At 41.4% G+C, this 57671-nt stretch carries 56 protein-coding genes (1 of these 56 cut by a window edge); 49 read left to right on the top strand and 7 right to left on the bottom strand.

All coding sequences use genetic code 11. The annotated features are described in order from the left end of the window. From ligA to coaE, 25 genes are all read left to right on the top strand, one after another. Positions 1-422, top strand: partial view of an NAD-dependent DNA ligase LigA gene (gene ligA, locus CXM95_RS09585; protein ID WP_034872674.1) — the 3' portion only. It extends 1609 nt beyond the left edge of the window; 422 of the gene's 2031 nt are visible here — the last part of the coding sequence; the start codon falls outside the window, past its left edge; its stop codon occupies positions 420-422. Positions 423-637: 215 nt separating this feature from the next. Beyond that, positions 638-943 carry an Asp-tRNA(Asn)/Glu-tRNA(Gln) amidotransferase subunit GatC gene (gene gatC / locus CXM95_RS09580; protein ID WP_005225977.1) on the top strand — a complete coding sequence of 102 codons (306 nt, stop codon included), beginning with the start codon at positions 638-640 and terminating at the stop codon, positions 941-943. Next, positions 943-2415, top strand: coding sequence for an Asp-tRNA(Asn)/Glu-tRNA(Gln) amidotransferase subunit GatA (gene gatA, locus CXM95_RS09575; RefSeq protein ID WP_101699061.1), 1473 nt, complete (start codon positions 943-945; stop codon positions 2413-2415). Before gatC ends, gatA begins: the two co-directional genes overlap by 1 nt. After that, positions 2412-3842, top strand: a complete 1431-nt coding sequence (gatB, locus tag CXM95_RS09570; protein ID WP_005225979.1) for an Asp-tRNA(Asn)/Glu-tRNA(Gln) amidotransferase subunit GatB — start codon at positions 2412-2414, stop codon at positions 3840-3842. Before gatA ends, gatB begins: the two co-directional genes overlap by 4 nt. Positions 3843-3852: 10 nt before the next feature. Beyond that, entirely contained in the window at positions 3853-4887 is a 1035-nt protein-coding gene (locus CXM95_RS09565; protein WP_005235735.1) for a diacylglycerol kinase, read from the top strand. A gap of 371 nt (positions 4888-5258) precedes the next feature. Continuing rightward, positions 5259-5558: a YlaN family protein gene (locus CXM95_RS09560; protein ID WP_008380108.1), complete on the top strand. Its 300-nt coding sequence runs from the start codon at positions 5259-5261 to the stop codon at positions 5556-5558. A gap of 2 nt (positions 5559-5560) precedes the next feature. Further along, a complete protein-coding gene (locus CXM95_RS09555) occupies positions 5561-6724 on the top strand; it encodes an FtsW/RodA/SpoVE family cell cycle protein (RefSeq protein ID WP_005235746.1) in 1164 nt (387 codons plus the stop codon). A 22-nt stretch (positions 6725-6746) separates the two neighbouring features. Further along, positions 6747-10175, top strand: a complete 3429-nt coding sequence (locus tag CXM95_RS09550; protein WP_005235747.1) for a pyruvate carboxylase — start codon at positions 6747-6749, stop codon at positions 10173-10175. Between the two features lie 15 nt (positions 10176-10190). Then, a complete protein-coding gene (locus tag CXM95_RS09545) occupies positions 10191-11321 on the top strand; it encodes a CAP-associated domain-containing protein (protein WP_005235750.1) in 1131 nt (376 codons plus the stop codon). 36 nt (positions 11322-11357) lie between these two features. After that, positions 11358-11735: a YlbF family regulator gene (locus CXM95_RS09540; RefSeq protein ID WP_233499033.1), complete on the top strand. Its 378-nt coding sequence runs from the start codon at positions 11358-11360 to the stop codon at positions 11733-11735. Then, a complete protein-coding gene (locus CXM95_RS09535; protein ID WP_005235753.1) occupies positions 11722-12066 on the top strand; it encodes a YlbG family protein in 345 nt (114 codons plus the stop codon). The genes CXM95_RS09540 and CXM95_RS09535 overlap by 14 nt, the downstream gene beginning before the upstream one ends. Before the next feature lie 100 nt (positions 12067-12166). Further along, positions 12167-12721: a 16S rRNA (guanine(966)-N(2))-methyltransferase RsmD gene (gene rsmD, locus CXM95_RS09530; RefSeq protein ID WP_086299401.1), complete on the top strand. Its 555-nt coding sequence runs from the start codon at positions 12167-12169 to the stop codon at positions 12719-12721. 1 nt (position 12722) lies between these two features. Then, positions 12723-13217, top strand: a complete 495-nt coding sequence (gene coaD, locus CXM95_RS09525; RefSeq protein ID WP_005231326.1) for a pantetheine-phosphate adenylyltransferase — start codon at positions 12723-12725, stop codon at positions 13215-13217. Then, positions 13207-14259 carry a SepM family pheromone-processing serine protease gene (locus CXM95_RS09520; RefSeq protein ID WP_008380096.1) on the top strand — a complete coding sequence of 351 codons (1053 nt, stop codon included), beginning with the start codon at positions 13207-13209 and terminating at the stop codon, positions 14257-14259. Before coaD ends, CXM95_RS09520 begins: the two co-directional genes overlap by 11 nt. A gap of 93 nt (positions 14260-14352) precedes the next feature. Next, positions 14353-14766, top strand: a complete 414-nt coding sequence (locus tag CXM95_RS09515) for a DUF1149 family protein (protein WP_008380094.1) — start codon at positions 14353-14355, stop codon at positions 14764-14766. A 22-nt stretch (positions 14767-14788) separates the two neighbouring features. Then, positions 14789-15160 carry a VOC family protein gene (locus CXM95_RS09510; protein WP_005235761.1) on the top strand — a complete coding sequence of 124 codons (372 nt, stop codon included), beginning with the start codon at positions 14789-14791 and terminating at the stop codon, positions 15158-15160. A 164-nt stretch (positions 15161-15324) separates the two neighbouring features. Then, a complete protein-coding gene (locus CXM95_RS09505) occupies positions 15325-16059 on the top strand; it encodes a metallophosphoesterase family protein (protein WP_101699059.1) in 735 nt (244 codons plus the stop codon). Between the two features lie 135 nt (positions 16060-16194). Then, positions 16195-18381: a Tex family protein gene (locus CXM95_RS09495; RefSeq protein ID WP_101699058.1), complete on the top strand. Its 2187-nt coding sequence runs from the start codon at positions 16195-16197 to the stop codon at positions 18379-18381. Next, positions 18378-18842, top strand: coding sequence for a SprT family protein (locus tag CXM95_RS09490; protein WP_008380085.1), 465 nt, complete (start codon positions 18378-18380; stop codon positions 18840-18842). The genes CXM95_RS09495 and CXM95_RS09490 overlap by 4 nt, the downstream gene beginning before the upstream one ends. A 114-nt stretch (positions 18843-18956) precedes the next feature. Continuing rightward, on the top strand, positions 18957-20291 hold the full coding sequence (gene murC / locus CXM95_RS09485) for a UDP-N-acetylmuramate--L-alanine ligase (protein ID WP_005235767.1): 1335 nt from the start codon (positions 18957-18959) through the stop codon (positions 20289-20291). 141 nt (positions 20292-20432) lie between these two features. Continuing rightward, the gene (locus CXM95_RS09480) at positions 20433-20906 is read left to right on the top strand and encodes a MaoC family dehydratase (RefSeq protein WP_005235769.1); all 474 of its coding nucleotides are present in this window, start codon (positions 20433-20435) and stop codon (positions 20904-20906) included. Further along, positions 20899-21591 carry a Bax inhibitor-1/YccA family protein gene (locus CXM95_RS09475; protein WP_086299406.1) on the top strand — a complete coding sequence of 231 codons (693 nt, stop codon included), beginning with the start codon at positions 20899-20901 and terminating at the stop codon, positions 21589-21591. Before CXM95_RS09480 ends, CXM95_RS09475 begins: the two co-directional genes overlap by 8 nt. 125 nt (positions 21592-21716) lie before the next feature. After that, positions 21717-24362 carry a DNA polymerase I gene (polA, locus tag CXM95_RS09470; protein WP_086299407.1) on the top strand — a complete coding sequence of 882 codons (2646 nt, stop codon included), beginning with the start codon at positions 21717-21719 and terminating at the stop codon, positions 24360-24362. Between the two features lie 15 nt (positions 24363-24377). Then, entirely contained in the window at positions 24378-25220 is an 843-nt protein-coding gene (gene mutM / locus CXM95_RS09465; protein WP_008380077.1) for a DNA-formamidopyrimidine glycosylase, read from the top strand. Continuing rightward, positions 25217-25810, top strand: a complete 594-nt coding sequence (gene coaE, locus CXM95_RS09460) for a dephospho-CoA kinase (protein WP_086299408.1) — start codon at positions 25217-25219, stop codon at positions 25808-25810. Before mutM ends, coaE begins: the two co-directional genes overlap by 4 nt. 174 nt (positions 25811-25984) lie before the next feature. Here coaE and CXM95_RS09455 read toward each other — a convergent pair whose 3' ends face one another. After that, entirely contained in the window at positions 25985-26764 is a 780-nt protein-coding gene (locus CXM95_RS09455; RefSeq protein ID WP_086299409.1) for an ABC transporter ATP-binding protein, read from the bottom strand. A gap of 176 nt (positions 26765-26940) precedes the next feature. Between CXM95_RS09455 and CXM95_RS09450 the strand changes: the two genes are divergently transcribed. The 12 genes from CXM95_RS09450 to CXM95_RS09395 all read left to right on the top strand — a co-directional run bounded on the left by CXM95_RS09450 (position 26941) and on the right by CXM95_RS09395 (position 37161). After that, positions 26941-27270 carry a hypothetical protein gene (locus CXM95_RS09450; RefSeq protein ID WP_008380072.1) on the top strand — a complete coding sequence of 110 codons (330 nt, stop codon included), beginning with the start codon at positions 26941-26943 and terminating at the stop codon, positions 27268-27270. A gap of 246 nt (positions 27271-27516) precedes the next feature. Continuing rightward, positions 27517-28158: a FusB/FusC family EF-G-binding protein gene (locus tag CXM95_RS09445; RefSeq protein ID WP_086299410.1), complete on the top strand. Its 642-nt coding sequence runs from the start codon at positions 27517-27519 to the stop codon at positions 28156-28158. A 203-nt stretch (positions 28159-28361) separates the two neighbouring features. Continuing rightward, positions 28362-28832 carry a transcriptional regulator NrdR gene (nrdR, locus tag CXM95_RS09440; RefSeq protein ID WP_005226004.1) on the top strand — a complete coding sequence of 157 codons (471 nt, stop codon included), beginning with the start codon at positions 28362-28364 and terminating at the stop codon, positions 28830-28832. 13 nt (positions 28833-28845) lie between these two features. Further along, positions 28846-30222 carry a replication initiation and membrane attachment family protein gene (locus CXM95_RS09435; protein WP_101699057.1) on the top strand — a complete coding sequence of 459 codons (1377 nt, stop codon included), beginning with the start codon at positions 28846-28848 and terminating at the stop codon, positions 30220-30222. Further along, positions 30222-31154, top strand: coding sequence for a primosomal protein DnaI (gene dnaI, locus CXM95_RS09430; RefSeq protein WP_086299412.1), 933 nt, complete (start codon positions 30222-30224; stop codon positions 31152-31154). Before CXM95_RS09435 ends, dnaI begins: the two co-directional genes overlap by 1 nt. A 23-nt stretch (positions 31155-31177) precedes the next feature. Next, positions 31178-31636: a hypothetical protein gene (locus tag CXM95_RS09425; protein ID WP_016620078.1), complete on the top strand. Its 459-nt coding sequence runs from the start codon at positions 31178-31180 to the stop codon at positions 31634-31636. A 95-nt stretch (positions 31637-31731) separates the two neighbouring features. After that, positions 31732-32427, top strand: coding sequence for a tRNA (adenine(22)-N(1))-methyltransferase (locus tag CXM95_RS09420; RefSeq protein WP_034872664.1), 696 nt, complete (start codon positions 31732-31734; stop codon positions 32425-32427). Further along, positions 32424-33542: a Nif3-like dinuclear metal center hexameric protein gene (locus tag CXM95_RS09415; protein WP_303393850.1), complete on the top strand. Its 1119-nt coding sequence runs from the start codon at positions 32424-32426 to the stop codon at positions 33540-33542. The genes CXM95_RS09420 and CXM95_RS09415 overlap by 4 nt, the downstream gene beginning before the upstream one ends. A gap of 11 nt (positions 33543-33553) precedes the next feature. Next, positions 33554-34786 (top strand): peptidase T, encoded by a 1233-nt coding sequence (gene pepT, locus CXM95_RS09410; protein ID WP_086299413.1) that lies wholly within the window; start codon positions 33554-33556, stop codon positions 34784-34786. A 101-nt stretch (positions 34787-34887) separates the two neighbouring features. Next, complete coding sequence (locus CXM95_RS09405; RefSeq protein ID WP_101699056.1) at positions 34888-35796, top strand: diacylglycerol/lipid kinase family protein; 909 nt, start codon at positions 34888-34890, stop codon at positions 35794-35796. 33 nt (positions 35797-35829) lie between these two features. Further along, complete coding sequence (locus CXM95_RS09400; RefSeq protein ID WP_005235800.1) at positions 35830-36102, top strand: DUF1294 domain-containing protein; 273 nt, start codon at positions 35830-35832, stop codon at positions 36100-36102. A gap of 27 nt (positions 36103-36129) precedes the next feature. Next, on the top strand, positions 36130-37161 hold the full coding sequence (locus tag CXM95_RS09395) for a lysylphosphatidylglycerol synthase transmembrane domain-containing protein (protein WP_016620081.1): 1032 nt from the start codon (positions 36130-36132) through the stop codon (positions 37159-37161). 40 nt (positions 37162-37201) lie between these two features. On the opposite strand, the gene CXM95_RS09390 is transcribed toward CXM95_RS09395, so the two are convergent. Further along, the gene (locus CXM95_RS09390; protein ID WP_101699055.1) at positions 37202-38728 is read right to left on the bottom strand and encodes an ABC-F family ATP-binding cassette domain-containing protein; all 1527 of its coding nucleotides are present in this window, start codon (positions 38726-38728) and stop codon (positions 37202-37204) included. A gap of 307 nt (positions 38729-39035) precedes the next feature. Between CXM95_RS09390 and clpB the strand changes: the two genes are divergently transcribed. From clpB to lepB, 4 genes are all read left to right on the top strand, one after another. Next, positions 39036-41642, top strand: a complete 2607-nt coding sequence (clpB, locus tag CXM95_RS09385) for an ATP-dependent chaperone ClpB (protein ID WP_086299414.1) — start codon at positions 39036-39038, stop codon at positions 41640-41642. A 164-nt stretch (positions 41643-41806) separates the two neighbouring features. Continuing rightward, complete coding sequence (locus CXM95_RS09380; RefSeq protein WP_101699054.1) at positions 41807-43348, top strand: ABC transporter permease/substrate-binding protein; 1542 nt, start codon at positions 41807-41809, stop codon at positions 43346-43348. Next, complete coding sequence (locus CXM95_RS09375; RefSeq protein ID WP_005235811.1) at positions 43345-44298, top strand: ABC transporter ATP-binding protein; 954 nt, start codon at positions 43345-43347, stop codon at positions 44296-44298. The genes CXM95_RS09380 and CXM95_RS09375 overlap by 4 nt, the downstream gene beginning before the upstream one ends. Before the next feature lie 167 nt (positions 44299-44465). Further along, positions 44466-45035 carry a signal peptidase I gene (lepB, locus tag CXM95_RS09370; RefSeq protein WP_008380056.1) on the top strand — a complete coding sequence of 190 codons (570 nt, stop codon included), beginning with the start codon at positions 44466-44468 and terminating at the stop codon, positions 45033-45035. Between the two features lie 59 nt (positions 45036-45094). Here the strand turns inward: lepB and CXM95_RS09365 are convergent, their stop codons facing one another. The 4 genes from CXM95_RS09365 to CXM95_RS09350 all read right to left on the bottom strand — a co-directional run bounded on the left by CXM95_RS09365 (position 45095) and on the right by CXM95_RS09350 (position 47974). Next, positions 45095-45280, bottom strand: coding sequence for a hypothetical protein (locus tag CXM95_RS09365; RefSeq protein WP_005226019.1), 186 nt, complete (start codon positions 45278-45280; stop codon positions 45095-45097). A 276-nt stretch (positions 45281-45556) separates the two neighbouring features. After that, the gene (locus CXM95_RS09360; RefSeq protein WP_101699053.1) at positions 45557-46222 is read right to left on the bottom strand and encodes a hypothetical protein; all 666 of its coding nucleotides are present in this window, start codon (positions 46220-46222) and stop codon (positions 45557-45559) included. After that, positions 46223-46708: a nucleoside 2-deoxyribosyltransferase gene (locus CXM95_RS09355; protein WP_010748216.1), complete on the bottom strand. Its 486-nt coding sequence runs from the start codon at positions 46706-46708 to the stop codon at positions 46223-46225. A gap of 51 nt (positions 46709-46759) precedes the next feature. Next, a complete protein-coding gene (locus tag CXM95_RS09350; RefSeq protein ID WP_005235821.1) occupies positions 46760-47974 on the bottom strand; it encodes a GNAT family N-acetyltransferase in 1215 nt (404 codons plus the stop codon). Between the two features lie 145 nt (positions 47975-48119). Between CXM95_RS09350 and lepA the strand changes: the two genes are divergently transcribed. Continuing rightward, positions 48120-49955, top strand: a complete 1836-nt coding sequence (gene lepA, locus CXM95_RS09345; RefSeq protein ID WP_005235823.1) for a translation elongation factor 4 — start codon at positions 48120-48122, stop codon at positions 49953-49955. A gap of 1108 nt (positions 49956-51063) precedes the next feature. On the opposite strand, the gene CXM95_RS09340 is transcribed toward lepA, so the two are convergent. Then, positions 51064-51531, bottom strand: a complete 468-nt coding sequence (locus CXM95_RS09340) for an Rrf2 family transcriptional regulator (protein WP_008380035.1) — start codon at positions 51529-51531, stop codon at positions 51064-51066. A gap of 115 nt (positions 51532-51646) precedes the next feature. On the opposite strand from CXM95_RS09340, the gene CXM95_RS09335 reads away from it, so the two are divergent. The 7 genes from CXM95_RS09335 (at position 51647) to CXM95_RS09305 (ending at position 57221) form a co-directional block, all read left to right on the top strand. Further along, the gene (locus tag CXM95_RS09335) at positions 51647-52492 is read left to right on the top strand and encodes an SDR family oxidoreductase (RefSeq protein WP_086299416.1); all 846 of its coding nucleotides are present in this window, start codon (positions 51647-51649) and stop codon (positions 52490-52492) included. 60 nt (positions 52493-52552) lie between these two features. Then, positions 52553-53362 carry a protein-ADP-ribose hydrolase gene (locus CXM95_RS09330; RefSeq protein WP_086372993.1) on the top strand — a complete coding sequence of 270 codons (810 nt, stop codon included), beginning with the start codon at positions 52553-52555 and terminating at the stop codon, positions 53360-53362. Continuing rightward, positions 53316-54161 carry an SIR2 family NAD-dependent protein deacylase gene (locus CXM95_RS09325; protein ID WP_101699052.1) on the top strand — a complete coding sequence of 282 codons (846 nt, stop codon included), beginning with the start codon at positions 53316-53318 and terminating at the stop codon, positions 54159-54161. Before CXM95_RS09330 ends, CXM95_RS09325 begins: the two co-directional genes overlap by 47 nt. A 10-nt stretch (positions 54162-54171) precedes the next feature. After that, complete coding sequence (locus CXM95_RS09320; protein WP_101699051.1) at positions 54172-54621, top strand: pyridoxamine 5'-phosphate oxidase family protein; 450 nt, start codon at positions 54172-54174, stop codon at positions 54619-54621. A 24-nt stretch (positions 54622-54645) separates the two neighbouring features. Beyond that, the gene (locus CXM95_RS09315) at positions 54646-55215 is read left to right on the top strand and encodes an NUDIX domain-containing protein (RefSeq protein WP_101699050.1); all 570 of its coding nucleotides are present in this window, start codon (positions 54646-54648) and stop codon (positions 55213-55215) included. Between the two features lie 529 nt (positions 55216-55744). After that, entirely contained in the window at positions 55745-56695 is a 951-nt protein-coding gene (locus CXM95_RS09310; RefSeq protein ID WP_101699049.1) for a zinc-binding dehydrogenase, read from the top strand. A gap of 274 nt (positions 56696-56969) precedes the next feature. Then, positions 56970-57221, top strand: a complete 252-nt coding sequence (locus CXM95_RS09305; RefSeq protein WP_008380019.1) for a hypothetical protein — start codon at positions 56970-56972, stop codon at positions 57219-57221. Positions 57222-57671 lie beyond the last annotated feature (450 nt).

Raw genomic sequence — 57671 nt, 5'->3', positions numbered from 1 at the left:
AAGCCAAAGAAGAAGAGATCATTTCGTTGGAAACCATTGGTGCTACAATTGCAGAAAGTGTCGTTACGTATTTTGACAATCAAGAAGTTCACGACCTTTTAGATGAACTTGAAAAAGCGGGTGTTAACTTTGCTTATCTAGGGCTGAGAACGGATCAATTGGAAGAAGTGGAGTCGCCATTTAAAGAGAAAACAGTCGTTTTGACAGGGAAATTGAGTCATTTCACCCGCGAAGAAGCCAAAGAAAGAATCGAAAACCTTGGTGGAAAAGTCACCGGAAGTGTGTCGAAAAAGACTGATATCGTTGTTGCCGGGGAAGAGGCTGGCAGTAAACTGACCAAAGCCCAGTCCCTAGGCGTTACCGTTTGGGATGAAGCTCAAATGGTGGCTGCGATCGAAGGCAGTCATTCGGCAGAACAATAACTGTTAAGTATTGTCACAGACGAGAAGCAGTTGTTTCTTCTTGTCTAATTGAAATCATTTCTTCCCTGCAATACGAGGAAAGAAATGATTTCTGCTTTTATTTGCAATTATATTTGATAATTTTCAAATTCTATTTCATGATTTGTTAAAAAAATGATACAATACATTGGAAAAACGTAAACGTAGATTACGGATACGAGAAAGAGGAGGATTTTATGGCGATCAGCGAAGAACAAGTCAAACACGTTGCCAAACTAGCAAAACTTTCATTCTCAGACGATGAATTACATGAGTTTACCTCTCAGCTAGGAAAAATTATTGATATGGTTGAAACACTTGAAGAAGTGGACACCACAGGAGTACCATTCACATCGAATGTCGCAGAAACGATCAATGTGATGCGTGAAGATGTAACGACCGGTGGCTGGGACCGTGATGAATTAATGAAAAATGTTCCAGAATCTGAAGAAGGCTTTATTAAAGTGCCTGCAATCATTGACAATGGGGAGGCGGGTGCCTAATGACTGAACTATATAATAAAAGCTTAGAAGAATTGCATAGCTTATTAGTATCAAAAGAAATCACTGCGACAGATCTAACGAGCAAAACCTTTGCTCGCATTAAAGAAACAGAGCCAAAAGTCGATGCGTTTCTTGCATTGAACGAAGAAAAAGCCCATGCGTTAGCGCAAGCTATCGATCAAAAAGGTATCACTGAAAGCAATGTGTTGGCAGGGATTCCCATTGGGATCAAAGATAACATTGTTACCAAAGATCTACGCACAACAGCTGCTTCTAAAATTTTAGGCAACTTTGACCCAATCTACGATGCAACCGTCATGGACAAAGTTTACCAAGCAGACATGATTCCAGTAGGTAAGTTAAACATGGATGAATTTGCGATGGGGGCGAGTACGGAAACGTCGTTCTTTAAGAAAACAAAAAACGCTTGGGACGAGACAAAAGTACCTGGTGGTTCATCAGGTGGCTCGGCGGCTGCCGTTGCAGCGGGACAAATCCCCTTATCATTAGGTAGCGATACGGGTGGTTCGATTCGCCAACCAGCAGCTTTCAATGGAATCGTCGGGTTGAAGCCAACATACGGACGGGTTTCTCGTTTTGGTTTGATCGCGTTTGCATCTTCGTTAGATCAAATTGGTCCAATGACCCGTGGTGTGAAAGACAATGCCATCGCATTAAATGCCATCAGTGGGTTTGATGCAAAAGATAGTACGTCAGCCGGGGCAGCTGTTCCTGATTTTACAGCAGGTCTGACTGGTGATATCAAAGGCATGAAAGTTGCTTTGCCAAAAGAATACTTAGGCGAAGGAATTCAAGCGGGCGTCCGAGAAGCGATCTTAAAAGCTGCAGACACTTTCCGTGCGTTAGGAGCGACCGTGGAAGAAGTCAGCTTGCCACATTCAAAGTATGGGGTAGCTGTTTACTATATCATCGCTTCTTCAGAAGCAAGTTCTAATTTGCAACGTTTTGACGGCATCCGTTACGGTTTCCGTTCAGAAAATGTCAGCAATTTAGAAGATGTCTATGTTAATTCGCGCAGTGAAGGATTCGGGGAAGAAGTAAAACGTCGGATCATGTTAGGTACGTTTTCACTAAGTGCTGGCTACTACGATGCCTACTTCAAAAAAGCCGGTCAAGTACGAACGTTGATCAAACAAGATTTCGATAAGGTCTTCAGCCAATACGACTTGATCATTGGCCCAGCTTCCCCAACGGTAGCATTTGGTATTGGAGAAAATATCAATGATCCGATCACTATGTACTTGAATGATATTTTAACCATTCCTGTGAACTTAGCAGGACTGCCAGGGATGTCGATTCCAGCAGGTTTTTCTGAAGGACTGCCTGTCGGCTTGCAGATCATTGGGAAACATTTTGATGAAGCAACCATGTATAAAGCGGCTTATGCCTTTGAACAAGCAACTGATTTCCACACGAAAAAACCAGTGATTTTAGGAGGGGATAAGGCATGAACTTCGAAACAGTCATTGGGCTTGAAGTCCACGTAGAATTAAAAACAGAATCAAAGATTTTTTCTCCAGCACCTGCTCACTTTGGCGCTGAACCAAATAGCAACACGAATGTGATCGACTGGGGCTATCCAGGTGTTTTACCAGTAATGAACAAAGCGGCTATCGAATTTGGGATGAAAGCTGCGCTTGCGTTGAATTGTGAAATCTCAAAAGAAACACATTTCGACCGCAAAAACTATTTCTATCCTGATAATCCAAAAGCCTATCAAATTTCACAATTCGATCAACCGATAGGTCATGATGGGTGGATTGAAATCGAAGTGGAAGGTAAAAAGAAAAAAATCCGCATTGAGCGAGTTCATTTGGAAGAAGATGCCGGGAAAAACATGCACGGCAAAGGCGGTTATTCTTATGTTGATCTAAATCGTCAAGGAACCCCTTTGATCGAGATCGTTTCCGAAGCAGATATGCGTTCACCAGAAGAAGCATATGCGTATCTAGAAGCATTGCGCTCAATCATCTTGTTTACAGAAGTATCTGATGTGAAGATGGAAGAAGGTTCCATGCGTTGCGACGCCAATATTTCGTTGCGACCTTACGGCCAAGAACAATTCGGAACAAAAACAGAATTGAAAAACTTAAACTCTATGTCCTTCGTGAAAAAAGGTTTAGCATTTGAAGAAAAACGCCAAGCCAAAGTATTGCTTTCTGGAGGCGAGATCCAACAAGAAACTCGTCGTTTTGATGAAGCAACCAGCAAAACTTTATTGATGCGTGTCAAAGAAGGTTCTTCTGATTATCGTTACTTCCCAGAACCAGATATCCCACGATTTGTGATCGATGATGAATGGATCGAACGGGTACGTCAAAGCTTGCCAGAAATGCCGCAAAAACGTCGTGCCCGTTACATCTCTGAATTGGGCTTACCAGAATACGATGCAATGGTCTTGACTTTATCAAAAGAAATGTCCGATTTCTTTGAAAAAACCATTGATGCCGGTGCTGATCCCAAACAAGCTTCTAACTGGTTGATGGGGGAAGTTTCAGCGTATCTGAACAGTGAAAAATTGGAACTGCCAGAAACAAAATTAACCCCAGACAATTTAGCGGGAATGATTCGTTTGATCGCCGATGGCACCATCAGTTCGAAGATTGCGAAAAAAGTCTTCAAAGAATTGATCACAAACGGCGGCGACGCTGAAGAAGTCGTAAAAGCCAAAGGATTGATCCAATTATCAGATCCTGCGCAATTACTACCAATGATCAATGAAGTATTAGATAACAACCAACAATCCGTCGATGACTTCAAAAACGGAAAAGACCGCGCAGTTGGTTTCTTAGTTGGTCAAATCATGAAAGCAACCAAAGGACAAGCGAATCCAGGCGTTGTGAACAAGCTGTTGCAAGAAGAACTAGCAAAGCGATAAGAGGCAAGCGATGAAAAGAGCAAGAGTAATCTATAACCCGACATCTGGGAAAGAATTGATTCGAAAAAATTTAGCAGATATTTTAGATGTTTTGGAAAGAGGCGGTTATGAGGCGAGTGCGTTTGCCACGACCGCTGCACCATTTTCCGCCCGTGATGAAGCAAGAAGAGCTGGCGAAGCTGGTTTTGATTTGGTGGTAGCTGCCGGTGGTGATGGCACGATCAATGAAGTCGTCAATGGGATCGCTCCTTTAGAAAAGCGACCAAAAATGGCGATCATTCCTGGAGGCACGACCAATGACTACGCACGAGCACTAAAGATTCCCCGTACAGATATCAAAGCAGCTGCGGAAGTGATTTTGAAGCAGCAAACGGTGAAGATGGATGTTGGAAAAACACCTAACACGTATTTTATCAACATCGCTGCTGGCGGACACTTAACAGAACTGACCTATGATGTTCCTTCTGAGTTGAAAAGTGTTTTTGGCTACTTAGCTTATCTAGCAAAAGGAGCGGAATTACTCCCTCGTGTCAAACCGATCAAAATGCATCTAAAGTATGAAGACGGAGAATACATTGGCGGAGCGTCGATGTTCTTTTTAGGGCTGACGAATTCAGTGGGAGGCTTTGAACAGATTGCGCCTGATGCAAAGCTTGACGATGGGAAATTTTCGTTGATCATTGTCAAAACGGCCAATATTTTTGAGATTGTCCACTTAGTTGCTTTAATGATGAATGGTGGCAAGCACATCAACGATCGTCGTCTGATTTATACGAAAACATCTTTTCTTGAAGTAGACGCGCCAGAGCAGGTCAATCGATTAATGATCAACCTTGATGGTGAATACGGCGGAGATGCTCCTATGCGCTTTGAAAATCTACACAATCATATTGAGTTTTTTGCGAATGTCGATCAAATTCCTGATGATGCGGTCGTTGGTGAGCAGAACTATCAAGAGATGAGCGAAGGTTTTATTAAAGAAGTCGAACGTCTTTCCGATGAGGACATCAATGGAGATGGCAAGATCGGCGACGAAACAAGGTAAACGATTTTTCTTTTCATGCAAAGTGAAAGAACAGGGACTTTTGGACCTGTTCTTTTTTTAAAAAATAAATTGTGGAAAAAGTAACAGGAATATTTTTAAGAAAAGTTGATAGAACAGCTTTTCTTAAATTTTAGTAAAGGACGTTTTTTGCGTTATGTTCCACAGTGGACGTTTGTTTCACGGATATTAGCGTGATTCATGAAAATAAAACGAATGAAAAATTGGAAAAACGAACGATCTTCGCTAAAAAACGAACTTTTTGAAAATATACTCGTTAAAGTTCGTCATTTACGTATTTCTATGCAATCTAATGATGCAAAAGCCAGAGAGAATATGCTATAATGGTGAAACGAAGAAATGGGGGGACCGGAATGGAGCACATCGATTCTACAAAAGCGCTAGATCTGCTTAGAGATGACGCAGAACGAATCAAAAAGCTGATCCGAAACCAAGAAAATAGTTTATGTATCGCACAATGCAAAGCATTTGAAGAAGTGGTTGATACCCAAATGTATGGTCTATCACGGCAAGTGGCATTTGCGATCCGCTTGGGGATCGTCGATAATCAAACAGGACAACAATTGATGGCGGATCTCGAAAAAGATCTGAACCAATTGTACAGCGAGGTCTATGAAGACCAGCGGACACCTGAAATCGGCAAGGAGGCATAAACTTGCCAGAAAAAGTAAAGAAAAGACATTTATTAGATTATAGTATTTTACTGCCTTATATAGTGATGTGTGTTACGGGTTTGATGATGGTCTACAGCTCCACATCCTATGTTGCGATGACCGCCACACAACCGACCACAGCTGCTTCTTACGTCATCAATCAAGCAATATTCTGGTTGTTGAGTCTAGTAGCAATCACTGTCATGTATAAAATGAAAACGGATGTTTTTCGGAACAAAAAATTTGTCCAGATCGCCATGATCGTCATTTTGTTTTTATTGATCGCTGCCTTCTTTTTCCCAAGAAGAAACGGGGCACATGGTTGGTTAACGATTGCGGGCTTTTCCATTCAACCAGCTGAGTACTTGAAATTTATTGTCATCTGGTTTTTATCTGTGACTCTTTCCTATCGTCAAAAAGGTATCCAACAAGAGTTTTGGAAAACGGTTTGGCGTCCAATCGGAATCGTCTTCGTCTACACCGGGATCATGGCCTTTTATCCCGACTTCGGGAATGCTGTGATCGTCATGCTACTGGCTTTTGTCGTTTTATTATCTAGTGGTCTGAATTACCTGTATACCCTGATATTAGGTGTGGCAGGAATCGTAGGCAGTACATTGATCGTCTTCTTGGTAAATTTAACTGGTGGAAAGCTTTTACCTGATTATGTCTATAGTCGCTTCTCATCATTTTTAAACCCATTTGCGGATGAATACAATACAGGTCATCAAATGGTTAATGGGTATTACGCAATGTTCAACGGTGGGCTTTTCGGACGCGGACTTGGAAATAGTATCCAAAAACGTGGCTTCTTAAACGAAGCGCACACCGATTATATATTTTCGATCGTTATGGAAGAATTAGGCTTGATCCCATCGATCATTATCTTAGGTGTTTTGTTCTATATGGTGGGACGGATCTTTCTTGTCGGTATCCGTTCAAGAGATCCCTTTAATTCCATGATGTGTATCGGCATAGGGACATTATTTATGTCTCAGATTTTCATCAACTTAGGGGGGATCACTGGTTTGATCCCATTGACGGGAATCACTTTTCCGTTTTTAAGTCAGGGTGGGTCAAGTTTGCTGATGCTGTCGATTTGTATTGGTTTTGTATTAAATATCAGTGCCGAAGAAAAGAGGAAACAATATTATTTGAATTATTGATCAATTGAATGGAGTGGATTAGATGAAGAAAATTCTTGTTGCCAATCGTGGAGAAATCGCGATCCGTGTCTTCCGCGCATGTGCGGAGTTAGGAATCAAAACAGTCGGTATTTATGCTGCAGAGGATGAATACTCTGTCCATCGCTTTAAAGCAGACGAAGCGTATTTAGTGGGGAAAGGCAAACGACCGATCGATGCGTATTTAGACATTGAAGATATTATTCGCACAGCGAAAAAAGCCGGGGCCGAAGGGATTCATCCAGGGTACGGCTTTTTATCAGAAAACCTGGGCTTTGCTCAGCGCTGTGAAGAAGAAGGTTTGATTTTCATCGGACCATCCACTCACCACTTAGATATTTTTGGCGACAAGATCAAAGCAAAAGCAGCGGCAATCGAGGCGGGGATTCAATCCATTCCCGGATCTGACGGTCCAGTGGCATCGATTGACGACGTTTTAGCATTCGCTGACGAACATGACTATCCTATCATGATCAAAGCAGCTCTTGGCGGCGGTGGTCGAGGTATGCGTGTCGCTCATGACGAAAAAGAAGCACGTGATGGCTACGAACGTGCCAAAAGTGAAGCGAAAGCGGCATTTGGTAGTGACGAAGTTTACGTTGAAAAATATATTAGTAATCCAAAACATATTGAAGTGCAAATTCTAGGGGATACGCACGGAAATGTCGTCCATCTATTTGAACGTGACTGCTCCGTTCAGCGCCGTCATCAAAAAGTAGTCGAAGTGGCACCTTGTGTGTCAATGACGACTGAACAACGGGAAAAAATTTGTCAAGCTGCCGTTCAATTAATGAAGCATGTTGGCTATATCAATGCCGGAACAGTGGAATTTTTAGTTGAAGGCGATAAATTTTACTTTATCGAAGTGAACCCTCGGGTCCAAGTGGAACATACAATCACTGAAATGATCACCAATTTAGATATCGTGACGACACAAATACTAATTGCACAAGGCAAGGATCTGCATAAAGAAATCGGGATTCCTGAACAAAAAGATATTCGCTTTGAGGGTGTTGCGATCCAATGTCGCGTGACGACAGAAGACCCAGCGAATAATTTTATGCCGGATACTGGTAAGATCGATACCTACCGCTCTCCGGGTGGGTTTGGGGTTCGTTTAGATGTTGGAAATGCTTACGCCGGTGCGGTGGTAACCCCGTATTTCGACTCACTGCTTGTAAAAGTCTGTACACATGCGGCAACCTTTGATCAAGCGATTCAGAAAATGATGCGCTGTTTGAAAGAATTTCGTGTACGTGGGGTAAAAACAAACATTCTCTTCATGCGAAATGTCGTTTCTCATCCAGCCTTTCGTTCGGGTGAAGCCAAAACCACCTTTATCGACAATACGCCGGAACTATTCAATTTCCCTCGGATTCGTGATCGTGGAAACAAAACCATGAAGTATATCGGGGAAATTACCATCAATGGATTTCCGGGGATCGAAAAACAAAAGAAACCATTTTATAATGAGCCACGGATGCCACAACACATCCAAGCAACGCCTGATTTTGTCAGCGCCAAAAATATTTTAGATACGAAAGGTGCCGAGGGTGTCGTTGAATGGATCGGTCAACAAAACAATGTCTTACTGACGGATACAACCTTCCGAGATGCCCATCAAAGTTTGTTGGCAACTCGTGTAAGAACCCATGACTTTAAGAAAATTGCCGCGATGACGGAAGCTGGTCTGCCACAATTGTTCTCAAGTGAAATGTGGGGTGGAGCAACGTTCGACGTTGCCTACCGTTTCTTAACAGAAGATCCATGGGAAAGATTGCGGATGTTCCGGAAAAAAATGCCGAATACTTTGTTGCAAATGTTGTTTAGAGGCTCCAATGCTGTGGGATATTCCAATTATCCAGACAATGTATTGGAAGAATTCATCAAAGAATCTGCAGCGCAAGGAATTGATGTGTTCCGAATCTTTGATAGTTTAAACTGGGTTCCACAAATGGAGAAAAGTATTCAAGCCGTTCGCGATACAGGAAAAATTGCAGAAGCAACGATTTGTTATACCGGGGATATCAATGATCCGACCCGTCAAAAATATTCAGTACAATACTACAAAGATATGGCGAAAGAATTGCAAAACCTTGGTGCCCATATCATTGCTATCAAGGATATGGCTGGATTATTAAAACCGCAAGCGGCTTATCGTTTGATCAGTGAGCTAAAGGATACGATCGATGTGCCGATTCATCTGCATACCCATGATACGAGTGGAAATGGGATCATTACTTACTCAGCAGCTACTAAAGCCGGTGTTGACATCGTGGATGTCGCTATGTCAGCGGTCAGTGGCGCAACGAGTCAACCAAGTATGAGTAGTTTGTATTATGCACTATTGAACGGCGAACGCTGCCCAGAAATCAATGTAGACAATATCCAACAGTTGAACCACTACTGGGAAGATGTCCGCATGTACTACCATTCCTTTGAAAATGGCTTGAACGCACCTCAAACGGAAGTGTACAAGCATGAAATGCCGGGGGGACAATATACCAATCTCCAGCAGCAAGCCAAAGCCGTTGGTTTAGGCGAAAAATGGGATGAAATCAAAGAAATGTATCATGAAGTCAATATGATGTTTGGAGACATCGTGAAAGTGACGCCTTCTTCGAAAGTCGTTGGGGACATGGCACTCTTTATGGTTCAAAATGGCTTGTCTGAGAAAGATGTTTTTGAAAAAGGCGATACATTAAGCTTCCCTGAGTCAGTAATTACATTCTTCCAAGGTGAGTTAGGTCAGCCAGTTGGTGGCTTCCCGAAAGAATTACAGCGCATTATCTTGAAAGGACGCCCAGCCTTTACCGAACGTCCTGGAACATTCGCGAAGCCAGTTGATTTTGCTGATGTGAAGCAAGAACTAGCGGAGAAAATCGGCTATGAACCAAAACATGAAGAAGTCTTGAGCTACTTGATGTATCCGCAAGTCTTCCTTGATTATCGAAAAGCTTATGAACAGTTTGCAGATGTGAAAGTTCTTGATACTCCAACTTTCTTTAACGGCATGCGCTTAGGTGAAACGATCAATGTTGAATTAGAAAAAGGCAAAATCTTGATCATTCGTCTAGATGAGATCGGTGAGCCAGATATTGAAGGCAACCGAACACTCTTCTTTAACTTGAACGGACAACGCCGAGAAATCGTCGTTAAGGACAACTCAATCATCAGCTCTGTTCAAACGAAACGTAAAGCAGAGCCAACGAACAAAGAACAGATCGGTGCTTCGATGAGTGGCTCAGTTTTAGAAGTATTAGTCAAAAAAGGCGACCGGGTGGCGCGTGGACAAACCTTGATGGTCACGGAAGCGATGAAAATGGAAACTTCGGTTGAAGCCCGCTTCTCAGGCGTAGTTGAACATGTGTATGTAACCGATGGGGAACCAATTCAGTCAGGAGATCTTTTGATTGAAGTCAAAGAGAAGTAAGGAGTCGATCCACAGATGAAGCGAAGAGGATTATTGTTTTGCGGCTTATTTGTCCTAGCCCTAATAATCGTGTATTTGCAGCCAGTTTTCATGCAAAACGCTTCAGATTCAAGAGTGACGATCGAAAACCCAATCAAAGCACCAACAAACATGAATTACGAACCAATCGCAGCTCAAGGATTAGCTGAATTGATCGGGGAACCTGTTTCGGATTTCGAAGAAGTCTATGGTCTTCCAGTTCAAACATATCGATCAGGTTACGAGTTTGAAATTCGGGTCTACAATCAATTAGACGATCAACAGTATGTTGAGATCAATACCGATGGTGAAAGTGTGCAAGCAATCAAAGTAATCGGCGCCGGGGGCTCTTCCCTGGCACCTTTTACGATGGGCATGACCTTGACTGACTTGACGGAGTTGACCATGATCTATCCTAACTTTACCTTGACACAAAATGATCGTGCGATCAGTTTCGAATTGATGGAAGAAGATATGAACTACCGTCCATTAGTGGCTTTTGACAACGGGACATTTGCTGTTTTGTTCTTTGATCAGGAGACTGCCCAACTGCAAGCCGTCACTTACTTGGATCAGACCACATTACTTAAACTGGCACCTTATCCCTTGACGGAAGGGCAGCGACCGCTGTTTCAAGTTTCGCAAACAATTGACCAAGCCCAAGCCAACCTTGAAAAAGAGACCCTGGCGTTTGTTATCATCGATAAAATTCGCCAGCAAATCGGCTTAGACAGCTTCTCACAAGATACCCAAACACATCAAGAAGCAGCTGGACTTTTATTTAATTTGACGAATAACCTATCAGACTATTTGACTTCTCAACGAATCCATTCTTATCAACGAGCACTTTCTTCGGAAAAGACAAGTAATTTTGTCTTATCGAATGACGAATGGCGAGAGTTGTTAGCGGAAAAGGAATTGGAAGCATCTGCTTCAATCTTCGAAGCGCCTGTTTATGATCCAACTTTTACGATTTTATCTTGGTTCAGTAATCCAAGATTTACTGAGCGCCTGACCCATGAACAATCAGAAAAGATAGGAATTGCTTTTTCTGAAGCAAATATGGTAGTCTTAGTGCAAGAAGATGTGGAAGGGACCGAGGATAGTACGTCAGATGATTTACGATGAAGCCTTTTTGAGATTGAAGATCAAATCGAAGCACTTGTGAAGGCAATCAAAGCAAGTGAAACGTGTAAAACCTATCAAAAAGCGAAACAGGTCATGCATCAAGACCCTGATGTTCAGACATTGATGCGATCGTTTTTAGAAAAAAAACTAGATTTTGAAAGAATTGAAGCTTACGGTGAGTATGCGCCTGATTTCAAAGAAAAAAAACGGGCGTTGCGCACAGCCAAGCGGCAGTTGGATCTTAATGAACAAGTAAGTGAGTATCGCTGGAGTGAAACACAACTGCAGCGTTTGCTGGATGAACTGACTGTGGCGATCTCTACTTGTTTTTCTCCCTCTGTCAAAGTGGACGCTGGGAGTCCCTTTTTTCAATCAAAATCAAGTTGTGGAGGAAATTGTCATGCACGAGGATAAAGAGCCTTTTACGATGCAAAAGCGTCGAGGATTGATCGTATGGGTTTACAGCCTACGTCAACTAAAGAATTTGCGTCGTTTTGGTTTTGTTCATTATGTGTCACGCAAGATGAAATACGTGGTCATGTATTTGAACGAAGAAGAATACGAAAGCAAAAAAACAAAAATCGAGCAGTTTCACTTTGTTCGACAAGTTGAAGCTTCCTATCGACCAGATGTCGAAATGGATTTTGCTGAAAAAATTGGTACGTCAGCAGCCTATCCAGTGAAAGACGAAGGGTTTGATATCGAAGAAAAAAATACGATGATTCGATTGGCAGAAAACGTGTAATAAAAAAGTGGGGGTGCCTTGAGTCACCGCCATTTTTTTATTGCTATTTATAGAAACAGTGCTATATTTGTATTTACGAAGATCTTGGAGGGAAAAACGTATGCGTGTAGTAGCCGGAGAATATGGTGGCCGCAGATTAAAAAGTCTCGCTGGAGACAACACTCGCCCCACGACAGACAAAGTAAAAGGGGCGATTTTTAACATGTTAGGGCAATATTTAGATGGAGGAGTTGTACTGGATTTATTCAGTGGAAGCGGGGGCTTGGCTATCGAAGCGGTCTCTCGTGGTGCCAATCATGCGGTTTGTGTCGACCGTAGTTTTCCAGCAACCAAAGTGATCCGCGAAAATATTGCTATAACCAAAGAACCCGAAAAGTTCACGGTGTTAAAAATGGATGCGAATCAAGCTTTACGGCAGTTTGCAGCTGAGGGACAAAGTTTTGACTATTTGTTTTTAGACCCACCATACGCAAAGCAAGAGATTCTGCAACAGTTAGAAGCTATGCTGAAGGATGAATTGATTCGTCCGTCTGCATACGTAGTTTGCGAAACAGACAAGTCCATCGACTTACCAGAACAAATCGGCTCGTTGCATTTGGACCGTGCCCAAACCTATGGCATATCGGCAGTGACGATCTATAGAAATGAGGGATAACGTGAAAAAGATTGCTTTATTTCCAGGGAGTTTTGACCCATTGACGTCCGGTCATGTTGACCTGATCGAGCGAGGAGCCACGCTTTTTGATGAACTGATCGTGGGTGTTTTTACAAATACCAATAAAAAAAGTTTTTTTACGAGTGAAGAAAAAGTTCATTTGATCGAAGAAGCCCTCGCCCATATTCCTAACGTCAAGATTCTGGCACAAGAAACGGAGCTGACGGTTACGATCGCAAAAAAACTAGGTGCTCAGTTTCTGCTAAGAGGCATTCGTAGTGTGAAAGACTATGAATATGAGCGGGACATCATGGAGATGAACCATCACCTAGAACCCTCATTAGAGACCGTTTTTCTTTTAGCAGACGCAAAACACAGTTTCATCAGTTCCAGTTTGTTGAAAGAAATCTTGACCTTTAACGGCGATGTTGCCGAATATTTACCTCAAAATATCTACGATGCTATAGTAAAGAAGCGTGATACCAATGAATCTTAAATCAACGATCAAATATTTCCTCCTGTTTGTTTTAGCGCTAATCATCGCCGCTTGTGCCTTTTTGCCGATTCCCTATTATATCGAGCAACCAGGAGCAACGATCGATTTAAAAGAGCTGATTACCGTCAATCAAAAAGAAGACACATCAGCCGGCTCCTTTTCTTTGACCAGTGTTGGGATTCGACAAGCTACCGTGTTCACAGCGATTGGAACGAAATTCAATGAATTCCAAGACTTGATCAGTGAGGAAGAACTTTTAGGCGGTGCGACAGATGAGGAGTACAACCGCATTCAACGCTACTATATGGAATCCTCGCAAAATAGTGCGATTGAGCAAGCATTAAAGCTAGCAGACTTACCTTATGAAATGACCTATAAAGGGGTCTATGTCATGGGGATCGATCCAAATTCCAGCTTTGCTGGGAAAATATCCGTTGGAGATACCGTCACCGCAGTCAATGGTAAAGAATTTAAAAGCAGTCAAGATTTTATCGACTACGTCCAAAGTCAAACCATTGGTGATGAAATCACCGTGACTTACTTGCAAGATGGCGAAGAAAAAGAAGCAACGGGCAAACTAATTGAACTGGAGAGCAATCAAAAAGCCGGTATCGGCATCTCCCTCGTCGATCATACAGAGATCACTTCTGATGAAGAGATCGTGATCGATTCTGGCAATATCGGAGGACCTTCCGCTGGTTTGATGTTCACCCTTGAAATCTATGAACAGTTGACCGGAGATAACCTACGTAAAGGCCACAACATAGCTGGGACAGGAACGATCTCAGCTGACGGAACCGTTGGTCGAATCGGTGGGATCGATAAAAAAGTAGCGAGTGCCAGTGAAAGTGGTGCAGAAATCTTCTTTGCCCCAGATGATGAAATCACTGACGAAGAGCGTGAAATAGATCCTTCCATCAAAACAAATTATGAAGAGGCAGTAGCAGCAGCGAAAAAGTTAGACACGGATATGAAAATCGTTCCGATCGCCAATGTCCAAGATGCCTTGGATTATCTAGCAACACTAAAAGAAGCAAATTAAAACGGCACTCGCCGTTTTTTTTTATTGTCTAAAGAATACAGTAGGCTCAAAGAAAAGGTTATGCTATACTTTTAGATAAGGAGTGTGAATCTAGTGGAATTAAAAAGACAACAACCGATCGTTGAAGCATATCATTTCGATATGAAACCGAAAGACAAAGAAATGGAAACCAAATTGAATGTCGGCTTTGCGCCGTTAAAAGTCAAAGATGAAGAATATATGGAAAAAAACAGTATTATTGGCGCCCGGCTAGAATTTCAATTAGTGTTCCCTGATTATGTTTTGTCAGGACGTGTCGGACAGGTCAATCATATTTTGAATCGTAAAGTCAATTCTGGAGAAGATCTAACAAAAGCTGAAACTGATCGTTTGGTTGAGCCATTGTTTGATATCGTCAAACGCCTGACGTATGAGGTGACAGAAATCGTGACCGACAAACCAGGACTCCAACTGAACTTCAATACCAACTCGAACCCCACACAAGAATCGACCGAAGAAGAAAAATAAGTTGAAATAGGAGGGATTTCCATTGTTTTCCAACCAAATGCAAGTGATGCTCTACGTTGATGATGTGACGAAAGCTGTCGAATTTTGGCAAGAATTAGGCTTTGTGATCATTGAACAGCAAACGATCGATGGAACATCCGTCGTCGAAATCGCTCCTTCAAAAGAGGCAGAGGTTCATTTTGTCTTATATGACCGTGAGTTCATCGAAACGCACTCACCTGAAGTCGCATTAAATTCCCCATCGATCATGTTTTTTGCTGAGGATATTACAGCTCTCTATAAAAAACTTTTAGAGATGGAAGCAGAAGTCGGCGAATTGATTCAGATGGAAGAACAGCTGGTTTTCAATTTTGCCGATCCGGATGGCAATTATTTTGCTGTTTCAGGAAAATAGGTTTTACCGATCGTAATCAATCATTCGTCTTTATGAACCCGACTCTATGCTGTCGAACCGTTCAAGACGAATGATTGTTTTTTGATTTTAATGCAAGACATTTTGCAACTAAAGGACTAGAATTGATAATAAAAGAATCAAATGCCTTTAAGGAGGGAATGACAATGCAAAAATATCTTTATGCAATCAGTGATATTCATGGAATGGCCGATCTTTTTAAAAGGCTTCTTACGGAATATGATCCTAAAATCCATCAGTTGCTTTTGATTGGTGATCTAAATGACCGAGGATCAAAGTCCAAAGAGTGTTTATTGCTTGGAAAGAAATTAGTCGAAGAACATCAAGCGATTTATTTACGTGGCAATCACGAAGAGTATTTTCTGCAATTTCTAAATGCCCCTGAGGATTGGTTCGCCGCCTACGTACGCAATGGTGGCAAAGAAACGCTTGAAAGTCTTTTGCATACAGGCGCCACTGAGGAGTATTCGCCGACGGAAATCGCCTTAATGATCCGAAGTAGGTATGGAGACTTAATAGAGTTTTTAATGGAGCGACCACTTTATTACGAGTGGGGAAAGTATCTTTTTGTCCATGCGGGCGTGGATTTAAGTAAAAAAGATTGGCGGAAGACCGCCGACCACGATTTTATCTGGATTCGCGAGCCATTTCATAAAGGAAAAAACCGTACAGGAAAAACGATCGTTTTTGGTCATACCATCACGCCAATGCTGCATGGAGATATGCAGACGACGGATCTTTGGCAACAAGATGACAAAATCGGCATCGATGGCGGGGCAGTATTTGGTGGATCGGTGCATGGCGTGATTTTTGATGAGAAAGGGATCGTTCAAGACATCGAATACCAAAATTTAGCAGGACCTTGGCAACCAGACTTTTAAAAGTCTTTTCTAAAAAGAGAAAAGCAGCCATTACAAGAGCCCCGAAGCAATGTTCCTTTCGTGCAATCTTGTTCGCTCAATGGCTGTCTTTTTTATGTTAAAATAGCAAAAGCAACAAAGGAAAGGTGAGAACGAATGGCAGAAATGAATCAAGAGGTACTTGATTTAGTGAAACAAGAACTAACCTCTTTTACCCAAAAACAAATCAGTACGGTGTTACAATTATTGCAAGAAGGAAATACCGTTCCGTTTATTGCCCGCTACCGTAAAGAAATGACGAATGGACTTGACGAAGTTCAGATTCGAGAAATCGAAGAGCGGTATCAGTACTTAGAAAACCTAGAGAAACGCAAGCAAGAAGTTTTGCGCTTGATAGAAGAACAAGAAAAGCTAACGCCTGAACTATCACAGGCGATTTTAGCTGCGACAAAAATGCAGGCCGTCGAAGACCTGTATCGTCCTTATAAACAAAAACGACGCACCAAAGCGACGATCGCCAAAGAAAATGGCTTGGAACCATTTGCTCAGTGGCTGTTAAGCTTCTCAAAAATAGGTGACGTACAAGAAAAAGCGACCGAATTTATGAGTGATGCTGTTCCTACTGTAGAAGATGTCTTGGCTGGCGCCCATGAGATCATTGCAGAAGGCGTTGGTGATACTGCAGAATTTCGAAGTTGGATTCGGAGCTATTATTCTAACAAAGGACTGTATAAGAGCACGGTCAAAAATGCTGAAAAAGATGAAAAAGGCGTTTATGAAATGTATTACGATTTCCAACATCCTATCAATAAGATGGTTTCCCACCGGGTTTTAGCCACCAATCGTGGAGTAAAAGAAGACATTTTGAAGGTAACGCTTGTGGCAGATGAAGAAAAAATCATGGAGTACCTACGTCGGAAATTGATCACGAATAGTGATTCACCCGCAGCCAGTTTTGTCCAAACTGCTGCTGCTGACGCCTTGAAACGTTTTATCTTACCAGCGATCGAACGAGAGATCCGCAATGAGTTGACAGAAAAAGCCGACGAACAAGCAATTGCGATTTTTGGAGAAAATCTTCGCAATCTGTTGCTGCAGCCGCCATTGAAGGGCAAAGTCGTTTTAGGTTTTGATCCAGCGTATCGAACGGGCTGTAAATTGGCCGTCGTTGATGAGACAGGAAAAGTACTAGCGATCGAAGTGATCTATCCCCATAAACCGGCGCCGATGAACAAACGAGAAGCGGCTGGACCAGCGTTTCGTCGCTTATTGCAAACCTATAAAGTTGAAATGGTCGCAATCGGTAATGGAACGGCGAGTCGAGAGTCAGAGCAATTCGTCGCTGAACAATTAAAATTGATCGATCAAGAAGTATATTATGTGATCGTGAATGAGGCAGGCGCTTCTGTTTATTCGGCCAGTCCGATCGCCCGGCAAGAATTCCCTGATCTGCAAGTGGAAGAACGCAGTGCCATCAGTATTGGTCGCCGTCTCCAAGATCCCTTGGCAGAATTAGTCAAAATCGATCCACAATCGGTGGGCGTCGGGCAATACCAGCATGACGTTTCGCAAAAGCGCTTAGCCGAACAATTGGATTTTGTCGTGGAAACGGTCGTCAACCAAGTAGGCGTTGATGTCAACACCGCAAGTGCGGCACTTTTACAGCATGTGGCTGGCTTAAATAAAACGACTGCCCAAAATATCGTGACCTATCGAGAAGAAAACGGGGTATTTACGCAGCGCAATCAACTAAAAAAAGTCCCTCGCTTAGGGCCAAAGGCCTATGAACAGGCGATCGGTTTTATGCGGATTCCTGGCGGAAAAGTCATTTTGGATAATACCGGGATCCATCCAGAAAGTTATGACACTGCTAAAGAAATTTTGGCGATCGCCGGCATTTCTTTAGCGAAACTAGGGAAAGAACAAATGGAAGAAAATAAAGCGAAGCTTGCCCAACTGCGCCCAGCAGAGCTTTCTGCAAAATTGTCAGTCGGGAAAGAAACCATCACGGATATCTTAAAGGCATTAATGCAGCCTGGACGCGATATGCGAGATGAAATGCCAGCCCCATTATTGCGTAAAGATGTGTTGAGTATGGAAGATCTAAAACCTGGAATGGAACTGAAAGGAACGGTTCGAAATGTGATCGACTTTGGTGCTTTCGTCGATATCGGTGTCAAACAAGATGGACTGGTTCATTTGTCGAAGCTGAGCCGTTCGTTTGTAAAACATCCGAAAGACGTTGTTTCCGTTGGTGACGTCGTAACCGTTTGGATCGAGCAAGTAGATGTCAAAAAAGGCCGTATCAGTTTAACAATGGTCGATCCAGGAAATGCTAAATGACCCAACAAGAATTGCAGCGTTTGGTGGAAGAGCTTTCGCTGTCTGTTTTCAATAAACCATTTACGCATCGAGCGGTATTTAATTCTCGCTTAAAAACAACCGGTGGCCGTTACCATCTAAGTGATCACCACTTGGATTTCAATCCAGTGATGCTTACTGAACACGGGATGGAGGTTTTTATCGGCATTATCAAGCATGAATTATGTCACTATCATTTGCATTTAGCAGGTCTTGGTCATCGTCACCAAGATCCTGCTTTTAAAGCATTGCTGGCAAAAACGGGAGGCCTGCGGTATGCACCTCCTGCCAAAAGGACAGCTAAACATCGCTATCGATGTCAAAATTGCGGCTGCGAGATTCGGCGGCAGCGGCGTGTGGATATCAAAAAATATGTTTGTGGAAAATGTCGTGGACGTTTGCTAGAAATAGGAAATGATGAGAAAAGTCAAGTCGAAAAATAAAACTCGTTGCTATTTTTTTCATTTTGTATGATAATGTAGGTCGTGTGACAACCTGATATTTGTCAATACACGCGTTTTTTTACGACGCGGATTTGAGAAAAGAGGATTATAATAATGGAAAATCAAAACAAAATACATCATTTTGTTGGAATCAAAGGTTCCGGTATGAGTTCATTGGCTTTGATTCTGCACGAAAAAGGCTACCAAGTACAAGGCTCTGATGTGGAAGAATATTTCTTCACTCAACGTGATCTAGAAAAAGCAGCAATCAAATTGTTGCCTTTCGATAAAGCAAACATTCAACCAGAAATGGTCATTATCCAAGGGAATGCTTTCCCTGACACCCACGAAGAAATCATACGGGCCAAAGAACTTGGTTTAGAAGTCACTCGTTATCATGACTTTATTGGCCAATTCATTCAGCCCTATACGAGTATTGCTGTGACTGGTTCTCACGGAAAAACCAGTACGACAGGATTGCTTTCTCATGTTTTAAGCGGCATCCGGCCAACAAGTTTCTTGATTGGCGATGGTACCGGTCATGGAGAGCCCGATGCGGAATTCTTCTCGTTTGAAGCTTGTGAATACCGCCGTCATTTCTTAGCTTATTCACCGGACTATGCAATTATGACCAACATCGATTTTGATCATCCGGACTATTTCCACTCGATTGACGATGTCTTCTCAGCCTTTCAATCGATGGCAAGTCAAGTAAAAAAAGGCATTTTTGCTTTTGGTGATGACGAGTACCTGCGTAAACTTGAAGCAGATGTCCCGATCTACTATTACGGCGTCAACGATAACGACGATGTTCAAGCAAAAAACATTGAACGCACCACCCAAGGTTCAGAGTTCGACGTCTTTATCCATGGTGAAAATATTGGCCATTTTGTCTTGCCAGCGTTTGGTCAACACAACATCAACAACGCACTCAGTGTGATCGCTGTGGCTTACAAAGAAGGATTGGACATGAAAGAAGTTGCCGCTGAGATGCTCTCATTCCCTGGAGTGAAACGTCGCTTCAGCGAAAAAATCGTAGCGGATATGACGATCGTAGACGACTACGCCCATCATCCTGCAGAAATCAAAGCAACGATTGATGGCGCTCGTCAAAAATATCCGGATAAAGAGATTATTGCTGTCTTCCAACCTCATACCTTTACCCGTACGATCGCTTTAATGGATGAATTTGCGGAAGCGTTAGATCTTGCAGACCATGTGTATCTATGTGACATTTTTGGATCTGCCCGTGAATCTCGAGGGGATGTTAAGATTGAAGATCTGGGCAATAAAATTCAAAGAGGCGGAACTGTGATCAAAGAAGAGAACGTTTCTCCGCTACTAGATCATCAAAATGCTGTCGTGATTTTCATGGGAGCAGGAGATGTGCAAAAATTTGAAACAGCCTATGAAAAACTACTAAGCAATACAACTCGTAACGTATTGTAATCAAAGACTCTTGTGGCGTGTTTGCTGCAAGAGTTTTTTACATCTGAAGTTTTTGCAAAAGCAGCACCGCGAACTTGCACTTTTGTCGGCATCTGATAGAATATACTCAGATGAAACTATTCTTTTTGGAGGAATTAAATTTTGAATATAGGAAAACCGCGAAAAATAGGGAAAAGTATTGAAGATATCGAGGAAGGCGATTCGTTATCCTTAACAGAATCGATCGAAGACAATCAACTGTTGTTATATTTAGGACTTACTAATGATGCAAACCCTTTGTATATTCAACATGACTACACGCAAAATACTGAGTATCAGCGTCCAATCGTCCCATCCATCATGTTGATGGGGATCATCACCAGTGCCGTATCGAAACATTTGCCTGGTCCTGGCTCTCATGTAGTCAATTTTTCGGTGAACTTTATTGAACCTGTATATCATTATGAAACATTGACCTTTGAATTCGAAGTGATCAAAGTGGATAAAATGAAAGACGTGGTAACTATTTCGGTTGAAGCGATCAACACAGAAGATCATCGTATTTTAGATGCTGTGGTCATGGTCCAGCCGCCAAAAGCAGTAGCAGTAAATGAGGAGGAACAACAAGATGAATAATTTAAACAATGAAACCGTCCAAGCCCAAGGCTTAAATCGCTTTTATTCAAAAGTGTATTTATTCTTCGGCGTTGGGCTTGCGATCAGTGCGATTTCAGCCTATATTTTTGGGGAAGTCTTCAAAGCGCAAACCCTGCAATTTATCGACAATTTTCCGCTAGGATTTACCGGTCTTTGGATCTTACAGATCATTCTAGTTATTGTATTAGGGGTGAAGGCGCAGAAAAATCCGTCCTTTACCGTTGCTGGCTTTTTAGTCTATTCGCTCTTGAATGGATTGACCTTGTCTGTGACATTGATGATCTATGACTTTGGATCGATCGTGGGAGCATTTGTTTCAGCAGCCGTCACTTTTGGTGTCATGTCAGCATTTGGGATCATGACCAAACGTGATCTAAGTGTGGTTGGTCGTATCGGCTATGGTCTGTTGATCGGGATCATCATCTCGACGCTCTTGAATGTATTTATTTTACGCAGTCAACCGGTTGACTTTTTCTTATCGATCGTGACCGTCTTTGTCTTTATGGGGATCACCGCTTATGACAATCAACAAATCCGCAATGTATACTTCGCAACGAATGGTGGCGCAAATACAGGAGTGGCCGTTTTCATGGCACTACAACTGTATTTAGATTTTATCAACTTATTCCTTGCGTTATTGCGTATCTTTGGAAAAAACAACTAAAAAAAGTGCGAGGAAACTCGCCTTTTTTTTTGTATAAAATGAGAGAGAAAACAAAGCAATTCATCGCTTTTGTGCCCGTTCTTTGATAGAATAAAGAGGAACTTTTTGAGAAAAGGAGTAATCAAATGCCAAAAAATAAATTACTACTCGTTGATGGGAATAGTGTGGCTTTTCGCGCGTTTTTTGCGTTGCATAATTCATTAGAACGGTTTAAAAATGCCAACGGGCTGCACACAAATGCCATCTATGCGTTTCATACTATGTTTGAAAATGTGATGGCAAAAGAACAGCCAACACATGTTTTAGTGGCTTTTGATGCTGGAAAAACCACCTTCAGGACAGCGATGTATGAAGATTATAAAGGTGGGCGTTCAAAAACCCCTGGGGAATTTAAAGAACAAATGCCTTACATTCGCGAATTGATCAACGCGTTAGGTGTTCAATACTACGAATTAGATAACTATGAAGCCGATGATATCATTGGCACATTGGCAAATAAAGTCGATAAAGAGCTATTTGATGTCGTCGTTTTATCTGGCGATCGCGATTTGACCCAGCTGGCAACGGAGCACGTGAAAGTTGACATTACGGTCAAAGGCGTTAGCGAAATTGAAAGTTATACGCCCGCTCATGTGGCTGAAAAATATGACGGCCTAACACCCTTACAAATCATCGACATGAAAGGACTAGCTGGCGATGCTTCCGATAATATTCCCGGCGTCACCAAAATTGGTGAGAAGACAGCCATTAAGCTTTTAAAGGAATATGGCTCCGTTGAGGGAATCTATGAACACATCGATGAAATGAAAAAAAGCAAGATGAAAGAAAACTTGATCAATGACCGTGAGATCGCCTTTCTTTCAAAACAGTTAGCAACCATCGATGTGGATGCGCCCATTGAGGTCGATGTCGACAAACTGAAATATGAAGGCAAAGATTTAGAGAAATTGGTGCCATTCTACCAAGAAATGAACTTTAATAGCTTCTTAGATAAGCTGCAAATTACAGCTGAACCAGTTGAGATGGAAGACATTTTGTTTTCGGTCGTTGAAGAAGTAACGGAAGATATGTTCCAGGGAGACACAGCATTGTATGTCGAGATGATGGGGGATAACTATCATTTGGAAGACATTGTCGGTGTTGCTTGGGGCAATCAAGAAAAAATTTATGTCAGCAATCGTGAAGAATTGTTTGAAAGTCCAGCCTTTACCGATTGGTTAAAAGACGAGAAACGTAAAAAATTCGTCTATGATGCCAAACGCACGTACGTGGCGTTAAACCGGTACACGACAGCACCAAAAGGAATCGCTTTTGATGTTTTATTGGCAGCTTATCTTTTAGACACGAATGATACGAATAATGACATCGCAGGTGTTGCCGCTCACTATGGCTATGATGCGATCCAATCGGATGAAGCGATTTATGGAAAAGGAGCGAAAAAAGGGCTGCCGGCGGATGAGGAAGACTTCTTTGCTCATTTAGCCCGTAAAGTAGCGGCGATTACAAACCTAACCCCAAAACTTACGGAAGAATTGGCAGCGAAGAATCAAACAGCGCTCTTTGAAGAAATGGAATTGCCTTTATCAATGATTTTAGCTGAGATGGAGATTACCGGTATCAAAGTTGATGCGTCTCGCTTGCATCAGATGAAGGGCGAATTTGCACAACGGTTGCATGAAATTGAAGAAAAAATCTACGCCGAAGCTGGAGAAACCTTCAACTTAAACTCGCCGAAACAACTGGGTGTGATTTTATTTGAAAAAATGGGCTTACCAGTTATCAAAAAAACCAAAACTGGCTATTCGACAGCAGTCGATGTGTTAGAACAACTAAAAGAGCAAGCACCAATCGTTGAAGACATTTTGACTTATCGTCAAATCGCTAAGATCCAATCAACCTATGTAGAAGGCTTATTAAAAGTGATCCAAGGAGATGGCAAAGTCCATACGCGATATGTACAAACCTTGACCCAAACTGGTCGTTTAAGTTCTGTCGATCCAAACTTACAAAACATTCCGATTCGTTTAGAAGAAGGTCGAAAGATCCGCGAAGCCTTTGTGCCACGAGAAGCTGATTGGGTGATCTATTCTTCTGACTACTCTCAAATCGAATTACGGGTGTTGGCACATATTTCAGATGATACCCATTTGAAAGAAGCCTTTATCGAAGGTCAAGATATCCATTCAAGCACAGCGATGCGAGTCTTTGGTATCGAAAAAGCAGAAGATGTGACACCAAATATGCGTCGTCAAGCCAAAGCGGTCAACTTCGGTATCGTTTATGGGATTTCCGATTATGGCTTATCCCAGAATCTAGGAATCACCAGAAAAGCCGCCCAACAATACATTGATACGTATTTTGAAAAATATCCTGGTGTGAAAACGTATATGGAGGATGTGGTTCGTGAGGCGAAGGACAAAGGGTACGTTGAAACCTTGTATCATCGCCGTCGTTACCTACCTGATATCAATTCGCGCAATTTCAATATTCGGACTTTTGCTGAAAGAACCGCCATCAATACACCGATTCAAGGCAGTGCGGCGGATATCTTAAAGATTGCTATGATCGATTTGGCGAAACGTTTGAAAGAAGAAAAATTAGCAGCAACGATGCTGCTGCAAGTACACGATGAACTAGTCTTTGAAGTACCTGAATCTGAATTGCCTCGTCTTGACGCTTTGGTGAAAGAAGTGATGGAGCAAGCCGTTGCATTGCATGTCCCTTTACTGACAGACAGCAATTGGGGCAAAACATGGTACGATGCAAAATAAATGAGGTGAACAGAGGTGCCGGAATTACCAGAAGTTGAAACGGTCCGCAAAGGACTTGAAAAACTTGTTTTAAATAAAACGATCGAATCGGTTGAGATCCTTTGGCCGCGAATCATCGAAAGTCCTGAAGTACCGATCTTTTCGACACTTTTGAAAGGGCAACGTTTTGAAAAATTTGAACGACGTGGAAAATTTTTGATTTTTAAATTGACAGATTATGATCTGATCTCTCATCTACGAATGGAAGGCAAGTACGAGTATTTTGAGTCAGACCCGATTGTCGATAAACATACACATGTCATTTTCCATTTTACAGATGGCAGTCAGTTAAATTACCATGATGTAAGAAAATTTGGTCGTATGACCTTAGTGGATAAAGACCAAAGCGCAGCCTATAAAGGGATCATGCAATTAGGTCCTGAACCTAAGCCTGAATTGTTTTTATTAGAAGCATTTGAACAAGGATTGAAGCGTTCGAAAAAAGCCATCAAACCGTTATTGCTTGACCAAAAGCTCGTTACTGGTTTGGGCAATATTTATGTAGATGAGGCGCTGTGGCAAGCAAAAATCCATCCAGAGCAACCAGCGGATTCATTAATGCCAACTGAAGTAGATGTGCTGCATGAAGCAATCATCGATGTCTTAGAGCGAGCTGTTGAAGCAGGCGGAACTACCATTCGGACCTATCTCAATGCACTAGGAGAAGCAGGAAAATTCCAAATGTCATTAAATGTCTATGGCCAGACAGGCAATCCTTGTGGCCGATGTGGCACACCAATCGTCAAGATCAAAGTTGCCCAACGGGGGACGCATTTTTGTCCTCAGTGTCAAAAACTGCATGTGAGGTCCAACAAATGAGTTTTGTTTTAGGCGTCACTGGGGGAATCGCTACTGGAAAAAGTACTGCAGTCGCGCATTTTCGATCACTGGGTTTACCGATTATTGATGCCGATATCATCGCAAGAGAAGTCGTTGAACCGAATACGGAGGGCTTGCAGGCGGTGACGCAAGCCTTTGGTCCGCAGATTTTGACAGATGATGGGCACCTAGATCGACAAACCCTCGGTGCTTTGATTTTTAACGATCCAGAAAAACGCCGCATGCTGAATCAGACGTTATCTCCTTTTATTCGACAAGAGATTTTGTCTCAGATCGAAGAAAAAAAACAGGAAGTGCCCTTGTTGATCGTTGACATTCCTTTGCTTTATGAAGCCGACTACGACCAATACATGGATCAAACCGCAGTCGTTTATGTGCCAGAAGCGATTCAAAAAGAGCGGTTGATGGCACGTAATCAATTGAATGAGCAAGACGCGCAACAACGAATCGACAGTCAGCTTTCAATTGAGAAAAAGAAACAACGGGCCGATATTGTCTTTGATAATCAAGGAACGATCGCCCAACTCAATCAGCAGATCGATGATTGGCTCGCATCTATAAATAAATAGGTAAAGCAGCAGGTTCCCTTTCACTAAAGGGAACCTGCTATTTTATCTTTCAATAGCAAACCTAGCCCTATCATTTCCAAAAACAACTGGCGCTGAAACATGTCGGAAACTGTTTGGTTTGGAAAGTAAGACGATCGTTTATGAATGGTTAAATATCAAAGTACCAGCCCTGATTTATTTTGGGGTCACGATCACGCGATTGCTGGAAAAGGGGTGAAGAACGATCGGCTGATCATAAAAAGAGGTGAGAACCTCCTCAGTAAAAATCGTCTCTCGTTGACCAGCGGCGTGGACTTTGCCGTTTTTTAACATCAGCAAATGAGTGAAAATCGGTAGTAGCTCTTCTGTATGATGAGTAACGTAAAGAAGAGTCGGCGTATTCGGCAGTTGTGAAAAAGCCTCCAGACGGGTTAGCAGTTCTTCTCGCGCAAATAGATCAAGGCCCGTACAAGGTTCGTCCAAAATCAGGATCTCTGGTTGTGCCATCATGGCCCGTGCGATCATGACAAATTGTTTTTCTCCTTGAGAAAGGACGTGATAGGAACGATGGATCAGATGAGTCAGCCTCAAGTCAGCCAAAAGTGCTTTTGCTTGGTCCAGTTGGTTTTCATCATAAGATTCATAAAGACCAATACTGGAATAAAGCCCGGATAGAACGATCTCTTCAGCCCGGTCTCGTCCATAAAACTTATTTTTTAAAGCGGAACTAACCCAACCGATGCGCCGTTGAAGATCCGGGACAGACGTTTTGCCGTATCGTTCACCTAGGACTGTTCGGTGACCAGAAGAAGGCCATAAAGTTCCTGTAATCAGCTGCAAAAGTAAACTTTTCCCCGCGCCATTCAGGCCTAAAACCGCCCAATGCTCATTTTTTTCCACTTGCCAATTGATGGTTTCTAATAAAAATTTTTGGTTGCGAATGATTGAAACCTGTTGAAAATCAAGGACTGTCATCGATAATCGAACCTAATCAGGTTCTTCACCTCCATTTATAAGAATATTCAGAAAATAATACCTACTATTATAACACATCAGTCCAAATTTCGCTGGTTGGTTGGTATCGCATTCATATCTTTTGTCAGAATTCAGAATGCTTGTTATGATGAAACTATACAGGAGGGATGATAACTATGGGTACTTTTAAAGACGAAAAAGATGTGATCGTTGGCAAGGCTAAAGAAAAAATCGGTGAGTGGACCAATAATGAAGAACTTGCCCATTCTGGGAAAGAACAAGCACACGAAGGTCAGATCAAGAAAGAGCACGATCAAAAAAGAGTCAATGAATTAGAAGATCAAAATGACGAGCGCGATGCCCGCAATGATCGAACTACCCCAGAAAATGTCAGCAGTGAAGAATTGTTGCGAGCTGAAAATCCTGATGCCAATAAAATTTCTTCTGCCGATCGTCGAGATGCAGACCAGCTGAAGCATTATACTGGAATTGAAGATAAATTATAACTGAACACGGATGCCTTCGTCTTCTAGACGAGGCATTTTTTTGTTAACCAGAGTGGATGAAGAGTCAAGAGACTACTACTCAGTTGACAATTGCTCAACATCTCATTATAATCCATTAAGATCGCATAGAGAGAAGCAAAGAAATTGGGAGGTGGTCATCAAATGCTTATTTATGCATTGTGTACGACTGTCAAGAAAGTAGAACAGCCGCAATAGGAAACGGAAAATTAGAAAGAAGGCTTTTTTATGATCGAACCTTACCAATTTCATTCAATTAAACATCAAGTATACCAATTAGTTCGAACCTATCAATCGGTGAATGATCCTCGAACGATCAAAACGGTTGAAACGATGACCAAAGACGCCATAGAAAAGTTTTTTCCTGAAGAAGAAACAGCACCACGTGAAATTTTAGCTGCTTTCTTTCAACAGGGGATGACGATCAGTCGCAGCAATGAGCTGTTAACAGAACTCAAAGAGTACGTCCGACCCTTTCAGGTGCCGACAACAAAACAAATTGAAAAAATGTTTCGGAAGGTAAAAAAACTGAAAATACCTGATTTTGCTTCCGTTGATTTAAAAGAGACCACTTATCTTGCTTGGGATGATATCGGTAGTCAAAGCAAGTTTATGATCATAGCCACTGAGCAGGGATTTACAGGACTTCACGGTCATGTGTCAACCGAGGTCAAAAAAGGGATCTGTCCCTTGTGCCAGCATGAAGGAAATGTGTCGATGTTTCTTTCTTTGACCAAGAGCAACGGCGATGGAACATATACGAAACGCGGGAATTATATTTGCCGTGATAGCCAAAGGTGCAATCAGCAGTTGGAACAGCCAGCAAATTTGCATGATTTTGTTTCTTTGCTGCAAATGAAAGATAAATAACGAAATGAAACGGCAGAAATCTTTCTGCCGTTTTTTCTCATTGAAAAAAACAACAGTTATAGCATTATTTAAATTTTGTATTAAATGAACAGAATAAACCACTTTGGCTATTGTACCAATGGATTTCATGTTATAATTAATCATAGAAACCGATGACTTTACGTGAAAACGTAAGCGCATAAGAGAGAAAATGAGGTGGAACTATGCAATGTCCAAAATGTCATCATAACAATTCGAGGGTAGTTGATAGTCGACAAGCCGATGATGGACGTGTGATTCGCCGTCGTCGTGAGTGCGAAAATTGCGGCTATCGCTTTACAACATTTGAACGTATCGAAGAGGCACCCCTACTTGTCATTAAAAAAAATGGTGCCCGTGAAGAATTCAACCGAGAAAAAATTTTACGGGGCTTGATTCGTTCTGCTGAAAAACGACCAGTGACAATGGATCAGATGGAAACAATCGTCGATCATGTGGAAAGTCGTGTCCGTGCTCTTGGTGAAAATGAAATATCTACGACACAAATTGGTGAGTATGTGATGGAAGATCTAGTTGATTTAGACGAGATCGCTTATATCCGTTTTGCCAGTGTATACCGCCAGTTTAAAGACATGTCAGTTTTCTTAAAAGAACTACAAGACATCGTCGAAAAAGCGAAAGAACCACAAGAATAGAGGGGGACAACAAGTGGGCAATAGTTTACCGAATCAATCGTACAAAGTGTTCAAAAGCCGTCCACTTACAACGGAAGGGAAAGACGCCCTCATTTATTTGTATCAACCAATTATTGAAAGTGATGCTTTAGCGTTGTATTTGACACTAGCAAGCGATGTCCAAGCCCAAAGCATTTCTGGCGAGGAGTCGATGACGACCGTGCATCTAGATATCTTGAATGCCATGAATGTCGGAATGCCTCGCTTCATAAAAGCCAAGCAAAACCTAGAAGGTATCGGCTTGCTGAAATCATATGAAAAAGCAGATTTGCAAAACGGATCCTCCTATCTGTATTGGTTGCAAGAACCGGTCCATCCAGCAGCGTTTTTTCAAGATGAATTGTATGCCTATCTGTTGTTGGAAAGAGTCGGAGAGCGTAAATTTAATCAGCTGGTCAAGCTGTATCAGCCAAAGCAGTGTTCCTTGACCGATTATCAGGAAGTGACTCAATCCTTCTCAGCCGCCTATGGGTTAAATACCGCTCGTTTCGCCTCTCATGAAGAAACGTTACAGGCAGTCAGTAATTCTTTTCAAGAATCCAATGCAAACTTGGTGCTTGACGAAAAGCAATTGGATTGGGACTTTCTTTTATATGAAGCGCAACGTCGGTATATCCGTGCCGCTAATTTCACGCCGAGTTTTCGACAAAAGTTAGTTCTATATCATTCCTTATACGGCTATGATGTGTTGGAATTGTTGGATTTGATGGCGGACAATGTTTCTTTGACAACAGGAGAGGTCGATCAGAAGAAGTTGGAACAAGCGATCATGAAAAAATCGCGGCAGACCTTCACGAAAACATCGACAAGAGAAGATCCTCAAGCGGAAAGTCAGTTGCGCCGCTTCAATACCTTAAAACAGAATGGTTTTTCAGAAAATGATGTATTATTGATTCAAGAAAGTGAGAACAATGCACCGATCGCTTTTCTAAAGGCGATCAAAGCGGAGAAAAACAGTTTTATGACCGATTCAGAACAATGGTTGATCAAAAGCCTTGTCGAACGATCACCATTGCCGAATAGTGTGATCAATGTTCTGGTTCATTACGTTTTAGTAGTCCAAAACAATGCCGCTTTATCCGGAAATTATGTAAATAATATTGCCGCCCAGTGGTCAGAATTAAAAATCGGTACGGCAGAAGATGCGATCAAGCATGTTCGGAGCCTTGTTCGAAGTGCCAAGGAAAAACGCAGCCGACCACAAACAAGCGGCAAAAAAATCATTCGCGAAGAAAAGCTGCCTTCTTGGGCTGAAAAACCAGTGGAAGAGACAGCATTAACGCCAGAACGACAAGCAGAATTAGATAAAAAACTGCAAAACTACTTGCATAAGAAAGCTGGTGACAAGTAATGGAAGATGTTGGAAAAAACTTAGGGAAATTATTGGATAAACGCAATTACCGTGATCAGTTTTCATCAATGATGGCAGAAGTTTTGCAAGATCCTGATGTCAAAGCGTTTATTGCCGAAAATGAAGAAGCATTGACCGAAGCGGATATTCAAAAAAGCTATGCGAAACTGTATGAGTTCGTTCAAGAAAAGCGGAAATTCCGCATCAATGATCCTTCCATGATCGCACCGGGCTATGAACCACGCTTAGCGTTAAATTTTCATTTTATTGATGTCACCTATGTGCCAACCCAAGAGTTACTGGCTTACCAGAAACAAGAAGAGATCCGCAGTCGCATCAAAGCGATGGATATGCCTAAAGATATTCAAGAAGCGAGCTTTGCAGATTATCAGCAAACGCCTGGACGAATGGAGGCTATCGCAGCCGCCGTTGATTTTATTAGTGAGTTGACAGCGAATCCGCAAGAATTTCATAAAGGCCTTTACTTTGTAGGAAGTTTTGGGATTGGCAAGACTTACCTGCTTGGAGCAATCGCCAGAGATTTAGCAGAGGCGGGGTATACAACGACACTTGTCCACTTTCCAACATTTGCGGTAGAGATGAAACAAGCAATCGGCAAAGATCAAGTGGGGGACAAGCTGAATGCAGTGAAAAAAGCCCCAATTTTGATGATGGATGATATCGGTGCTGATGCGATGAGCAGCTGGATTCGCGACGAAGTCTTCGGTGTCATATTGCAATACCGCATGCAAGAACAACTGCCGACCTTTTTCACTTCGAATTTTACTATGCATGAGTTAGAACAGCATCTTTCGGTGACGCAACGAGGTGAATCCGAACCATTAAAAGCCAAGCGCATTATGGAACGTATCCGTTATTTGACACAAGAAATTCAAATGACTGGTAAAAACCGACGAAATGATGGCCAATAACTGACTATTACTGGAGGAAGAAGATGATGACAAAACAGGTAATAATAGGATTATCCTTTGCAGCAATGCTGCTTTTAACAGCTTGCGGCAATCAGGGAAACAGCGCTGCAAATGGGGAGACTGGAACTTCTGAAACTAGCGAGCAGACCAGTTCCGTATCAAATAGTACATCAGAAACGGAAACAGCCGCAATTTTTACTGGTGTTATCCAAGAAGATGCGATAGCAGGATCGGATGATACCTTTTCACTCTTTTTGAAAGAGGTGGCGGCAGTGGAAGATGACGATCAAGTCGTCCAAAGTTTTCAAAATGATGGGGTCATCCTACATGTCCCAGTCGAGGCTTATTCAGGAGATCTGGAGGAATTGACGGAAGGTGCTACCGTCCAGGTGACGTTGCAAGGCATACCGATCATGACGATGTCGATCCCGCCGCAAATTCCGGGCAACTCGATCCAAAAGGTTGAATTAGTGGAAGATTAATGCAATGTGCGCCTTGGCAATGGCACCACAGTCAAGACGCACATTTTTTTCTATTTTTGGAAAGCGTGATATACTACGAGAGAAGGAGTGACAATATGAACGAACATGCATTATCGGATCGTTTGGCTTGTGTGGGCGCACAAATTCCCGACCAAGCACGTTTCGCCGACATCGGTTCCGACCATGCTTACTTGCCTGTTGCATTGATGCTGCAGAACAAAATCTCTTATGCTGTAGCTGGAGAAGTTGTTCAAGGACCTTATGATTCTGCCAGCAAACAAGTGCGTAAGAACGGGTTAGCTGATAAAATCGTGGTTCGCTTGGCAGATGGACTGGACGCGATTCAACCTGAAGACAACATCGACACCGTTGTCATTGCTGGAATGGGCGGCACACTGATACGTTCGATTTTAGAAGAAGGTAGCCGGAAAAATCGCTTAGCGGGAGTCAAACGCTTGGTCTTACAACCGAATGTTGGGGAACGGACTTTGCGAGAATGGCTCGTTAGCAACAACTTTATAATCATTCATGAAGTACTTTTAGAAGAAAACGACAAAAACTATGAAATTATCGTTGCGGAAACTGGAAAAACGACGTATACGTCCCAGCAATTATTTTTTGGTCCTTTTTTATTAAAAGAAAAAAATCCAGTTTTCCTTAAAAAATGGCAACATGAATTAAAGCAACGACAACGCGTCATTAAAGAGTTAGAGAAAGCCAAAGAACCACCTGCTGAAAAAATCAATGAATTAAAGGATCAGATCGAATGGATCAAGGAGGTGTTGGCATGATTTCTGGTCAAGAATTTATCAAACGCTTTGAAGCATACTGCCCTTTATGGTTGGCAGAAGAAGGCGATCCTGTTGGTCTACATGTTGGCACATTAAACAAACCGCTCGAGCGAGTCATGATGACTCTTGATGTACGTCCAGAAGTGGTTGCAGAAGCCATCGAGAAAAAGATCGACTTGATCATTGCCAAACACCCACCGATCTTTCGGCCTTTGAACCGCTTACTGACAGATGATCCACAACAAAAGATGCTAATGGATCTCGTCAAGCATGATATTGCCGTTTACGCCGCCCACACCAATATGGATATTATTGAAGATGGTTTGAACGATTGGTTTTGTGAACTATTAGAAGTTGAACCCGACACGTATTTGAAGCAAACCCATCAAGTAAAAATGAAGAAGCTAGCTGTTTTTACCCCTGTTGAATCGGCACCAGCGTTACGAAAGGCATTAGGTAAAGCAGGTGCTGGTCAGCAAGGCAATTACCAAAATACCAGCTATTCCTTGATTGGCACCGGTCGCTTTACGCCACAGCAAGCGGCACATCCTGCCATTGGTGAGATCGGAAAAGAAGAACAGGTGCAAGAAGCGAAGACCGAAGTCATTTTTCCAGAAACGATCGAGAAAAAGGTGCTTTCGGCAATGATCGCTGCTCATCCTTACGAAGAGCCAGCTTATGATCTGTATGCCTTAGACAATTTGCCGAAAACCTATGGAATCGGACGGGTTGGCAACCTCGCTGAGCCTCTTTCCCTTGATCAGTTTGTCGAACGTGTCAAAGAGCGCTTTGGTTTGACTGCTTTACGCCTCGTCAGCTTTCCTGGTGCACCTGAAAAAATTCAGCGAATCGCCATTTGCGGCGGCAGTGGCCAATCGTTTTATTCGGATGCCTTACGCCATCAAGCGGATGTGTACATCACTGGCGATATCAGTTACCATTTCGCCCATGACATGCAAGCCAATGGGTTGATTGGGATCGATCCAGGGCACAATATCGAAAAGGAATGTATTCCTCGGTTTATTGAGAAATTCAACCAGTGGAAAGCAGAAGAGAACTGGGCTGTGACCTTTGTTCCTTCCACCACTTCAACAAATCCATTTGACTATAGATAGGAGAATCTTTTATGTACGAAAATTTATTGCCTCGCTTTTTGAATTATGTAAAAACAGAAACTCGCTCTGATGCGACAAGCACGACAACACCTTCTACCCAAACACAGGTCGCGTTTGCCAAAGAACTGCAAAAAGAACTTGAAGAATTAGGATTAAGCGATGTTCATTACAATGAATCAAATGGTTTTGTGATCGCAACATTACCAAGTAACGTGGATCATGACGTACGCTCCATCGGTTTTATCGCCCATATGGATACTGCCGATTTTAATGCAGAGAATGTTGATCCGCAGATCATCGAAAATTACGATGGCGAATCAACCATTAAATTAGATAAAGAAGGAAAATACACATTAAATACAAAAGATTTTCCGAATTTAAAAAATTATGCTGGGGAAACCTTGATCACTACTGATGGTACTACTTTATTAGGTTCTGATGATAAGTCAGGTATTGCAGAAATCATGACAGCCATGGAAATTTTACTTAAAAACCCAACGATCAAACATGGGGAAATCAAAGTCGCATTTGGCCCTGATGAAGAAATTGGGGTTGGTGCAGATAAATTCGATGTTGAAGATTTCAATGTTGATTTTGCGTATACAATGGATGGCGGTCCAGTAGGAGAATTGCAATACGAGACCTTTAATGCGGCGCAAGCTGAAATTACGATCCAAGGAAAAAATGTCCACCCTGGAACTGCTAAAGACACCATGATCAACGCTTTGCAACTAGCAGTCGATTTTCAAAATGCGCTACCGCCTGATGAAGTTCCTGAGAAAACCGAAGGGACAGAAGGATTCTTCCATTTGATGAGTCTCAGCGGCTCAGTAGAAGAAGCGAAAATGGCATACATTATTCGAGACCATGACCGGACCCGTTTTGAAGAAAGAAAAGCACAATTATTAGCGGTTCAAGAAAGCTTGAATGCCCGCTTTGATGAACCGAGAGTACACGTTCATCTATATGATCAATACTACAACATGAAAGAAATCATCGAAAAAGATATGAGTATCATTGATCTAGCAAAAGATGCGATGGAAGCAGTGGGAATCACTCCTATCACAGAACCTGTTCGTGGTGGAACCGATGGCTCGAAAATCTCCTATTTAGGGATTCCAACACCGAATGTCTTTGCTGGTGGAGAAAATATGCACGGACGTTATGAGTTCGTCTCACTACAATCAATGATGAAAGCGACCGATGTGATTGTGAAAATCGCCGAACTGAATGCTCAAGCATAAACGTTGATTTTTGATTTGTTGGAATAAATGAAAAACTCTTGGGCTGGGAACTCTTCACGCAGGTCTTGCGTAAGACCCGGCCTTTTTAGGATGTGAATAGGATGAAAATTCTCGTTTTATACAATGATACAGCGGGGAAAAGTGAAGCAAAAGAAACAGCAGAAAAATTCCAAGCCTATGTGAAAGAACAAGGCGAAGAGCATCAAGCGTTCTTGCAGGCCTCAAATCCAGACGTGGATCCCAAAGACGTTCGAGAGGCTGCCGAAAAACACGCAGTCGATACGATTGTGATCATTGGTGGAGATGGGACGATCCATCATGGATTGCAAACCTTTAAAGAAAAGTTAGATGAGTTGAAGGTCGGCATCATTCCTGGTGGAACCGTAAATAATTTTGCCAGAATGTTGGGGATACCGGTGAAGCCCGAAGAGGACTTCGAGACGATCTTAACGGGGGTTGAGCGATCGATCGACTACGGGACGGTCAATGATCAAGTCATGATCTCGACCATGACCATTGGTCTTCTGGCAGATACCGCCGCAGCCACTTCCCAAGAAGAAAAACAGCAATATGGGCCGTTAGCGTTTATGAAACGGTTCATTCATCTGTTGATCAAAAAGAAACAATACAAATTAGAAGTCATTGCTGACGAACGGAAATGGCAGGGGAAAACTCAATTACTGACGATCGTCATGTCGAATTCAGCAGGTGGGTTTAAGAACTTCGATGAAGAAGCAAAGCCTGATGACGGATTGTTTCATATCATTCTTTTGCCAAAACTGAATATTTTACGATTTATTTTGTATTTACCAAGAATTATTCGTGGTAGAATTGCCAAAGTACCAAGTGTTGAATATTTCACTGCCGCAAAGGTCTCAATAAAGGCCAAAGAAAAAACGGTTCATACTCGAACCGATGGCGACCCAACGGATGATCTACCGATTGAGATGAAAGTTATCAAACATGGTTTGACGATGCTGGTACCTGAAGAAGCACAAGAATCAAAATAATGATCCCTACGATCAATCATATGGAGGAAATGGATGAATGCACTGATTTACAATCCATTGTGGTTTTATTTAATTGCAGTCAATCTTTATCTTTTCTGTCTGATGGGGTATGATAAATATCAGGCAGTGAAACAAGGTTGGCGGGTTCCCGAAGCAAATCTCCTTTTTATGGGGGCGATTGGTGGAGGATTAGGCGGTTTAATTGCGCAACGCGTATTTCGCCACAAAACAAGAAAGAAGAAGTTTCACCTCTTTTTTGCTTTTGGCACCGTTTTTGCTATCCTGCTGATGGTCTTTTTTGCATAAATTCGGTATAACAAGCAAGGAGTTAATATGAAAACTAAAGTGAAGTTCGCCCTTAATTTACTTTTACTAGTAGGGATTCTGGGTGTGATGTATTTTTTTGTCCGTAACTCGATGATGGATATTTTGGCGGGGCTAAGAGAGACCAGCTTTCTCGTCGTCTTACTGGTTATGGGGCTTGGCACATTGTACCTAGTGATTGAAGGACGAACAGTCAAAGAGATTGCCGTGACTTTCCAACCGGAATTCACAACCAAGGCGGGGTTTCTGACCGTCTGTTACAGTGGTTTTTATCGGATTGTGACGTTTGGGGCAGGCACCTTAATCTCAGAGGTGAATTTTTACCGTAAAAATGGCTTGCAGTTGTCACAGGGCGTTGGGGTCACCACCTTACACATGGTGATGTATAAGTTCGCCATATTGACTTATGCAATCGCTGGGTTGATCATTCAATTTTCGCTATTCTATGACAATGCACCCAATATGATTTGGGTAATTTTAGCGGGGATCGTACTCGTTTTTTTGATCATTGCCGCTTTGTTAGCACTTTCGGTCAGCATCAACATTCAAGTCTTTTTCGTGATCGTCAGCAATAAGCTGTTCAAAAGTGCGACATTAAGAGGAATCGTTGACAAATGCAACACCCAAATTTATTCTTTACGAGAAACAGTCAATGCGATTATTACCGACCGCACCGCTTTCTTGCGCATCTATTTGTGGAATCTTTTGAAGATGCTGCCTTGGTATGTGATTCCTTATGTGATTCTTGTTGTGCAGCATCCAGAGATCGATTTCTTGTTGACGTTATCCTTCATCAGTTTTGCCGTCGTCTTGTCCGGGGTGATTCCAACACCGGCAGGGATCGGATCATTTGAATTTATTTATATGCTGCTTTTTGGTCCATTAGTTGGCACGGTCGATGCTGCGTCTTCCATGCTACTGTACCGTTTAGCAACATTCATTTGGCCCTTCATAATTGGTTTTGCTTATGTAATGAAAGAAAAACGCAAAGATATTAGCCAAGAGTTGACTGAATTAAGAAAAGAAAAAGTGGAAAGTTAAAAACACGCTTATCTTCGAATAGAGGATAAGCGTGTTTTTTTTAGTCTTTCAAATCAATGATTCGATCAACAAAGGATTCATAAAACTCGCCTTCATGGGAAACAATCAAAACTGTTCCAGGAAAGGCCGCCAGGGTTTGTTCCAAATTGTTTTTCGTATCTTGATCGATATGGTTGGTCGGTTCATCAAGAATCAAGAAGTTACTTTTGATCAACATCATTTCGGCTAGTTTGACTTTTGTCTGTTCACCACCACTTAATAGCTTCAATTCTTCCTGGGCTAATTGGCTAGGTAAACCTGCCCGAGAAAGTTGCCGTCGCAATTCTTTGTTGGTGGCCTTCGGAAAAAGATCCTCAAGGTATTGAAGAGGGGTCTGCAAGGGATATTCCCAGTCAAGGTCTTGAGAAAAGTAATTGAATTTTGTATGCTGTGGGTAAGAAACGGCCCCTTCAATTGCTGGGATCACACCAAGAATTGTTTTGATCAATGTTGATTTACCGATCCCATTAAATCCCCGTATAGCAATTTTTTCGCCATAGCGGATCGTTAGGTTGATCGGGGAGAGTAAGGGCTTTTGGTCGTATCCAATGACTAGATTGGTGGTTTCCAAGGCCAAGGTGGTAACGATTGGTGCCAAATCAAATCCTAAATGGGGTTTAGGGACATCTTGTGGTGGGGTCAAACGATCAATTTTTGCCAACTGCTTTTCACGACTCTTTGCCATTGTTGAACGAGAACCAGCTTTGTATTTACGAATATAGCTTTCGGTTTTCTTGATATGCTCTTGTTGTGCTTCGTATTGCTTCATATAGCTTTCATTTTGCAGCGTTTTTAGTTTTAATGCTTTGTCTAAATTCCCCGTATACTTAGAAAGCTTGCCAAATTCGATATCAATGATATGGGTCGTGATTTCGTTAAGGAATTGACGATCATGAGAAACGACTAAATAGGTACCAGTAAAGTCCTGTAAAAACTCAACTAGCCATTTGATGTGCTCATCATCTAAGTGGTTGGTCGGTTCATCTAAAATCAGCATGTCGGGTTTTTCTAGCAGCATTTTTGCCAAGATCAGTTTTGAGCGTTGACCACCACTTAAAGAAGCGAGGGGGGTATCCATTCCGAGAACCGAAATACCTAACCCTTCTGCTAAATCATCGATCAATGTATCCATTTGGTAGAAATTTCCTTGATCCAATTGATTTTGCAATTCGCCCGCTTTTTCTAAAAGCTTATCGTCGAGGCTTTCGCCATAAGAAGTATAAAGATCGGCAATCTGTTGCTCTTTTTCGAAGTCTTCTGCAAAGGCAGAGCGCAAAAAATCACGGATCGATTGCGTTTCATCAACATTGACGTATTGATCCAAATAGCCCATTTTCAAATTTTTCGGAAATTGGACGAAGCCATCATCGGGGAGAATTTCTCCTGTAATGATTTTGATTAAAGTACTTTTGCCAGCGCCATTCCGTCCAATCAAACCGACTTTTTCACCACGGTTGATTTGAACGGAAACGTCTTCGTAAAGCAATTTGTCGCCAAATTGTTGGCTAATATTCGTTAATGTTAACATCATTTCCTCCATATAAAAAAGCTGTAAACAGTAGACGTTACAGCTAAGTAGATAATCTTACTGAATAAAAATCGCCAAAGAGCGATCAAAACGATCAGGAAAATCGATTGTTCCTGACCAATCAGGACCTAGCATACCATTGCTGCTTCCCATCTGTCAATTTTCATGAAAGAATACTGAAAAAAATCTTGATGTTCGAGGGAAAACTTTTGACCATTACTGACCAACGTTGTATAATAGAAGAGTAGAAAAAAGGATACTGCTTGCAGCGTACTTTTTTCTGACTACCATTTTGGGAGGGAAAAGTATGAACCCAGAAAAAATGACGACTACATTACAAAGTGCTATCGCTGAAGCCCAGCAGATTGCCATGACCCGTCACCATCAAGAAATTGATATTCCGCATTTATGGAAGATTTTATTGCAAGCCAATCAATTCGGCCGCAATTTTTACACGGACACAGGTCTCGATGTCGATGCTTTTGAAAAAGAAGTCGACCGACTATTAGATGAACTGCCTTCGGTTGAAGGAGGAAATGTTCGTTATGGTCAATCTATGAGTCAAAATCTGTTTCATCTTTTGTCTGAGGCAGATCAATTAAAAAATGAATTTCAAGACGAGTATCTTTCCACAGAAATCGTCCTTTATGCGTTGATGAAATTGAAAAATCATCCATTGACGGTGTATTTAAAGAAACAAGGAATCACTGCGAAAGAAATCAAGCAAACGATCGAAACATTAAGAGGAGGGGATCGTGTGACCTCACAAAATCAAGAAGAACAATACAAAGCATTAGAAAAATACGGCGTTGACCTGGTGCAACAAGTCCGCAGCGGAAAAATGGACCCAATTATCGGACGAGACGAAGAAATTCGCGATGTGATTCGCATCCTTTCTCGGAAGACAAAAAACAATCCCGTTTTGATTGGTGAACCAGGGGTTGGTAAAACAGCCATCGTTGAAGGATTGGCACAACGGATCGTGCGAAAAGACGTCCCAGAAAACCTAAAAGACAAAACGATCTTTTCTCTGGATATGGGTGCCTTGATCGCAGGTGCTAAATTCAGAGGTGAATTTGAAGAGCGTTTGAAAGCTGTCTTACAAGAAGTGAAAAAAGCCGATGGACGGATCATTCTCTTTATTGATGAGATCCACAATATTGTAGGTGCTGGTAAGACGGAAGGCAGCATGGATGCTGGAAACTTACTAAAACCAATGCTGGCACGGGGAGAATTGCATACGATTGGCGCAACCACCCTTGATGAATACCGTCAATACATGGAAAAGGATAAAGCTTTGGAACGTCGTTTCCAAAAAGTGCTGGTACAGGAACCAACCGTTCAAGACACGATTTCGATTTTACGTGGCTTGAAAGAACGGTTCGAGATCCATCATGGCGTCAACATCCATGACAACGCGCTTGTTGCTGCGGCGACCTTATCTGATCGGTATATCACGGACCGCTTTTTACCAGATAAAGCCATTGACTTGATCGATGAGGCGAGTGCCACAATTCGGGTGGAAATGAATTCGATGCCTACTGAGCTCGACCAAGTTACCCGTCGTTTGATGCAACTTGAGATCGAAGAAGCCGCATTGAAAAAGGAATCCGATGATGCATCGAAAAAACGCTTAGGCATTTTACAAGAAGAATTGGCGGAATTGCGTGAAGAAGTCAATACCATGAAAATGCAGTGGGAAACGGAAAAAGAAGAAGTCAATGCAGTTTCCAACAAACGGGCAGAGATCGATAAAGCCAAGCATGAGTTGGAAGATGCTGAAAATAACTATGATTTGGAACGGGCAGCTGTTCTTCGTCATGGGACGATTCCACAACTGGAAAAAGAACTAGCTGAACTGGAAGAAAAAAATCAAGATGAAGGCATTCGGATGGTCCAAGAATCAGTGACCGAAAATGAGATTGCCCTAGTCGTTGGACGTTTGACAGGGATTCCTGTTGCGAAATTAGTGGAAGGCGAACGGGAAAAACTGTTGAAATTAAATGAGACCTTGCATCAACGAGTGATCGGACAAGACGAAGCCGTCGATGCCGTCAGTGATGCCGTCATTCGTTCACGAGCTGGCCTGCAAGATCCAAATCGACCATTAGGTTCCTTCTTGTTCTTAGGTCCGACCGGCGTCGGTAAGACCGAATTAGCGAAAGCGTTGGCGGTCAACCTCTTTGATTCAGAAGAGCATATGGTTCGGATCGATATGAGCGAATACATGGAAAAACATTCGGTGTCTCGCTTAGTCGGTGCCCCTCCAGGCTATGTAGGATTTGAAGAAGGTGGACAATTGACTGAAGCTGTTCGACGCAATCCATACACGATCGTCTTATTGGATGAGATCGAAAAAGCCCATCCTGATGTTTTCAATATCTTATTACAAGTGCTTGATGATGGCCGTTTGACAGATTCAAAAGGGCGAGTCGTTGATTTCAAAAATACAGTCTTGATCATGACTAGCAATATCGGCTCTCAAGTCTTGCTAGCTGGCGTGACCGCAGAAGGGACGATCCCAGAAAACGTTGCTGAAAATGTCCGTAATCTCTTGAGAGGGCATTTTAAACCAGAATTCTTAAATCGGATCGATGACACGATTTTGTTCACACCGCTTAGTCTAAACGATGTGACAGGCATCGTCGACAAGATCATCGCACAGCTGTCACAACGACTGGAAGTCCAAGATATACTGTTGACGATCACTGAAGAAGCCAAACGCTGGATCGCTGAAAATGCTTATGAGCCAGCGTATGGTGCGCGACCTCTCCGTCGGTTTATCACGAGAGAAGTCGAAACCCCGTTGGCAAAAGAAATCGTTGCTGGCAGAGTCTTACCAAAGACCCAAGTCACGATCGAATTATTGAACGAACAGCTGGTTTTTGAAAATACGCCAATTACCGAGGAATAAAAAGATAAAAAATGGATAAATGCAAAACGATGGTTGCCGTTTCATTGGCAGCCGTCGTTTTTTTGCCGCTCAACATAAGACAAAAAAGTTCCCCTTGCTTGTTGTTTGGAGGAAATTCGCACTTCGATTATACTGTTCTTATGGAGTAGGAGAGGAATGAAAAGATGAATACTTTTTTTGAAACGTTGAATGAGCGAAAAGGGGAATTGCTGACAGCTGTCTTTGAGCATTTGTCATTGTCGATCATTGCGCTGCTGGTGGCGATCGTTATTGCTGTCCCGTTAGCCATTTGGCTGGTTAATCATAAACGGGCAGCGGAAGTCGGCCTACAAATAACGAGTGTGCTACAAACGATTCCATCACTGGCACTGTTAGGTTTATTGATTCCATTTGTGGGGATCGGAACGCCGCCTGCGTTGATCGCACTAGTTATTTATGCGTTATTGCCGATCTTTCAAAATACCTATATTGGCCTTTCGGAGATCGATCCATCAATCGAAGAAGCTGCGGCGGCATTTGGTATGTCTCGGATGCGCCGATTGATCAAAGTCGAATTGCCGATTGCCTTGCCTGTCATTATTTCGGGGATTCGCACGGCGTTGGTCTTGATCATCGGAACAGCGACTTTAGCCGCTCTGATTGGCGCTGGTGGGCTAGGTTCCTTTATTTTGTTGGGGATCGATCGGAATGCCCCTGAATTAACGTTGATCGGCGCGATCGGGTCTGCTTTACTGGCTATTATTTTCAGTACGTTGATCCGTTATCTACAACACCTGAAACCGCGCTATACCTTGATTACGCTGGCAGCGATCATCTTGCTGATTGGCGGCGTTTCTTTTTCACAGAGCGGATTTTTCGCGCCGAAAACCATTACCATAGCTGGGAAGTTAGGGTCTGAACCTGATATCTTGATCAACATGTACAAAGAATTGATAGAGCAAGAAGATCCTGATGCACAGGTTGAATTGGAACCTAACTTTGGGAAAACTTCTTTCTTATTCAGTGCTTTAGACAATGACCAAGTCGACATTTATCCAGAGTTTACTGGAACTGTGTTGGAGAGTTTAGTGGATGTACCGGAAAAAACCGCTAGTCAAAAACTTGACTCTGACGAAACCTATACCGAAGCAGTCAATCTGTTAAAGGATCAGTTTGAGATGACCTTGCTTCAGCCGATGGCGTATCAAAATACCTATGCGTTGGCTGTGAAAAAAGAATTTGCTGAGGAAAATGGACTAACCACGATCTCTGATTTGAAGAAAATCGAAAATCAAATCAAAGCCGGCTTTACCCTCGAATTCATTGATCGGACGGACGGTTATGCGGGCATCCAAGAACTCTATGGGCTAGATTTTCCAAGTGTCCAAAGTATGGAACCAGCATTGCGTTATCAAGCCATCAATAATGGCGACATCAATCTACTGGATGCCTATTCCACGGACAGTGAATTGCGTCAATATGGCTTAGTTATTCTAGAAGACGATCAAGAACTATTTCCACCTTATCAAGGAGCGCCTTTGATGAAAGAAGCCTTTGCCAAGGAACATCCAGAAGGCGTCCGTGCATTGGAAAAGCTGGCAGGTAAAATCACCGAAGAACAAATGAGTGAAATGAATTATCAGGTCAATGTCGAAGGAAAAAATCCAGCAGAAGTCGCGCGTACCTTCCTGATAGATGAAGGATTAATTAAGGAGGGACAAGAATGACACCAATTATTGAATTTAAAAACGTCAGTAAAAAGTTTGATCAAAAAATAGTGATCGATCAATTAGATCTGAGCATCAATAAAGGGGAAATCTTTGTTTTGGTCGGTCCTTCTGGGAGTGGGAAAACGACGACTTTGAAGATGATCAACGCGTTGTCAGAACCAACGGATGGCGATATTTACTTCAAAGAAAAACGAATCAAAGAATACAATATCCAAAAAATGCGTTGGCAAATGGGGTATGTTCTCCAACAAATCGCCCTGTTTCCGACAATGGATGTGAAGCAAAATATTGAAGTAATCCCAGAGATGTTAGGGTGGTCGAAAAAAGATCGCTCAGAAGCCGTGGATCGTTTGCTGACACAGGTCAAACTTGACCCAGAGCAATACCGCCATCGAATGCCTAAAGAGTTGTCAGGAGGAGAACAGCAGCGGATCGGGATTTTAAGAGCGTTAGCTGCTAACCCAGAAATTATTCTGATGGACGAGCCCTTTAGTGCTCTTGATCCAATTTCTCGAAATTCCTTACAGGAGTTAGTCCTCGATTTGCACCAAGAGCTTGGGACGACGATTATTTTTGTCACGCATAACATGAAAGAAGCGGTAAAACTAGGTACGCGCATTGCTGTCATGAATCAAGGGAAGATCGTCCAATGTGATACACCGGAAGTGATTGTCTCGCAACCAAAAACTGCTTTTGTGAAAAGTTTTTTTGAAGAGACCGGTGAAGACGAAGCAAAACTGGTCACTGCAGGGGATTTGATGCGGATGAACTTTTTCAGCGATGAAGTCAACCCAGTGGCTCCTCAAATCGCTGCATCTACTACTTTAAATGAGTTGTATACCTTATTTGCAACTCATGACACGGTAGTGATTGAAGAAGAGCAGAAACTCGTAGGGAGTCTAAGTCGAAAAGATGTGTTTGCTTTCTTGAGTCGTGATCGAACGTAAAAGGTTCTTTATGGCCACTAGAAATGTCATATTTTTTTAAAAATCGATGATTTCTCTTGCTCAATGTAAAAATTCCACGTAAGATTGAGGAAGATATCTTTTGTCAGAATGCCAGAAACGAGCTTTGATAATGACAAAAGATGCAGTAAAGGAGCGAAAGAGCAGCTATGGTAAAAATCCTAAAAGAGAATTGGTTACTGCTTTTCTTTATCGTCGCCGTGGTTCTCATCCGTTTGTTTGTCCTGACGCCAGTTCAAGTCAGTGGCCATTCTATGGATCCAACTTTGGCCGATAAGCAGCGTTTGATTGCATCAAAAATTTCTTCATATGACCGCCAAGACATCGTGATATGTGTTGAACCAGATGATCCAAGCAAAATCGCTGTCAAGCGGCTGATTGGTTTACCCGGTGATACCATTGAAATGAAAGATGATGTCCTAACAATCAATGGAGAAGTATACGAAGAACCCTATTTAGATGATTTTAAAGAGAAATTTGCGGACGATCAATTACAAGACGAATATTCTTATCGCGAAATGTTTCAGCAAATCGCCGCTGGTGCCGAACACTTTACCGATGATTTCACGGTAACGGTTCCTGAAGGCAGCTATTTTGTGATGGGAGACAATCGTTTGATCTCTCGGGACAGTCGCAGTTTCGGGGTTGTAACAGAAGATCAAATGGAAGGGAAAGTGCTGCTGCGTTTTTGGCCTTTGAATCAAATCAAACTTTTCTAGTCACAAAAAAACATTCTTGCTAATGCAGCGAAAACGCCGCAACTGGCAAGAATGTTTTTTTAGATGACCCAAGCGACAAATGCAACCATTGAAAAGAACATCGTCCAAACCGCAATAATAGCTGATGCGATAAAAATAATCTTGATTGATAAAGGTTGGACAAATTTTCGGGCATCTTTAGAGAACGCATAGGTGATCGATGAAAAAATCAAGCAGCATAAAATAAAAAACACTGTTAGAACCATAAGCCTCTCCTTTACTGACGCAATGTCAAATGAATAATGTAATTATAACAGACCATGGTTTTTTGGGGAAATAAAAATGATTAAACGAGGGAATTTTCTTGTAGTTGTAACCGTTCTATAGGGAAGTGTAAGGAAGGTCGAACCTTGTTAGACAGCGAATCCATAAAAATAAGATGTGTTATTTAAGTATTTTTATTAATTTTTCTTTATCAATAAAAGAACAAAAGAAAAAAGCTTGTTGAAAAACGATGGTTTCAACAAGCTTTTAAAGGTTGGTTATGATAATTTTTTAATCCGATAACTTTCAAAGTAATCAGGTTTGCCTCGTCCTTGAACATACGCGATCACGCCCATCAAAGCAGCACCAATCGTGTTGGTTAGTAAATCGCCCATCGTATCCATCAATGCTTCACGACCAATAAACGGGGTGCCATCTAAGGTTGCATAACGTTGGAGATTCATTCCACCAACAGAGTCGCAGATGAATTCCCAAAACTCCCAGAAAACACCACACAAGCCAGCAAAAGCAAAGCCCATCAGTAAAAATAACCAAGGCGAAACTTTTGAAACGGGCACTTCTTTTAGTAAGAGACAGATCAATCCATAGCCTACAGCCGTCAAGACCATTGGGCTTACCGCATGCAGAATTTTATCCCAGAAAGCAATGGTTTCGATCAAATGTAAGATCGTCCCCATGAATACGGAGATCAGCAAGAAAAACCAATAAAAGTAGACGGTGGCATTTGGTAGCTGGATTTTTAAGAACTTTTTACTCATTTCTGGGACAAAGATCAATAAAATCCCAAGTAAGGCTTGACCCAAGAAAATCAGTCCTTGTATTTGCGGATAGACGCCACGGAGAAATTCCCACAAAGAAAAACAAAACACGAGAATACCGAAAATAGTGAATACCTTTTGCAGTCGCTGATAATTTTGCCCCATTTAGTTGTCCTCCGAAAGATAGTCTGCTAAGCCAGCTAAAAGGGCTGCTTCAGAGGAATAAATCTCACCGTTTAGCTTGATCAAACCCACCGTATAAAGATTGACATAGTGGAACTGATTTTCCGCAACGGTTTGTAATGCTGCCAGCTTTTGCTGATTGTCGGCACCTTGTTGGCGACTATCCGTATAAAGCCCTAAAACAGGAATACCTTTTGCATAAGCCACCCCGATCTCAGAGGCAACCCCAGCATCGATGGTTAAACCATCCAGCAATGCAATCATCAAATCACTTTCTAGTACTTTTTCGGTATCTGCCAACGCGATCATTTTGCTATCCGCGTAGGCGGACTTATCATTGATCGCGGCATTTTCTTGAGGTAAATAAATCTCCAGCTGCGGATACTGCTGACGAATCGACGCAACAAGTTCGGCGTTGTAGCGAAGGTCACTAGCAGCAAACAGGGGAGCAGCAAAATATAGTTTCATTCAAAAACACTCCTTAATCATTCATAGTTGTACGTTTTGTTGATTCGTTGTTTAGAAATAATCACTGAAATAGGCTTCCATATCAGGGATGATCGATTCTAGTAATGCCAGTGTTTCTGAATCGGTATTTAGCCGTTCCACACGCTCTAAGTAAGCTGGACGGCGGTAATTCATCAACAGACAAGACAATGTCTGAATATCCAGCTGGACCGCTTTTCCGATGGCTTCTCTTGAAACCACGATCTCCCCGTGATTGTATTGGACACCGAAGATTCCGTTGTTCCAATCGGCAACTGGGTCAGAAACAACAAAGTGAAAGGGTGTTTGAAAGGCTTCAAATGGGAAGTTTTTCAAAAACTGTTCAACATCGACGATCCGCGCCATGTAATAAGGCTCAATGGTTTCTTTGATTTGGCTATCATCCAGGTAGAAGGACAGGGGTTCATTTGAATAAATGTCTCCTTTGACCCAATAGACCATTGAGAAATGAGCAGAGATAAAATTCCAAAGACCATTGCGGGCTTCTTGATTTAAGTAGAACATTTCCTTTACATGGAAGACTTCTTCGGCTACCCAATAAAAAAGTACACCAGTCGGATGACCACTGGCATTGTAATAGACAGCCGCGGTGCGCTCTTCTTCATTTTCATAGCGCCAATACTCTTCCCAGTGAAAAGAGGTCCGCTGCAAGGCGCCATGGTTTTCCCGGGAGAATTGGTTATAGACAGTAAAGACATCAGGGTCATCTACTTCTTTGCGCTCTACGATCCCAGGGACTTCTTTGGTTTTCGGAAGCTGGGTATCACGAATTTTGAAGGTCAGCTTGTCGGACATGATCTCCCAGCCTTTGCGACGATAGTAGGGCACATTATATGGATAAAGGTAGGAGATCCATTGCTGATCTTCCCGCATGGTTTCTAAGGCAAGCTTGATCAAGTCTTTCATCAGGCCATGTCCGGCATATTCAGGGTAGGTCCCAACACCGGTCACTCCGCCCATTTTGATCAATTTGCCGTGTATATTGACTTCACAAGGATAAACGGCGATTTGCGAGATCAACTTGTCTTCATTGAACCAGCCAAAGACCTTGGAAAGCTCTAAGATCGGGCGCTTAGATTTAATCATTTCCCGTTTGCTCTCATAGCCGCTTTCTTCAATATCCGATTCAGTGATCTGAAAAACGTAGCTTAACAGTTCATTGAACTGATCAACGTCTTTTTCATCCACCGCTCGAATATGTAGATTTTGATGAAAATTATTGTCCATTCTTTCAACTCCAATTTATTTGCTAGCTCTAGTATAGCAAAACCTGAATGAATATGTCTAAATAACGGTTAAGAAAAATACTTTAACTATTGGCGTTTCGTTGGTATAATAGAAAAGCTGACTAAAAGAAATGAGGAACGTATCCATGAACATAGAAGAAATGAAAAAACGACAGGAGAAGATTCGTAATTTCTCCATTATCGCCCATATCGACCATGGGAAATCAACACTGGCGGACCGTATTTTGGAACAAACCCATACGGTGACGTCTCGGGAAATGCAAAACCAATTATTAGACTCCATGGATCTTGAACGTGAACGAGGAATCACGATCAAATTAAATGCCGTGGAACTTAACTATACCGCCAAAGATGGAGAAACCTACATCTTCCATTTGATCGACACCCCAGGGCACGTCGATTTCACCTATGAAGTTTCCCGCAGTTTGGCCGCTTGTGAAGGCGCCGTACTCGTCGTTGATGCGGCTCAAGGGATCGAAGCACAGACATTGGCAAACGTCTACTTGGCGTTAGACAATGATTTAGAGATCCTACCAGTCATTAATAAAATAGACTTGCCAGCTGCCGATCCTGAGCGGGTACGAACAGAGATCGAAGATGTTATCGGAATCGATGCCAGTGAAGCTGTTTTAGCGAGTGCCAAAGCAGGTATTGGGATCGAAGACATTTTGGAACAAATCGTTGAGTATGTCCCAGCTCCAGCAGGTGATATTGAAGCACCGTTAAAAGCGTTGATCTTTGACTCCGTGTACGATTCCTATCGTGGGGTGGTCTTAAACGTCCGCATTATGGACGGGATGGTCAAACCTGGAGATAAAATCAAAATGATGAGCAATGGCAAGACCTTTGATGTCACGGAAGTCGGCGTCTTTTCACCCAAAGCCATTCAACGAGATGCGTTGATGGTGGGTGATGTTGGTTATATCACTGCTGCCATCAAGACTGTTAAAGATACGCAAGTCGGAGATACGGTGACTTTAGCCAACAATCCAGCAGCCGAAGCATTGGAAGGCTACCGCCAAATGAATCCAATGGTTTATTGCGGATTGTACCCAATCGATACCTCACGCTACAACGACCTTCGAGAAGCATTGGAAAAATTACAACTGAATGATGCAGCATTGCAATTTGAGCCAGAAACCTCTCAAGCGTTAGGATTTGGGTTCCGATGCGGCTTCTTAGGCCTATTACACATGGATGTCGTGCAAGAACGGCTAGAACGTGAATTTAACCTTGAGCTGATTACGACTGCACCATCCGTAATCTATCATGTCAACAAGACAGATGGCTCAATGGTCGTCGTTGATAACCCAGCAGAATTTCCTGAACCAGTCACGATCGACAACGTGCAAGAACCTTACGTCAAAGCACAAATCATGGTCCCTAATGATTACGTCGGTGCTGTAATGGAATTGTCCCAACGCAAACGGGGAGACTTTGTCACGATGGATTACTTGGATGATTATCGAGTAAACGTCGTTTATGAGATCCCATTATCGGAAATCGTCTTTGATTTCTTTGATAAATTGAAATCCAGCACGAAAGGGTATGCATCACTCGATTACGAAATGTCTGGTTACCGCACTAGCAAGCTAGTGAAGATGGACATCTTGCTGAATACTGAAAAAGTCGATGCGTTAAGCTTTATCGTTCACCGTGACTTTGCTTATGAACGCGGCAAAGCCATCGTTGAAAAACTGAAGAAACTGATTCCACGACAACAATTCGAAGTGCCAATCCAAGCAGCCATCGGACAAAAAATCGTTGCCCGTTCCGACATCAAAGCCTTGCGTAAAAACGTATTGGCGAAATGTTATGGCGGTGACGTTTCTCGGAAACGCAAACTTTTGGAGAAACAAAAAGAAGGGAAGAAGCGGATGAAACAAATCGGCTCTGTCGAAGTACCGCAAGAAGCCTTCATGGCAGTTCTTAAGATGGATGAGGATGAACCGAAGAAGTAACTCGTTTCAATTTGAAAAGTCTAATAAAGCAATCTTTTCTTGTGTTAGAAAAAAGTGATTTAACCGTTTATAAAATTTAAACAGTTATACGGATTGTCACAGTTGAATAAAAGGACAAAAAAAAAATCTCTTGCTTGAGAATTTTTAGTTGTCAGTGTATGAAAGAGCATCTCATAAGGAGGTGCTTTTTTCATACCATTACATAAAAATGAATGAATCCATAGAGGAAAGCATTTAAAGAAAAGCAGATTATCCAATCGATCAACTCTGGAATATTTAGCGATGAAGAAAATTCTTTTCAAGCTGCTATTGAAAAAAGAAAATGGGTTGAGTGACCTATCTTAGCAGTGTGATAAAGTTTTGAGTATGATACAAATGTATAAGAGAAGTAGCTCAAAAAAAAGTCTCGGCTATTAACAGAGATAAAGAAATAGCAGCGTATTAATTACTTCTCTCTTGAAACACTATCAAAAAACTAAATTGAGATGCCACTTTTAAATGATCATCAAGAAAGCACGCTAGAAAAAGAGAAGAAGCTTTATTTCTTGACGGCGATCACCAAACCGTTCTACTATCAAATTGATAGCCCTCCGTATGATTCGATAATTAAATGAAGGGTGAGCAATCGACGCCAGCTCACTCAAATATCGTCAATGGAAAATTCAGAGAGTAACTAATTTTTTGGATGCAAAATCCGTATTGAAATGACATCGATCATCAGAGGGAAACAAACATGTTTTACGGGTATTTGAACTTTAAGAATGAAATGTTTCTGTAGTTGATCTAAGTAGCAGGCCGATAGATCAAGCTGTTTTACATCCACGAGTAAAAGAAAAGAGGAACGGAAATGAAGTAGGAAGTTACTGGTGCCACAGTGAATTTAGGCAGTCGAGTAGTGAAAGAATTTAGTCGTTTGGTCGATAAGAAAGAAATATTTGCTCTTGTGCATACACTGTCTCTATGAGCAATAGTCAGAGCTGCAGAAAAAGCAAGTGAATGACAACGCTATTTCTTATGAGTGGTGTCGAAAGATGTGAAGACGTAAATCAATTTCATTCGTAACGAAAAAGCCCACTGAGATGTCAGTATCTCAATGGGTTTTTTTGTTTTATAAAAATGGCTCAAGAAAAGATTTGTTTTCCGGTCGTTTGCTTTCCTCTAAACTTGCAATACTTGTTAATAGAGAGAACAGATTGATTTTCGCCATTTTTTCTTCGACAGTTACTTGCAATTCATTATACGCACCATCCAGTACTTCTTGTATATTTGCACCAACAATGCAGTCTGGATTCGTTTTAGGATCGACTTGAATGAGATTTGTGTTTCCATGAATACTTTTATATATATCAAGTAGACTAATATCTTTGGGGTCCTTTGCTAAATAGGGCTTTGGTTTCCCAGTAGTTGTTCGAATCAGTCCAGATTTTTTTAAGTTTGCCATTATTTTTCTGACATTTGCAGCATTAGTTTCTACACTTTGAGCAATCATCTCACTTGAGAGCATATTAGTATCTTTATAGATGACGATATAACACATAATATGAATTGCATCACTGAGTTGAATAGAATATTTCAAGTGAATTCAGTCCTTTTTAGATTTTCTTCTTGACTTATCTTAACATACTATTTATTATATAGGTGTATCTTATAATTGTACAGCTGAATGTACGAACTAAAAAGGAGTGTTTTATATGACATATTTAGTAACAGGAGCTACTGGTGGTTTTGGAGGATATGCACTTGAATTCTTGAAAGATTTAGTTTCTAAAGATCAGATCTATGCTTTGGTACGATCTGAAGAAAAAGCAGCTACACTAAAAGAGAAAGGCTACAATGTAAGAGTAGGGGATTATTCTGATATCAATTCGTTGAGTAACGCTTTTGACGGCATTGACCGCTTGCTTTTTGTGTCTGGCGCACCAGGCAATCGTCAAGAAGAACATGCTAATGTGGTTAAGGCAGCCAAAGACGCTGGTGTTCAGTATATTGCTTATACAAGTTTTGCTGATGCAGATCACTCAACAAGTGCATTAGCTGCTGATCACATCTTTACTGAAAAACAAATCAAAGAAGCGGGAATTGCGCATACATTTTTACGTAATAACTGGTATTTAGAAAATGAAATGCCGATTATTGGCGGTGCGTTAGCTAGTGGGAAATTCGTTTACGCAGCTAAAGAAGGCAAAACCGGCTGGGCTTTGAAGCGCGAATATGCTGAGGTTGCTGCAAAAGCACTAGCAGGAACAGAATACCCTGAAATCCTTGAATTATCGGGCAGCCCTATTACTTATGCTGAATTAGCAGCAGCTTTAAAAGAAGCAACAGGGAAGGAAATCGAAGTAGTTTCATCTGATGATCAAACCTTTGTAGATAGTTTGACAGCAGGCGGTTTACCACAACCTGTTGCAGAAATGTTCTTGTCTTTCCAACATGATATTAAAAATAATCAATTAGATGTGACATCTAGTGACTTTGAACAAGCTTTGGGTAAACCTTTGACGAGTCGCGTAGAAGCAATCAAAGAGTTGTTAAATTAGTCTTGCTATTTCCCGATTATCGAAAATAATCGGGAAATTTTTATAAAGAAGGTGTTGACGATGAACCATAGCGAAAAGAGGAAATGGCTGATTAACTATTTATTAGAGGAAAACAGTCACTTAAGTAAAATAGTAGATGCTAGCTCGGATGATCCGAAAGAACAAAATGATTTATTGCGAAGCTTATTAAATATAAGAGAAGCGCGACCTATTCATACGGACTTTATTGACATTCAAAATCAATTTCTTTTAGAAGAAAGAGCTGAAAATCAGATTTTTTCACTAAACGATGCGCAACAGTATACAAAAAACCTTTATCTCTGGCAAGGAGATATCACGAGGTTGGAAGTGGACGCCATCGTAAACGCTGCAAACGCACAGCTACTAGGATGTTTTGTTCCATTACACAGGTGCATCGACAATGCGATCCACTCTGCAGCAGGTATTCAATTAAGACTAGCATGCAAAGAAATCATGGACGCACAAGGTCATTTGGAAGAAACCGGCTATGCAAAAATCACCGACGGCTATAACTTGCCTGCAAAAAAAGTGATACATACTGTTGGGCCAATCATAAAAGATACCGTAACTAAAGAACACGTATCCTTATTGGCTGACTGTTATCGTCGCGTCTTGTTGCTTTGCGAAGAGTATCAATTGAAGAGCGTCGCTTTTTGTTGTATCTCAACAGGAGAATTTCGTTTTCCCAATGAGTTAGCTGCAGAGATCGCTATCAAAACAACGCAAGAATATGTAACGCGTGTTCATTCACCTATAAAAATTATTTTCAATGTGTTTAAAGACATTGATAAGGAGTTGTACTATGAAAAACTACAACAATTATCAGAAAGTTTATCAAAAGATAACTGAAGCAGAGGCAATCGTTATCGGTGCTGGATCAGGCCTTTCTGCTGCTGCCGGGTTAACCTATTCTGGTGAACGGTTCAAAAAATATTTCAGAGACTATATTGATCATTATCATTTAACCGATATGTATTCTGCCGGATTTTATCCCTTCGATTCATTAGAGACGTATTGGGGTTATTGGAGTAAACATGTTTTTCATAATCGATATCAGCCTGAGGCTTTGCCGCTATATAAAGAGCTTCTATCTTTGGTAGAAGAAAAAAATTACTTTGTCATTACTACTAATGTAGATCATCAGTTCCAAAAGACGGGCTTTGATAAGAGACGATTATTTTATACACAAGGTGATTATGGGTTATTTCAATGTTCACGTGCCTGCCATAACAAGACGTACGAGAATGAATCATTGATTATGCAAATGGTCCATCAGCAGAGTCAGTTCAAAATTCCCAAGCACCTCATACCATATTGCCCCAAATGTGGACAACCGATGCGGGTCAATTTACGGATAGATCAATTTTTTGTACAAGATGATGGTTGGGAAAGCGCAGCTAACCGATACAAAGAATTTCTAGAAAATTATTTAGGAACTAAAATCGTTTTTTGGGAGATCGGTATTGGTAACAACACGCCTTCCATTATAAAATATCCATTCCAAGAAATGACGAGGGCAACGAATCAGTCGACCTATATCGTATATAACCAACAAGTACAACGCATACCAGATGAACTCATGGATAAAACGATTATTCTACAAGGAAATATAGTTGAAACGATCAGAGAAATCGATCATTTTAGATAGGAGCGCATTCATGGACCATTCAAAAATGAAGACAGAAGATTATTTGAATTATTTAAAAAATGAGATTCATTCTGCCGTGTTCGCCACAGTAGACGAAAACGGAAATCCGGTCACCAGAGTAATCGATATTATGTTGGTAAAAGAAACGAAGCTGTATTTTTTGACTGCAATATCCAAGCCGTTTTATAAACAGCTCAAAATGAACCCGGTCGTTTCCATCACAGGTATAGAAGGAGAAACATCAATGGAATCGTTTTCTATTACCTTACAAGGGAGAGTAAATGAAATAGGCTCTACCTATTTAGATGAAATTTTTGAGAAAAATCCTTACATGGCAAAAATATACCCCTCTGTAGAAGACCGAAATGTTTTACGAGTCTTTGAAATTTATAAAGGCGTTATGTCAATCTTTGATTTAAGCAAAAAGCCTATCTATCAAAACGTTAAATCTTTCGGATAACTCAAAGCAAAAGGAGACAATCACATGGCAAATAAAGTATCAGAAGAGGAAATGAACGAAGAAGAGTGGTTAAGCTGGTATAAGAAGCAGGAATTACCACAATATCCAAAACCAGCATTTACTGTTGACAATTTGATATTCAATGTCACGTCGGATGCAGTATACATTTTACTTGTCAAAAGAAAAAATCATCCTTTCAAAGGAAGGTTCGCTTTGCCAGGTGGCTTCGTTAACGAAGGAGAAAATATCATTAAGGCCGCCATCAGAGAGTTAAAGGAAGAAACGGGCGTGGAAGTGCAGGAAGTTTCTTTATTAGGTGTATATGGAGATAAAAATCGGGATCCCCGTGGATGGACTATTTCTGCTGTCTATATAACTGTTCTACAGCAGATGAAGACTCTTTATGCAGGAGATGATGCTTCTGAGGCTTTTTGGTATAGGGTTGATAAGGATAAAGTACTCTATCAAGATGTTACGTCAAAAGAACGATCCTCTACGGAGAACTGGGAATCTCTTTTTGCTTTTGATCATGCGCAAATCATCCATGATGGATTTAAGTGGTTGAACGACAAATTAAGGCAAAGAGGCCTTTAACAAGTAGAAGCGATGTGGCTTAATTTTTTTCGAGTGGGGATAATTATTTATATGATACAATTGATTGATCGCCGGGCGACTTTTGCCATCTCTTTCCTGATATCCTCTAAAAACCATGGATAGTCAGTTTGGTTCCGATGTAATGAACTACTTCTGAGGATTTGTCAGACTTAAAAGATGATGGCTTCAAATCCTCACTTCTTTCTCTTAGTAATAGTCAGCTTTGTTATAATCCTGTTTTACACAAAAGTAGTTGATTTATCTAGGAATAAGGTGGGTTAGACATAACTGGAATTGATAAGGAGGATCTGAACGAATAATCTACTTTGACGAATCTCCTCTAGAAGAATAGAATGAAAGTACCTTCGTGAGAAGGTGTTTTTTTTATAGTAAAAAATGACCAAAAGAACTTAAATTATTTATTTTTATATGATTTCAATCTAATGATAGTTGGCTAAGTGATAGAGCTTTGGTTTCATAAAGAAAATCACACGATTTTGATTGGCAAAAGATAGGAGATGTTTTGTGCATGAAGGCATTGTACTTTAAAGAATTTGGCGATTCAGATGTGTTAACTTATGGTGAATTGCCTGATCCAGTCATTCAAGAAAATGAGCTAATGATAGAAATGATGTATATTGGGTTAAATTATGCAGATATTTATCGAAGAAAGGGAAGCTATCATATTGAATCCCGAGACCCTATTATTAATGGCTATGAAGGTGTAGGAAGGATTGTTCAAAAAGGAAGATCAGTCTCTAAGTTTCAGCTAGGGGAAACGATTCTTTTTGTGGATGTTCCTTTTGCCAACGCAGAATTGGTGGCTGTTCCTGAGGAAAATGCCATCCGTATTCCATCTGGTATACCACCTAAATTAGCAGCCAGTATTGGTCTGCAAGGGTTGACAGCTGATTTTTTAGCTCATGATCTTGGCAATAATGTGAATAATAGTAAGGTCTTCGTCCATGGGATAAGTGGTGGTGTCGGACAAATTTTATCGCAACTATTAACCGCAGATGGTCTAGAAGTTTATGGCGTCACTTCTACGGAAGAAAAGCGACAACTGGCTTTAGACCAAGGAGCAAAACATGTCTTTTTAAGAAATACAGAATGGCAAGAAACCTATATTTCTTTCTTTGATACCGTTTATGATGGCATTGGGCATACATTAGCCGAAAGTGTCGACTTGCTCAGAAATAGAGGGAAGGTTATCTTTTTTGGCATGGCCGGCGGAAATCCGCCAGCGATCGACTTTATTCCCTTGTTATCAAAATCAAAAAGTATTTTGACAGGAGATCTGTGGGATTACTTGACAAGTTATCAAGAGCGGGAGAGAAGAAGCACCCGACTGTTTACTTACTTTAGCAAGGATCAAATGAAAATCAGTCAACCAACCATTTTTTCCTTAGTTGACGGAAAAGCTGCCCATGATTATTTAGAATCTGGAAAAAGTGTCGGGAAAATTTTGCTGCAACCATAAGAAAGTAAAAAAAGCTAAATGACTTTATCAGAAAAGATACACCGAATGTTTGCTAATTCACTAAATTATCTTTTTATATAATCGATACTTCTCTTATTATAAATCATTAAGGATAAAAATAAGTATAAAATGAGTAGAATATTGCAAGAATCTAATGTTTTCTATTTCTTCAGTGAGAATCAGATAAAACTTTGTGATAAACAGTACATTTAATTTGAAAATATTTAATTACAGCAGTAAGATAAATATATCAAATACTTAAGGAGTGATATCTATGACAAACTATGAAGAAAAGGAAGCAAAAGCATTGGTAAAGATTGCCGAGGTTCTTGATAAGTTAGATGAGAATTTAGCTGAATTAGACACACTAGATGCTGACGCAAAAAAACATAGTATGAAGAAATGGATCGTTGAGAAAAAAGCGATTCACGAAATCAAAAAGATCGCACACGAAGCCGGTAAGTATGAAAAGTACGATGAAAAAGCACTACAAAAAGAAATTAATGAAGTTGAGAAGTATATGTAATTGAAGAAAAATAAGAAATTGTCTTCATTATTCAGCAATTGAAATCTGAATTGATAAAAGCCAGATTTTAATTGAAGATTTAGAATTGACGATGATCTCACTAAGCCCATGCTCTTATGAGTGTGGGCTTGTTTGCTGTACATATGATTAAACACGACAAGCTGAATAGGCATAAAAGATCATGTTCTACAACGACAAGATAAAACCTTAGTTAAAGGGAGACGAGGAAAAATCAAAAAACACAAAGAAAGTCTGTTTTTTCGTTTTTTTCATCGACTTTCTCTATTTCTTTAGACAAGCTTTTCGCTTATTCTAAATTTATGAGCGGTATCAAAGTAAACAGTTAACAAAACGTTTAGACCATTTGAAAATATCTTTGCAGAAAATAGTGACGAGAGATTTATGGCTGATAAGCAATTCGATTGCCTTTTACAACATAGTAGAAAGTTC

This window comes from Enterococcus sp. CR-Ec1 (genome assembly GCF_002850555.1).
GTDB classification, from domain to species: Bacteria; Bacillota; Bacilli; order Lactobacillales; family Enterococcaceae; genus Enterococcus_D; species Enterococcus_D entomosocium.
The sequence above is the reverse complement of the archived record's forward strand: the minus strand, read 5'-3'. Positions and strand labels throughout refer to the sequence as shown.

Bases quoted from the DNA above. Each gene is read 5' to 3' on its own strand.
- gatC (WP_005225977.1), top strand. From the start codon at position 638: ATGGCGATCAGCGAAGAACAAGTCAAACACGTTGCCAAACTAGCAAAA.
- gatA (WP_101699061.1), top strand. From the start codon at position 943: ATGACTGAACTATATAATAAAAGCTTAGAAGAATTGCATAGCTTATTA.
- gatB (WP_005225979.1), top strand. From the start codon at position 2,412: ATGAACTTCGAAACAGTCATTGGGCTTGAAGTCCACGTAGAATTAAAA.
- CXM95_RS09565 (WP_005235735.1), top strand. From the start codon at position 3,853: ATGAAAAGAGCAAGAGTAATCTATAACCCGACATCTGGGAAAGAATTG.
- CXM95_RS09560 (WP_008380108.1), top strand. From the start codon at position 5,259: ATGGAGCACATCGATTCTACAAAAGCGCTAGATCTGCTTAGAGATGAC.
- CXM95_RS09550 (WP_005235747.1), top strand. From the start codon at position 6,747: ATGAAGAAAATTCTTGTTGCCAATCGTGGAGAAATCGCGATCCGTGTC.
- CXM95_RS09545 (WP_005235750.1), top strand. From the start codon at position 10,191: ATGAAGCGAAGAGGATTATTGTTTTGCGGCTTATTTGTCCTAGCCCTA.
- CXM95_RS09535 (WP_005235753.1), top strand. From the start codon at position 11,722: ATGCACGAGGATAAAGAGCCTTTTACGATGCAAAAGCGTCGAGGATTG.
- rsmD (WP_086299401.1), top strand. From the start codon at position 12,167: ATGCGTGTAGTAGCCGGAGAATATGGTGGCCGCAGATTAAAAAGTCTC.
- CXM95_RS09520 (WP_008380096.1), top strand. From the start codon at position 13,207: ATGAATCTTAAATCAACGATCAAATATTTCCTCCTGTTTGTTTTAGCG.
- CXM95_RS09505 (WP_101699059.1), top strand. From the start codon at position 15,325: ATGCAAAAATATCTTTATGCAATCAGTGATATTCATGGAATGGCCGAT.
- CXM95_RS09495 (WP_101699058.1), top strand. From the start codon at position 16,195: ATGGCAGAAATGAATCAAGAGGTACTTGATTTAGTGAAACAAGAACTA.
- CXM95_RS09490 (WP_008380085.1), top strand. From the start codon at position 18,378: ATGACCCAACAAGAATTGCAGCGTTTGGTGGAAGAGCTTTCGCTGTCT.
- murC (WP_005235767.1), top strand. From the start codon at position 18,957: ATGGAAAATCAAAACAAAATACATCATTTTGTTGGAATCAAAGGTTCC.
- CXM95_RS09475 (WP_086299406.1), top strand. From the start codon at position 20,899: ATGAATAATTTAAACAATGAAACCGTCCAAGCCCAAGGCTTAAATCGC.
- polA (WP_086299407.1), top strand. From the start codon at position 21,717: ATGCCAAAAAATAAATTACTACTCGTTGATGGGAATAGTGTGGCTTTT.
- coaE (WP_086299408.1), top strand. From the start codon at position 25,217: ATGAGTTTTGTTTTAGGCGTCACTGGGGGAATCGCTACTGGAAAAAGT.
- CXM95_RS09455 (WP_086299409.1), bottom strand. From the start codon at position 26,764: ATGACAGTCCTTGATTTTCAACAGGTTTCAATCATTCGCAACCAAAAA.
- CXM95_RS09450 (WP_008380072.1), top strand. From the start codon at position 26,941: ATGGGTACTTTTAAAGACGAAAAAGATGTGATCGTTGGCAAGGCTAAA.
- CXM95_RS09445 (WP_086299410.1), top strand. From the start codon at position 27,517: ATGATCGAACCTTACCAATTTCATTCAATTAAACATCAAGTATACCAA.
- nrdR (WP_005226004.1), top strand. From the start codon at position 28,362: ATGCAATGTCCAAAATGTCATCATAACAATTCGAGGGTAGTTGATAGT.
- dnaI (WP_086299412.1), top strand. From the start codon at position 30,222: ATGGAAGATGTTGGAAAAAACTTAGGGAAATTATTGGATAAACGCAAT.
- CXM95_RS09425 (WP_016620078.1), top strand. From the start codon at position 31,178: ATGATGACAAAACAGGTAATAATAGGATTATCCTTTGCAGCAATGCTG.
- CXM95_RS09420 (WP_034872664.1), top strand. From the start codon at position 31,732: ATGAACGAACATGCATTATCGGATCGTTTGGCTTGTGTGGGCGCACAA.
- CXM95_RS09415 (WP_303393850.1), top strand. From the start codon at position 32,424: ATGATTTCTGGTCAAGAATTTATCAAACGCTTTGAAGCATACTGCCCT.
- pepT (WP_086299413.1), top strand. From the start codon at position 33,554: ATGTACGAAAATTTATTGCCTCGCTTTTTGAATTATGTAAAAACAGAA.
- CXM95_RS09405 (WP_101699056.1), top strand. From the start codon at position 34,888: ATGAAAATTCTCGTTTTATACAATGATACAGCGGGGAAAAGTGAAGCA.
- CXM95_RS09400 (WP_005235800.1), top strand. From the start codon at position 35,830: ATGAATGCACTGATTTACAATCCATTGTGGTTTTATTTAATTGCAGTC.
- CXM95_RS09395 (WP_016620081.1), top strand. From the start codon at position 36,130: ATGAAAACTAAAGTGAAGTTCGCCCTTAATTTACTTTTACTAGTAGGG.
- CXM95_RS09390 (WP_101699055.1), bottom strand. From the start codon at position 38,728: ATGTTAACATTAACGAATATTAGCCAACAATTTGGCGACAAATTGCTT.
- clpB (WP_086299414.1), top strand. From the start codon at position 39,036: ATGAACCCAGAAAAAATGACGACTACATTACAAAGTGCTATCGCTGAA.
- CXM95_RS09380 (WP_101699054.1), top strand. From the start codon at position 41,807: ATGAATACTTTTTTTGAAACGTTGAATGAGCGAAAAGGGGAATTGCTG.
- CXM95_RS09375 (WP_005235811.1), top strand. From the start codon at position 43,345: ATGACACCAATTATTGAATTTAAAAACGTCAGTAAAAAGTTTGATCAA.
- lepB (WP_008380056.1), top strand. From the start codon at position 44,466: ATGGTAAAAATCCTAAAAGAGAATTGGTTACTGCTTTTCTTTATCGTC.
- CXM95_RS09365 (WP_005226019.1), bottom strand. From the start codon at position 45,280: ATGGTTCTAACAGTGTTTTTTATTTTATGCTGCTTGATTTTTTCATCG.
- CXM95_RS09360 (WP_101699053.1), bottom strand. From the start codon at position 46,222: ATGGGGCAAAATTATCAGCGACTGCAAAAGGTATTCACTATTTTCGGT.
- CXM95_RS09355 (WP_010748216.1), bottom strand. From the start codon at position 46,708: ATGAAACTATATTTTGCTGCTCCCCTGTTTGCTGCTAGTGACCTTCGC.
- CXM95_RS09350 (WP_005235821.1), bottom strand. From the start codon at position 47,974: ATGGACAATAATTTTCATCAAAATCTACATATTCGAGCGGTGGATGAA.
- lepA (WP_005235823.1), top strand. From the start codon at position 48,120: ATGAACATAGAAGAAATGAAAAAACGACAGGAGAAGATTCGTAATTTC.
- CXM95_RS09335 (WP_086299416.1), top strand. From the start codon at position 51,647: ATGACATATTTAGTAACAGGAGCTACTGGTGGTTTTGGAGGATATGCA.
- CXM95_RS09330 (WP_086372993.1), top strand. From the start codon at position 52,553: ATGAACCATAGCGAAAAGAGGAAATGGCTGATTAACTATTTATTAGAG.
- CXM95_RS09325 (WP_101699052.1), top strand. From the start codon at position 53,316: ATGAAAAACTACAACAATTATCAGAAAGTTTATCAAAAGATAACTGAA.
- CXM95_RS09320 (WP_101699051.1), top strand. From the start codon at position 54,172: ATGGACCATTCAAAAATGAAGACAGAAGATTATTTGAATTATTTAAAA.
- CXM95_RS09315 (WP_101699050.1), top strand. From the start codon at position 54,646: ATGGCAAATAAAGTATCAGAAGAGGAAATGAACGAAGAAGAGTGGTTA.
- CXM95_RS09310 (WP_101699049.1), top strand. From the start codon at position 55,745: ATGAAGGCATTGTACTTTAAAGAATTTGGCGATTCAGATGTGTTAACT.
- CXM95_RS09305 (WP_008380019.1), top strand. From the start codon at position 56,970: ATGACAAACTATGAAGAAAAGGAAGCAAAAGCATTGGTAAAGATTGCC.